Annotated in this window: 55 protein-coding genes and 1 pseudogene (1 of these 56 running past the window's edge); 31 read left to right on the forward strand and 25 right to left on the reverse strand. The window is 70.9% G+C overall.

Going from position 1 to position 54,743, the window contains the following annotated elements:
• The first annotated feature begins 502 nt into the window (after window positions 1-502).
• From MKK53_RS03355 to rpsD, 3 genes are all read left to right on the forward strand, one after another.
• Window positions 503-1,714, forward strand: coding sequence for a DUF2252 family protein (locus MKK53_RS03355; protein ID WP_243926911.1), 1,212 nt, complete (start codon window positions 503-505; stop codon window positions 1,712-1,714).
• Window positions 1,715-1,755: 41 nt separating this feature from the next.
• A complete protein-coding gene (locus MKK53_RS03360) occupies window positions 1,756-2,448 on the forward strand; it encodes an MgtC/SapB family protein (protein WP_243926913.1) in 693 nt (230 codons plus the stop codon).
• A 187-nt stretch (window positions 2,449-2,635) separates the two neighbouring features.
• Window positions 2,636-3,253: a 30S ribosomal protein S4 gene (rpsD, locus tag MKK53_RS03365; RefSeq protein ID WP_243926915.1), complete on the forward strand. Its 618-nt coding sequence runs from the start codon at window positions 2,636-2,638 to the stop codon at window positions 3,251-3,253.
• A 78-nt stretch (window positions 3,254-3,331) separates the two neighbouring features.
• On the opposite strand, the gene MKK53_RS03370 is transcribed toward rpsD, so the two are convergent.
• The gene (locus MKK53_RS03370) at window positions 3,332-3,673 is read right to left on the reverse strand and encodes a hypothetical protein (RefSeq protein ID WP_243926918.1); all 342 of its coding nucleotides are present in this window, start codon (window positions 3,671-3,673) and stop codon (window positions 3,332-3,334) included.
• A gap of 81 nt (window positions 3,674-3,754) precedes the next feature.
• Here MKK53_RS03370 and MKK53_RS03375 point away from each other — a divergent pair, with 81 nt between their 5' ends.
• Window positions 3,755-4,090, forward strand: a complete 336-nt coding sequence (locus MKK53_RS03375) for a DUF2293 domain-containing protein (RefSeq protein WP_243926920.1) — start codon at window positions 3,755-3,757, stop codon at window positions 4,088-4,090.
• Window positions 4,091-4,304: 214 nt separating this feature from the next.
• Here the strand turns inward: MKK53_RS03375 and MKK53_RS03380 are convergent, their stop codons facing one another.
• Window positions 4,305-6,215: a glycosyltransferase family 2 protein gene (locus MKK53_RS03380; RefSeq protein WP_279598795.1), complete on the reverse strand. Its 1,911-nt coding sequence runs from the start codon at window positions 6,213-6,215 to the stop codon at window positions 4,305-4,307.
• The gene (locus MKK53_RS03385; RefSeq protein ID WP_243926924.1) at window positions 6,212-8,071 is read right to left on the reverse strand and encodes a glycosyltransferase; all 1,860 of its coding nucleotides are present in this window, start codon (window positions 8,069-8,071) and stop codon (window positions 6,212-6,214) included. The genes MKK53_RS03380 and MKK53_RS03385 overlap by 4 nt, the downstream gene beginning before the upstream one ends.
• Before the next feature lie 242 nt (window positions 8,072-8,313).
• On the opposite strand from MKK53_RS03385, the gene MKK53_RS03390 reads away from it, so the two are divergent.
• The 5 genes and pseudogenes from MKK53_RS03390 (at window position 8,314) to MKK53_RS03410 (ending at window position 11,481) form a co-directional block, all read left to right on the forward strand.
• Window positions 8,314-8,523, forward strand: coding sequence for a molybdopterin-binding protein (locus MKK53_RS03390; protein ID WP_238249133.1), 210 nt, complete (start codon window positions 8,314-8,316; stop codon window positions 8,521-8,523).
• Between the two features lie 90 nt (window positions 8,524-8,613).
• A complete protein-coding gene (gene tsaD / locus MKK53_RS03395) occupies window positions 8,614-9,669 on the forward strand; it encodes a tRNA (adenosine(37)-N6)-threonylcarbamoyltransferase complex transferase subunit TsaD (RefSeq protein ID WP_243926926.1) in 1,056 nt (351 codons plus the stop codon).
• Window positions 9,666-9,977: pseudogene (locus tag MKK53_RS03400) on the forward strand (N-acetyltransferase); the annotation flags it as partial. The gene tsaD and the pseudogene MKK53_RS03400, both read left to right, overlap by 4 nt.
• Window positions 9,978-9,982: 5 nt before the next feature.
• Complete coding sequence (locus MKK53_RS03405) at window positions 9,983-10,975, forward strand: NAD(P)H-dependent glycerol-3-phosphate dehydrogenase (RefSeq protein ID WP_243926928.1); 993 nt, start codon at window positions 9,983-9,985, stop codon at window positions 10,973-10,975.
• 83 nt (window positions 10,976-11,058) lie between these two features.
• Window positions 11,059-11,481 carry an EVE domain-containing protein gene (locus MKK53_RS03410; protein WP_243926930.1) on the forward strand — a complete coding sequence of 141 codons (423 nt, stop codon included), beginning with the start codon at window positions 11,059-11,061 and terminating at the stop codon, window positions 11,479-11,481.
• A gap of 79 nt (window positions 11,482-11,560) precedes the next feature.
• On the opposite strand, the gene MKK53_RS03415 is transcribed toward MKK53_RS03410, so the two are convergent.
• Window positions 11,561-11,926, reverse strand: a complete 366-nt coding sequence (locus MKK53_RS03415) for a DUF6481 family protein (protein WP_243926932.1) — start codon at window positions 11,924-11,926, stop codon at window positions 11,561-11,563.
• Between the two features lie 106 nt (window positions 11,927-12,032).
• Window positions 12,033-12,242 (reverse strand): cold-shock protein, encoded by a 210-nt coding sequence (locus MKK53_RS03420; protein WP_243926935.1) that lies wholly within the window; start codon window positions 12,240-12,242, stop codon window positions 12,033-12,035.
• Between the two features lie 293 nt (window positions 12,243-12,535).
• On the opposite strand from MKK53_RS03420, the gene MKK53_RS03425 reads away from it, so the two are divergent.
• Complete coding sequence (locus MKK53_RS03425) at window positions 12,536-12,694, forward strand: hypothetical protein (protein WP_243926937.1); 159 nt, start codon at window positions 12,536-12,538, stop codon at window positions 12,692-12,694.
• Window positions 12,695-12,771: 77 nt separating this feature from the next.
• Window positions 12,772-13,134, forward strand: coding sequence for a hypothetical protein (locus tag MKK53_RS03430; RefSeq protein ID WP_243926939.1), 363 nt, complete (start codon window positions 12,772-12,774; stop codon window positions 13,132-13,134).
• An 18-nt stretch (window positions 13,135-13,152) separates the two neighbouring features.
• Here MKK53_RS03430 and MKK53_RS03435 read toward each other — a convergent pair whose 3' ends face one another.
• Window positions 13,153-14,703: a sensor histidine kinase gene (locus tag MKK53_RS03435; RefSeq protein ID WP_243926941.1), complete on the reverse strand. Its 1,551-nt coding sequence runs from the start codon at window positions 14,701-14,703 to the stop codon at window positions 13,153-13,155.
• 224 nt (window positions 14,704-14,927) lie between these two features.
• On the opposite strand from MKK53_RS03435, the gene MKK53_RS03440 reads away from it, so the two are divergent.
• The 6 genes from MKK53_RS03440 to MKK53_RS03465 all read left to right on the forward strand — a co-directional run bounded on the left by MKK53_RS03440 (window position 14,928) and on the right by MKK53_RS03465 (window position 20,795).
• Entirely contained in the window at window positions 14,928-15,383 is a 456-nt protein-coding gene (locus MKK53_RS03440) for a (2Fe-2S)-binding protein (RefSeq protein WP_243926943.1), read from the forward strand.
• Window positions 15,384-15,482: 99 nt separating this feature from the next.
• Window positions 15,483-17,678 carry a xanthine dehydrogenase family protein molybdopterin-binding subunit gene (locus MKK53_RS03445; protein WP_243926944.1) on the forward strand — a complete coding sequence of 732 codons (2,196 nt, stop codon included), beginning with the start codon at window positions 15,483-15,485 and terminating at the stop codon, window positions 17,676-17,678.
• A 240-nt stretch (window positions 17,679-17,918) separates the two neighbouring features.
• A complete protein-coding gene (locus tag MKK53_RS03450; RefSeq protein WP_243926947.1) occupies window positions 17,919-18,536 on the forward strand; it encodes a uracil-DNA glycosylase family protein in 618 nt (205 codons plus the stop codon).
• 47 nt (window positions 18,537-18,583) lie between these two features.
• Window positions 18,584-19,369, forward strand: a complete 786-nt coding sequence (locus MKK53_RS03455) for a glutathione S-transferase family protein (RefSeq protein WP_243926949.1) — start codon at window positions 18,584-18,586, stop codon at window positions 19,367-19,369.
• Window positions 19,370-19,696: 327 nt separating this feature from the next.
• The gene (pyrF, locus tag MKK53_RS03460; protein WP_243926951.1) at window positions 19,697-20,386 is read left to right on the forward strand and encodes an orotidine-5'-phosphate decarboxylase; all 690 of its coding nucleotides are present in this window, start codon (window positions 19,697-19,699) and stop codon (window positions 20,384-20,386) included.
• Window positions 20,387-20,450: 64 nt separating this feature from the next.
• Window positions 20,451-20,795 (forward strand): DUF1330 domain-containing protein, encoded by a 345-nt coding sequence (locus MKK53_RS03465; protein ID WP_243926953.1) that lies wholly within the window; start codon window positions 20,451-20,453, stop codon window positions 20,793-20,795.
• A gap of 7 nt (window positions 20,796-20,802) precedes the next feature.
• Here the strand turns inward: MKK53_RS03465 and MKK53_RS03470 are convergent, their stop codons facing one another.
• From MKK53_RS03470 to MKK53_RS03480, 3 genes are all read right to left on the reverse strand, one after another.
• Window positions 20,803-21,402 carry a TetR/AcrR family transcriptional regulator gene (locus MKK53_RS03470; RefSeq protein ID WP_243926955.1) on the reverse strand — a complete coding sequence of 200 codons (600 nt, stop codon included), beginning with the start codon at window positions 21,400-21,402 and terminating at the stop codon, window positions 20,803-20,805.
• Window positions 21,403-21,491: 89 nt separating this feature from the next.
• On the reverse strand, window positions 21,492-21,689 hold the full coding sequence (locus MKK53_RS03475) for a hypothetical protein (protein WP_243926957.1): 198 nt from the start codon (window positions 21,687-21,689) through the stop codon (window positions 21,492-21,494).
• 178 nt (window positions 21,690-21,867) lie between these two features.
• Window positions 21,868-22,977, reverse strand: a complete 1,110-nt coding sequence (locus tag MKK53_RS03480; protein WP_243926959.1) for a Gfo/Idh/MocA family protein — start codon at window positions 22,975-22,977, stop codon at window positions 21,868-21,870.
• 173 nt (window positions 22,978-23,150) lie between these two features.
• Here MKK53_RS03480 and MKK53_RS03485 point away from each other — a divergent pair, with 173 nt between their 5' ends.
• Window positions 23,151-23,369 carry a hypothetical protein gene (locus tag MKK53_RS03485; protein ID WP_243926960.1) on the forward strand — a complete coding sequence of 73 codons (219 nt, stop codon included), beginning with the start codon at window positions 23,151-23,153 and terminating at the stop codon, window positions 23,367-23,369.
• A 92-nt stretch (window positions 23,370-23,461) separates the two neighbouring features.
• Here the strand turns inward: MKK53_RS03485 and MKK53_RS03490 are convergent, their stop codons facing one another.
• From MKK53_RS03490 to MKK53_RS03500, 3 genes are all read right to left on the reverse strand, one after another.
• Window positions 23,462-25,258: an NADPH-dependent assimilatory sulfite reductase hemoprotein subunit gene (locus MKK53_RS03490; protein ID WP_243926962.1), complete on the reverse strand. Its 1,797-nt coding sequence runs from the start codon at window positions 25,256-25,258 to the stop codon at window positions 23,462-23,464.
• Window positions 25,259-25,375: 117 nt separating this feature from the next.
• Window positions 25,376-27,139 (reverse strand): sulfite reductase flavoprotein subunit alpha, encoded by a 1,764-nt coding sequence (locus MKK53_RS03495; protein ID WP_243926964.1) that lies wholly within the window; start codon window positions 27,137-27,139, stop codon window positions 25,376-25,378.
• A gap of 110 nt (window positions 27,140-27,249) precedes the next feature.
• On the reverse strand, window positions 27,250-27,765 hold the full coding sequence (locus tag MKK53_RS03500; RefSeq protein ID WP_243926967.1) for an Lrp/AsnC family transcriptional regulator: 516 nt from the start codon (window positions 27,763-27,765) through the stop codon (window positions 27,250-27,252).
• Window positions 27,766-28,033: 268 nt separating this feature from the next.
• On the opposite strand from MKK53_RS03500, the gene MKK53_RS03505 reads away from it, so the two are divergent.
• From MKK53_RS03505 to MKK53_RS03515, 3 genes are read left to right on the forward strand one after another with little or no spacing between them, the layout of a single operon-like run.
• Window positions 28,034-28,852, forward strand: a complete 819-nt coding sequence (locus MKK53_RS03505; protein WP_243926968.1) for a phosphoadenylyl-sulfate reductase — start codon at window positions 28,034-28,036, stop codon at window positions 28,850-28,852.
• Entirely contained in the window at window positions 28,849-29,820 is a 972-nt protein-coding gene (cysD, locus tag MKK53_RS03510; protein ID WP_243926970.1) for a sulfate adenylyltransferase subunit CysD, read from the forward strand. Before MKK53_RS03505 ends, cysD begins: the two co-directional genes overlap by 4 nt.
• Window positions 29,820-31,244 (forward strand): sulfate adenylyltransferase subunit 1, encoded by a 1,425-nt coding sequence (locus tag MKK53_RS03515; RefSeq protein WP_243926972.1) that lies wholly within the window; start codon window positions 29,820-29,822, stop codon window positions 31,242-31,244. The genes cysD and MKK53_RS03515 overlap by 1 nt, the downstream gene beginning before the upstream one ends.
• A 100-nt stretch (window positions 31,245-31,344) precedes the next feature.
• On the opposite strand, the gene MKK53_RS03520 is transcribed toward MKK53_RS03515, so the two are convergent.
• From MKK53_RS03520 to MKK53_RS03530, 3 genes are read right to left on the reverse strand one after another with little or no spacing between them, the layout of a single operon-like run.
• Complete coding sequence (locus tag MKK53_RS03520) at window positions 31,345-32,364, reverse strand: LLM class flavin-dependent oxidoreductase (RefSeq protein WP_243926973.1); 1,020 nt, start codon at window positions 32,362-32,364, stop codon at window positions 31,345-31,347.
• Between the two features lie 46 nt (window positions 32,365-32,410).
• Complete coding sequence (locus MKK53_RS03525) at window positions 32,411-32,737, reverse strand: type II toxin-antitoxin system RelE/ParE family toxin (protein ID WP_279598796.1); 327 nt, start codon at window positions 32,735-32,737, stop codon at window positions 32,411-32,413.
• Between the two features lies 1 nt (window position 32,738).
• Window positions 32,739-33,023: a type II toxin-antitoxin system ParD family antitoxin gene (locus MKK53_RS03530; RefSeq protein ID WP_243926978.1), complete on the reverse strand. Its 285-nt coding sequence runs from the start codon at window positions 33,021-33,023 to the stop codon at window positions 32,739-32,741.
• A gap of 117 nt (window positions 33,024-33,140) precedes the next feature.
• On the opposite strand from MKK53_RS03530, the gene MKK53_RS03535 reads away from it, so the two are divergent.
• The 3 genes from MKK53_RS03535 to MKK53_RS03545 all read left to right on the forward strand — a co-directional run bounded on the left by MKK53_RS03535 (window position 33,141) and on the right by MKK53_RS03545 (window position 36,261).
• Window positions 33,141-34,343: a pyridoxal phosphate-dependent aminotransferase gene (locus MKK53_RS03535; protein ID WP_243926980.1), complete on the forward strand. Its 1,203-nt coding sequence runs from the start codon at window positions 33,141-33,143 to the stop codon at window positions 34,341-34,343.
• 487 nt (window positions 34,344-34,830) lie between these two features.
• Window positions 34,831-35,181, forward strand: a complete 351-nt coding sequence (locus MKK53_RS03540; RefSeq protein ID WP_243926982.1) for a hypothetical protein — start codon at window positions 34,831-34,833, stop codon at window positions 35,179-35,181.
• Between the two features lie 138 nt (window positions 35,182-35,319).
• Complete coding sequence (locus tag MKK53_RS03545; protein ID WP_243926984.1) at window positions 35,320-36,261, forward strand: DMT family transporter; 942 nt, start codon at window positions 35,320-35,322, stop codon at window positions 36,259-36,261.
• A 67-nt stretch (window positions 36,262-36,328) separates the two neighbouring features.
• Here the strand turns inward: MKK53_RS03545 and MKK53_RS03550 are convergent, their stop codons facing one another.
• On the reverse strand, window positions 36,329-36,622 hold the full coding sequence (locus MKK53_RS03550) for a hypothetical protein (protein ID WP_409564262.1): 294 nt from the start codon (window positions 36,620-36,622) through the stop codon (window positions 36,329-36,331).
• 338 nt (window positions 36,623-36,960) lie between these two features.
• On the opposite strand from MKK53_RS03550, the gene ileS reads away from it, so the two are divergent.
• The 5 genes from ileS to MKK53_RS03575 all read left to right on the forward strand — a co-directional run bounded on the left by ileS (window position 36,961) and on the right by MKK53_RS03575 (window position 44,281).
• Window positions 36,961-39,945 carry an isoleucine--tRNA ligase gene (gene ileS, locus MKK53_RS03555; protein WP_243926986.1) on the forward strand — a complete coding sequence of 995 codons (2,985 nt, stop codon included), beginning with the start codon at window positions 36,961-36,963 and terminating at the stop codon, window positions 39,943-39,945.
• Between the two features lie 49 nt (window positions 39,946-39,994).
• Window positions 39,995-40,501 carry a signal peptidase II gene (gene lspA / locus MKK53_RS03560; RefSeq protein ID WP_243927017.1) on the forward strand — a complete coding sequence of 169 codons (507 nt, stop codon included), beginning with the start codon at window positions 39,995-39,997 and terminating at the stop codon, window positions 40,499-40,501.
• A 160-nt stretch (window positions 40,502-40,661) separates the two neighbouring features.
• Window positions 40,662-41,318 (forward strand): hypothetical protein, encoded by a 657-nt coding sequence (locus MKK53_RS03565; RefSeq protein WP_243926988.1) that lies wholly within the window; start codon window positions 40,662-40,664, stop codon window positions 41,316-41,318.
• A gap of 216 nt (window positions 41,319-41,534) precedes the next feature.
• The gene (locus MKK53_RS03570) at window positions 41,535-42,944 is read left to right on the forward strand and encodes a M16 family metallopeptidase (protein WP_243926990.1); all 1,410 of its coding nucleotides are present in this window, start codon (window positions 41,535-41,537) and stop codon (window positions 42,942-42,944) included.
• A 53-nt stretch (window positions 42,945-42,997) separates the two neighbouring features.
• Window positions 42,998-44,281: a M16 family metallopeptidase gene (locus MKK53_RS03575; protein ID WP_243926992.1), complete on the forward strand. Its 1,284-nt coding sequence runs from the start codon at window positions 42,998-43,000 to the stop codon at window positions 44,279-44,281.
• A 10-nt stretch (window positions 44,282-44,291) separates the two neighbouring features.
• Here the strand turns inward: MKK53_RS03575 and MKK53_RS03580 are convergent, their stop codons facing one another.
• From MKK53_RS03580 to MKK53_RS03605, 6 genes are all read right to left on the reverse strand, one after another.
• Entirely contained in the window at window positions 44,292-44,612 is a 321-nt protein-coding gene (locus MKK53_RS03580) for a HigA family addiction module antitoxin (protein WP_243926994.1), read from the reverse strand.
• Window positions 44,613-44,648: 36 nt separating this feature from the next.
• Entirely contained in the window at window positions 44,649-44,933 is a 285-nt protein-coding gene (locus MKK53_RS03585) for a type II toxin-antitoxin system RelE/ParE family toxin (protein WP_243926996.1), read from the reverse strand.
• A 57-nt stretch (window positions 44,934-44,990) separates the two neighbouring features.
• Entirely contained in the window at window positions 44,991-45,857 is an 867-nt protein-coding gene (locus tag MKK53_RS03590) for a DUF1206 domain-containing protein (protein ID WP_243926998.1), read from the reverse strand.
• A 49-nt stretch (window positions 45,858-45,906) separates the two neighbouring features.
• Window positions 45,907-46,248, reverse strand: a complete 342-nt coding sequence (locus tag MKK53_RS03595) for a hypothetical protein (protein WP_243927000.1) — start codon at window positions 46,246-46,248, stop codon at window positions 45,907-45,909.
• A 94-nt stretch (window positions 46,249-46,342) separates the two neighbouring features.
• Window positions 46,343-47,554 carry a M23 family metallopeptidase gene (locus tag MKK53_RS03600; protein WP_243927001.1) on the reverse strand — a complete coding sequence of 404 codons (1,212 nt, stop codon included), beginning with the start codon at window positions 47,552-47,554 and terminating at the stop codon, window positions 46,343-46,345.
• Window positions 47,555-47,630: 76 nt separating this feature from the next.
• Window positions 47,631-48,098: a peroxiredoxin gene (locus tag MKK53_RS03605; RefSeq protein ID WP_243927003.1), complete on the reverse strand. Its 468-nt coding sequence runs from the start codon at window positions 48,096-48,098 to the stop codon at window positions 47,631-47,633.
• A 179-nt stretch (window positions 48,099-48,277) separates the two neighbouring features.
• On the opposite strand from MKK53_RS03605, the gene MKK53_RS03610 reads away from it, so the two are divergent.
• Window positions 48,278-51,736: a DUF3971 domain-containing protein gene (locus tag MKK53_RS03610; RefSeq protein ID WP_409564263.1), complete on the forward strand. Its 3,459-nt coding sequence runs from the start codon at window positions 48,278-48,280 to the stop codon at window positions 51,734-51,736.
• A gap of 266 nt (window positions 51,737-52,002) precedes the next feature.
• Here MKK53_RS03610 and MKK53_RS03615 read toward each other — a convergent pair whose 3' ends face one another.
• The 3 genes from MKK53_RS03615 to MKK53_RS03625 form a co-directional block, all read right to left on the reverse strand.
• Complete coding sequence (locus MKK53_RS03615; RefSeq protein ID WP_243927006.1) at window positions 52,003-52,776, reverse strand: ferredoxin--NADP reductase; 774 nt, start codon at window positions 52,774-52,776, stop codon at window positions 52,003-52,005.
• Between the two features lie 139 nt (window positions 52,777-52,915).
• Window positions 52,916-53,848: a ring-cleaving dioxygenase gene (locus MKK53_RS03620; protein ID WP_243927008.1), complete on the reverse strand. Its 933-nt coding sequence runs from the start codon at window positions 53,846-53,848 to the stop codon at window positions 52,916-52,918.
• Window positions 53,849-53,964: 116 nt separating this feature from the next.
• Window positions 53,965-54,414, reverse strand: coding sequence for an RNA polymerase subunit sigma-70 (locus MKK53_RS03625; protein WP_243927010.1), 450 nt, complete (start codon window positions 54,412-54,414; stop codon window positions 53,965-53,967).
• 195 nt (window positions 54,415-54,609) lie between these two features.
• On the opposite strand from MKK53_RS03625, the gene MKK53_RS03630 reads away from it, so the two are divergent.
• On the forward strand, window positions 54,610-54,743 hold the 5' portion of the coding sequence (locus tag MKK53_RS03630) for an MraY family glycosyltransferase (protein ID WP_243927012.1). Its footprint extends 901 nt past the window's final position; 134 of the gene's 1,035 nt are visible here — the first part of the coding sequence; it begins with the start codon at window positions 54,610-54,612; its stop codon lies beyond the right edge, outside the window.

A 54,743-nucleotide genomic window follows, 5' to 3' on the forward strand; every position in this document is an offset into this window, starting at 1 on the left:
CGGGGGCGTCCTGCCCCCTCCCCGCCCCCCGCCCCCGCCCTCATCGCCAACGCCGTGCACCCATCCCGGGCCGCGGGGCGTCCCCGAACGTAGCGCTACTGCATTGCGTCGCCCCGCCCGCCATGACGGGTGAGGCTTGCGACCACCCTCAGAGTCATCGCGAACGCAGGGAAGCGATCCAGGGCAGCGCGCCGGTTCCTAACGTGGCGCTACTGGATTGCGTCGCTCCGCTCGCAATGACGGATGAGGCTTGCGACCACCCCCATCGTCATCGCGAACGCAGTGAAGCGATCCAGGGCAGCGGGCCGTCTCCGAACGTGGCGCCGCTGGATCGCGTCGCTCCGCCCGCAATGACGGGTGTGGGGGACGGGGAGCGCCCCTTCCCGCATGACGCAGAATTTAATGTCGCGACGGGCGCCCTCTCCTACATGACGGTTCGATGACACCCGCCGGCACCGGCCGGCGGGCGGGCGATCATCCTGCCATGGGATAGACGAGAGCGATGAACGTCCATGTCCGGCCGTCCCACGGGCGCGAGGCCGAGCTGCTGCGGGCTCGGCGCCTGTGCAAGATCGCCGCGTCGCCGCTCTCCTACGTGCGGGGCTCCACCGCCCGGTTCTACGAATGGATGGCCGAGGCCCCGCCCGGAAGCCTGCCCGAGGGGCCGGCGATCTGGATCTGCGGCGATTGCCACCTCGGCAACATCGGCGCCCTGGCCGACACGGAGGGCCGGGTGCGGATGCAGATCCGCGACCTCGACCAGGCCGTCATCGCCAACCCAGCCTACGACCTCGTGCGACTCGCCCTCTCGCTGGTGACGGCGGGGCTCACCGCGCCCCTCTCCGGCCTCGCCGTCGCCCGGATGATCGAGGCCATCGCGGGGGGCTACGCCGCCGGCCTGGAGGATCCCGATGGGGCCGAGCCGGACGGGGACTCCGCCATCGTCGAGACGACCCGCCGCCGGGCCCTCGGCCGGCGCTGGCACCACCTGTCGGCGGAGCGCCTGCAGGGCAAGTCCGCGCGCCTGCCGCGGGGCAAGCGGTTCCTCGACCTCGGCGACGGGGAGCGGGCCGGCTTCGAGGCGCTCCTGCACGCGCCCGGCTTCGCGGAGCGGGTGCTCGGCCTGGGGCGCGGCGGCGAGCGGGAGATCGTCCTCGCGGACGCCGCCTACTGGATCAAGGGCTGCAGCTCGCTGGGCAAGCTGCGGCTCGCCGGCCTCGTCCGGATCGCCGGGGCGAAGGGCCGGGCGAAGGTCGCCCTCATCGACGTGAAGGAGGCGGTGCCCCACCTCGCTCCGGCCGCGCCCGGCGCCCCGGTCCCCGCCGACCCTGCCCGGCGCGTCGTGGAGGGCGCCCGCGCCCTGTCCCCGGCGTTGGGCGAGCGGATGATCGCCGCCCACCTGGGCGAGACGCCGGTGATCGTGCGCGAATTGCTGCCGCAGGATCTCAAGATCGTCGCCGAGCAGTTCTCCAAGGACGAGGGCGTGCGCGTGGCCCGCGGCCTCGCGGAGGTGGTCGGCCGGGCGCACGGGCGGCAGCTGGCGCCGGAGGCGCGGCGGGCGTGGCGCGGGCAGGTCGAGGCCGACGGCTGGGCCGAGCGGGCGCCCCACTGGCTGTGGTCCTCCGTCACCACCCTGATGGGCCGGCACCAGAGCGGCTACCTCGCCCATTGCCGGGAGGTCGCCCGCGACCGGAACCTCGCCAAGTTTCTCTGACGCGCGCCGCCGCACACCCCCCCTCACGCTCACCGGATACGATGCTCATCGACCCGACCCTCGAGACGTTCCTGATCCGCTTCGCCCTGAGTTTCGCCGCGGCCTTCGCCCTCGGCTGGAACCGGGAGGAGCTGGGCCACCCCGCGGGCCTGCGCACCCATGTGCTGATCTGCGTGGCCGCCTGCACGGCGATGCAGCTCGGCGGCTGGCTGCTGGTGGAGACCGGCCACACCGACAACGGCCTGTTCCGGCTCGACCTGATGCGGCTGGCGCAGGGGGTGCTCGCGGGGATCGGCTTCATCGGCGCCGGGACGATCCTGAAGCAGGGCAACATCGTCCGCGGCGTCACGACGGCGGCGACGGTCTGGCTGGTGACCGTGATCGGCCTGTGCTTCGGCGCGGGGGCGTGGCGGCTCGGCCTCTGCGCCACCGGCGTGACCCTCGTCACCCTCAAGGGGCTGGGCTGGCTCGAGCAGGCGCGGTCGCAGCGCTGCTACGGCACGGTGACGGTGGAGTTCGACCCGGGGGAGACCTCCCACGCCACCCTCCTCGGCCTGCTGACGCAGGAGGGGCTCGGCATCCGCTCCCGCAACCTGGAGGAGGAGGCCGGCACGGCGCGGCTGCGCTGCGTCGGCGCGGTGCAGGGCGCGCCCGATGCGTGGCCCCTGCGCCTCGTGGGGAGCCTGCGCCGGGCCCCCGGCGTCGGCCGGGTCTCCTGGGAGGAGATGGGCTGACGGTTGACCCGGCGCCCCGTCTCCCGTATGCAACCGACCGTCGACGGGGCTCCTCAACGGGGCCCCGTGGCGTTTTTGCACGCGCACCCGTGGGCCGGCTCCGGCCGCCCTGTCGTCCCGGGCCTGAGAGGCGTCGGGAAGAGGAGGGCGCGTTCCTCACTTCTCATCATCGAGAGGACGCGAAGTCATGTCGAAGCGGATTCAGGCGAAGCATAAGCTCGACCGCCGCATGGGCCAGAACATCTGGGGCCGCCCGAAGAGCCCCGTGAACCGCCGCGAATACGGCCCCGGCCAGCACGGCCAGCGCCGCAAGGGCAAGATGAGCGACTTCGGCACGCAGCTGCGCGCCAAGCAGAAGCTCAAGGGCTACTACGGCAACATCACCGAGAAGCAGTTCCGCCGCTACTACGCCGAGGCGATCCGCCAGCGCGGCGATTCCGGCGAGAACCTGATCGGCCTGCTGGAGCGCCGCCTCGACGCGGTGGTGTACCGCTCGAAGTTCGTGGCCACCCCCTTCGCCGCCCGCCAGTTCGTGAACCACGGGCACATCAAGGTGAACGGCGTCCGCGTCAACATCCCGAGCTACCAGGTGAAGGCCGGCGATCTCATCGAGATCAAGGAGGCCTCCCGCCAGCTCGAGATCGTGCTCGTGGCGACCCAGCTCGCCGAGCGCGACGTGCCCGACTACATCGAGGTCGACCACGCCAAGATGACCGCCCGCGTCACCCGCGTGCCGGGCCTCTCCGAGGTGCCGTACCCGGTGCAGATGGAGCCGAACCTCGTGATCGAGTTCTACTCGCGCTGAGGTCCATCCGGATCGCATGAGACCAGGGGGCTGCCTTCGCGGGCGGCCCCTTTTTCGTGGGCGGCGGGGCCTTCGCCCTCAGCAGCCGTGGCAGATCGTGCCCATCGTCTTGTGCATCTTGGAGTCCCACTCCTTCGAGCGCGCCTCGGCGGCCTTCTGCGCCTTCAGCATCGCCGCATCGCTGTTCGTCCTGGAGGAGGCGGGATCCGCCTGGCCCCCATTCCGGACCGGGGGCATGGTCCGGCCCGTCGCGGAGACGGAGCGGCCGGTCCTGGGCGTGGCGGCGGCCTTGTCGGGCGACCCGGCGGGGGGCTGGGCCAGCGCCGGGCCCGCGGCCAGGACGGCCGCGAGGACGAGGGCGCACCGGAGGGTGCGGCCGGATCGCCCGGCGGCGGGGCTGGACGAAACGAACTGACGCATGAGACCGTACTCCCGGCGGATCACCGCCCAACCATCGACCCAGTCCGCGATCCTAGCGGATCGCGCTTCGAGGGCCATGGCATGACAGAGTTAAACCCGCGGCCGGCCGAAGCGATCCCGGACCGGAAGTCGGCGGTCGCCGGGGCGCTGGCCCGCCTCGCCCCCCGCCTGCCCGCGTTCGAGGCGGGCGCGGTGCTCGACCGGGCGCTGGCCAGCGCCGGCCTGCGCCGGGCCGCGCCCGCCACCGCGGCCCGGCTCGCCCTGATCAGCTACGCCCGCCACGTCTTCACGGACTACGACGCGCTGCTCGCCGACGGCTACGACCGCGAGAGCGCCCGGCACTTCGTCCTCGACGCCCTCAACGAGACCCTGGCCGCCTGGGGGGCCGAGCCCGTGCCGGAGGAGGAGGCCGAGTGACGTGATCGGGTGATGCCCTCGCCCGAACCAGCCAAACCACTTCGCTGCGATCGGATTTAACCGTCCCCGCGACGGATCGCCTGTGCGGGTGTGTCGGCTGTCACAGCGGGCATTGGCGAGCCCGGGAACTGATAAGCCGCTGACGCTGGGCTTCCACGGCATCCCATAATCGCTTGCCAATGGCTTTGCTCGAGAATCGAGACAAAACCACGTCCTAACTCATTCTCAAGTACGAATTGCGTGCGGCAGGGTCCTCGATTCTATCTATGCAATGTTCCATTTCCGGGACGCTGCTGAACAACCACTGCTCGAGCCCGCAGGACTCGAGCAGACGCTGATAAGCGGGAGTTCGCGTCGCGATGACCGGGACCCCTCGGTTGATGGCAAGGACCGCCTTGTTTTCCGATTTGAAGAATGTCGCGACTTGGAAATCGTTTGGAATATGACTGAGAACACATAGATCGAACATCGGCAGCAAATGATGAAATGAATCGTGATTATATTGATGAATGAGGGCATTATTGATCGGATCGAATCCCCGAACATCAGTAATTATGTGATAGCGAATTCGCCTCCTGGCATGATACTGTTCGAGGCGCTTCGAATAATGTTCCATGGATTTTGTGAACGACTCGGGATAGCCGAACCAGACCACATCCAATGGCTTCTTCTCGACATGCTTCTTCGGGAGTGATTTTTCCAAGAGAAAATCGATGGGATCGGGGATGGCGATCACGCACCTATCGGTCGATGATTGCAGACATGTCTTGATCTCTTCGGTGGGAACGACGAAGGTATCGACCACATCGCGAAATTGTTCCACCTGTGTCGCCACGCGTGGATAAAAGTCGGATATCAGAGCAACGACGGGCGCGAGGGGATTCTTTTGTCTGAAATTGCGTAATTCGCCAGCGCGATGTTCGAGCGGATCGAGATGATTGACCAAGATCGCGTCGGCGACGGTTGAATGATTGCTGAAGTTTGAAAAAGAAACCCGGTCCTCGAGATATGAACGAAGGGCCCCGAACTTCATTCTCATGACGGCTTCCCTGCCGTCGTATTGCGAGATGATCGCGATCGATCGGATAGCGTCCGCAGGCGTCCGCACGGAGATCGCTTCCCGAGCATGGACCACAGGGGGATCGCGGTCCGGCCACCCGTGAGCCTGTCTCTCCGCCGACGCCTGTCTTACTCCTATGGCAGGTGTATCGCGCGACGCAGAACCGATGAGAGCGCGTTCGAGGAAATCGGCGTATCGGATCAAGTTGAAGTTTTTGAGATCGTTCGATGCTGCGATTTTTCTTTTGATAAAGTCCATGTTGACGCGAACGGCGGCTTCGAAATTCGCGCGTTGGATCTCGAATAAATCCAACGCGTGCAAGTCTTCCGTGATGATATCGAAGGCTCTTATATAGTCTAGAATACTTTTGTCGCGTATGGTGTTGGTGATGGAGCTTTTTCTCTGAACATAGAGATATCTTTGGGATCCGAGATACGCAACGCGTGACGATCGTGCGATGAGGCGAGGAATCGTTGCCAGATCCTCGTAATAAATGTGGTTCGGAAACCAGACATCATGATCCGTAAAGAGGGACCGCCGGTAGATTTTATTCCAGAACGCGTATCGGGTTGCATAAAATATATTTGTATCTTGCGTCACGGACAAGACGGGATGGGATGGGGCATATGTATTGAGCGTCACGCCTTGTTCTGTAACCTCAGCATAGCCGCACTCGGCAATGTCGCTCCCCGTGGAGGTGATGCATTCATGAAGGTCTTCGACCATCTTCGGGTGAATATAATCGTCGCTGTCCACTCCCATGACGAAGTCGCCCGAGGCGTGCCGAATTCCCGTATTGCGGGCGCCGCCTAAACCTAAATTTTCCGAGTGACGAACCAGCCGGAAGCGATCATCGGTGGATGAAAAACGTTCGACGATGCTCGCGCTGTGATCGGGGCTGCAATCATCGACACAAATGACCTCGAAATTGTCAAATGTCTGCCCTTGGATCGACTCGAGGCATTTTTCCAGATAAGGTTCTGTGTTGTAGATCGGCACAATGATGGAGATTTCGGGGCGAGATGCCGACAGCAGATCTCGCTTCGAGGATTGAGATCTGATCATATGACCCGGTGGACTCCGATCCTGCCTTCCTTGGCGCCATGCAGGAAGAAATGGACGAGCGGATTGACGCCCGATGCCGCGACATCCGGATTATCCAATAAGTACTGCAATGTGCTAAAGTACGAGGTGGGATCGCGACCCTCCTTTGCTCCAAATGTTAAATAATGCTTGGCGGGATTGGCGCCCGTAGCGGCGACATCGGGGTATTGATTGAGGTACCAATTGTTTGAGAAGAAAAACTTCTCGATGGAGCGTTCGACGTAAGATCGGTGAGGCTCACGCCACCTCCGCTTCAGACCAGAGGCGGCTGAAATGTGAGAAATCAGCAGGCTGTTTATTTGAAATTTTAGAGTTGTCTGCAGGCCGTGGGTTGGCGCCCCAGTACGGAGTTCGAGGTCATCGATCCAGGACCGCAATATGTCGTGTTCGGCGGTGATATCTGACAATCGACGGTTCATATCGACGAGAAAGGGGGTGTCGATCCATCGCCGCATTTCGCCCGCGCGGCCGGTCTCGACGGGCGAAAAAAACCGGGCTAACGACGTGCTGAGTATCAGGCCGTAATCCGTCTCAAAACCACTGGTATCCTCGCGGTAGAGAGTGTCGGAGATCCAGATATAGCTCTGAGCGATCTTCTTCGCGTAGTGTGTATGCCATCCCTTTTTTAATTCTACCTCGGACCACCGTTGCGCGCGCTCCCCGGCGATCTTCCTCATCGCGTGCACGGGCGATCGGATGGGAATATGTTTTGTGAGGAACAAGAGCGGGAAGTCGATCGCCTCCGGGAACTCGGCGATGTGCCCTCCGGTCGCCGCAAGGTTCACCCGCTGCTTGGGTTGCAGCCAAGCCCGTGCCTGGACGAAGTAAGAGTGATGGTCCGGCAGCTCGAAGTGTCGATAATAGGACCGGAAGTGGCCCTCGGGAGGTTGGCCATCATCGATCGGCCTATAGTTGAGAACGACGAAGTTGACGCGATTCGCGCCGCACTGTGATGCACAATCGAGGGCCTGAGCCAAATTGAGGCCGGGAAGCGGGCTGCGGCGAAATTCGTCGGCGTCGCTACTGATGATCCATCGACCAGGAAAATGGGCGGCAATCTCTTCCTTGAGGCCGACGAGATCGGCCCACGATGTCCGTTCGGCGGGACATTCCGGGAAGCGACGGACCTCGAGGATTCGATCCGAAAATTGAGTTTGAAGCGTCTTTATACTCTCGTAGGTGCCATCGTCGGACCAATTGTCGATCACGATCACATCGCACCCCTGATCGATGAGATCAGTAAGCGCCTCCAGAATGATATCCTGCTCGTTGTAAGCCGTAAGGATGGCGAGAGGACGATCCGACGATTGCGACGTGAGATCCGGTCTGACAGCTAAGTCGACATACGTTCTGATCGCCTTTTTATAGAGCGCGGCAACCATCCCGCTGCGCGCGGTAAGGTCTATGTTGACCATTCCGCTTACGATTGGCCTGAGCGAAATCTCCTTTTCGAATTTCCGCAAATATTGACGTCTAATAAACGCATTATGCAAGCTTTTCGAGTAGTGACGGATGCGAAGGATCGTCGCCCCGCCCTCGTAGGCATCCCAGAGCCATTTCGGCGTGACGCCGCTGAATGTATCTCCGTGCGCCTCAAAAGTAACGATCAATGCATATTTGTTGATCTCGTTGTAATGTTCTTTCGTATATTCGTCGCCTGCGCTTTGCAGTATTATTGTATTTTCCGGGAGATGGGGAAATGGCAGATCGCAATTTTTCCAGGCAAATAAATGCTTGGAATTGAAGGATTTGGATATGCCTTCCGTCAATACCTTAAACAGAATCGAGCTGTCGACGCCATCGTTGGTTGCATCCATGTCCCGCGTGCTCTTGTACAACTATGGATTGTTGGCAAATATGGGTTCGAATAGAAGGATGGGTCTTCATAATGGGGGTTTTCTGTGGGTGCAACGGCGTTTTTCTTTCCGAAGATTGGCGTGCTGATGTGCGGTCCGGTCCGTCGCGCGTCTTCACCGAGCAGGATCCGCTCGCCACCCGTGCGATGTTGAGGTAGGACCCCGCTGCGCCGTGCCGCGCGCCGTCCGGAGATCCAGGGCCCATGAAGATCAGCGCACGCAACGTCCTCAAGGGGACGGTCGTCTCCATCGACAAGGGCGCCACCACCGCCCACGTGAAGATCGAGATCAGCCCCGGTCAGGTCGTCACCGCCTCGATCACCAACGAGTCCGTCGACAGCCTGAAGCTCGTCACCGGCGGGCCGGCCTATGCCGTGGTCAAGGCCTCCGACGTGATGGTGGCCGTCGACTGAGTGGGGGCAGGGCCGTCCGCCCGGAAGGGGCGGCGGGCCCCGTGCGGAACGAGGTTAAGGATCGATGCCCGATCCCTGGGAGTCCACCACGTGAAGACCGTGCTCGGCATCGAGACCACCTGCGACGAGACCGCCGCCGCGGTGGTCTCGCTCGATCCCGATGGCACGCCGACCATCCGCGCCAACGAGGTGCTGAGCCAGATCGCCGAGCACGCGGCCTATGGCGGGGTCGTGCCGGAGATCGCCGCCCGCGCCCATGTGGAGGTGCTGGACCGGCTGATCGCCCGCGCCCTCGAACGGGCCGGCACGCGCCTCGCCGACCTCGACGGCATCGCCGTGGCGGCCGGCCCCGGGCTGATCGGCGGGGTGCTGGTCGGCCTCGTCACCGCCAAGACCCTGGCGCTGGTGGCCCACAAGCCCCTGCTCGCCGTCAACCACCTCGAGGCGCACGCCCTCACCGCCCGGCTGACCGACGGGCTCGACTTCCCCTACCTGCTGCTCCTCGTCTCCGGCGGCCACACCCAGCTCATCGCCGTGCGCGGGGTCGGCGACTACGTGCGGCTGGGCGGCACCATCGACGACGCCATCGGCGAGGCCTTCGACAAGGCCGCCAAGCTCCTGGGGCTCGGCTACCCCGGCGGCCCGGAGGTGGAGCGCATGGCGGAGGCGGGCGACCCCGAGCGGTTCGCCCTGCCCCGGCCGATGCTCGGCCGGCGGGACGCGAACTTCTCCCTCTCCGGCCTCAAGACCGCCCTGCGGATCGAGGCCGAGCGGATCGCCCCCCTGGCCGAGCGCGACGTGGCGGACCTCTGCGCGGGCTTCCAGGCGGCGGTGGTGGACGTGATCATCGACCGCGCCCGGGTGGCCCTGCGCGGCTTCTCCGCCGTGGCCGGGCGGCCCACCGCCCTGGTGGCGGCGGGGGGCGTGGCCGCCAACGGGGCGATCCGCCGGGCGCTCGCCGCGCTCGCCGGCGAGGCGGGCCTGTCCTTCGTCGCCCCGCCCCTGAACCTCTGCGGCGACAACGGCGCGATGATCGCCTGGGCCGGGCTGGAGCGCCTGCGCCTCGGCCTCGTGGACGACGTCACCGCCCCCGCCCGCCCCCGCTGGCCCCTGGCGGCCGAGCCCGCGCCGGTCTCGGCGGCATGAGCCCGCCCGATCCGCGCGCCGTCTGGCGGGACCTCGTGGAGCGCCGCCTGCCCGAGGCGGCCCGGGGCCGCCGGGACTGGCCGGTGCGGCTGGATCACTGCTTCGCCCGCATCCTCCTCGACCATGCCTGCGGCGGCCCCTGGCGCGACAGCGTCAAGCCGCCCGCCCATGCCAACATGCCGCCGGACCGGCTGGAGGCCGCCATCGCCCTGGGCGAGGCGGTGCTGGCCGGCACCGCCGACCTGCACGCCCTCAACCGGCGCTCCCTGGCGTGGCGGGGCAAGCTGCGGACCCCCGTGCCGGGCGCCGCTGCATGAGCGCCCCGGTCAACGTCGTCGGCGGGGGGGCCTGGGGCACGGCGCTCGCCAACGCCGCCGCCGCCGCCGGCCATCCCGTGACCCTGTGGCTGCGGGATGCGGAGGCCGCCGCCCGGATCGAGGCGCAGCGCGAGAACCCGCGCTACCTGCCCGGCGTGCCCCTGCACGCCGCCGTCCGCGCCACCGCGGCGGCGGACGCCCTCGCCGGGGCGCGGGCGAGCCTCCTCGTCGTCCCCGCCCAGACGTTGCGCGGGGTGCTGGGCCAGCTCGCCGGGCCGCTCGCGACGGCGGGGCCGGCGATCCTCTGCGCCAAGGGGATCGAGCGCGGCAGCGACAGCTTCATGAGCGCGGTGGCGGCGGAGGTGCTGCCGGTGGGGAGCCCCGTCGCGGTGCTGTCGGGGCCGAGCTTCGCCGCCGACGTGGCCCGCGGCCTGCCGACCGCCGTGACGCTGGCCTGTGCCGATCCCGGCCTCGCGGCCGCCCTCAGCGCCCTGCTCTCGGGGCCGAGCTTCCGCCTCTACCACACCGACGACGTGCGCGGCGTCGAGATCGGCGGGGCGGGCAAGAACGTGCTGGCCATCGCCTGCGGGATCGTCGCCGGGCGGGGGCTCGGCGAGAGCGCCCGGGCGGCGCTGATCGCCCGGGCCTTCGCCGAGCTGATGCGATTCGCGCGTGCCTTTGGCGGGCGGCCGGAGACGTTGATGGGGCTCTCGGGGCTCGGGGACCTCGTGCTGACGGCGGGCTCGCCGCAATCGCGCAACTTCGCCTTCGGCAGCCGCCTGGGGGCCGGGGCGAGCCCGGAGGCGGCGGCGGGTGGCAAGCTCGCGGAGGGCGCCTTCACCGCCGCCGCGCTCACCGGCCTCGCCCGGGCACGGGGCATCGAGATGCCGGTGGCCGAGGCGGTGGCCGCCCTGGTGGCGGGGGAGACCGGCGTCGATGCCGTGGTCGCCAAGCTCCTCGCCAGGCCGCTCCGCGGCGAGAACGATTAACCCCGGGTTCCCATAAGGGCGAGCCCCTTGGCGGGGTCCAGGGGCGGAGCCCTTCGGAACATCCCGACTGTCATGGGACGACGATGGCGTACTGGTTGTTCAAGTCCGAGCCCGCGACGTGGTCATGGGACCAGCAGGTCGCGGCGGGCGCGGGGGGGACGCACTGGAACGGCGTGCGCAACCACCTCGCCAAGAAGCACCTGATGGCGATGCAGGTGGGCGAGCGCGGCTTCTTCTACCACTCGAACGAGGGGAAGGCCGTGGTGGGCGTGGTGGAGGTGATTCGCCCTTACTACCCCGACCACACCGACGAGACCGGGCGCTTCGGCATGGTCGATGTGCGGACGGTGGAGCCGATGCGGATCCCGGTGGGTCTCGACGCCATCAAGGCGGAGACCGCCCTCGGGGGCATGGTGCTCGTGAACAACTCCCGCCTGTCGGTGCAGCCGGTGAGCGCGGACGAGTGGGCCCTGGTGCGGGCGATGGGGGGATTGGGGGGCGCCTGAGGGGTGTCGGCGGGTCGGTCGCGGCCGGCCGGCTTCCCCTCGATGCGCGGCGCGGTCCGAAAGGGACCGCGGTCCAGCCTCAGCGGCGCTGGGCCTTGGCCTTGCGGGCGAGGTAACGGGCGTCGCGCTGCGCCTTGAGTTCCGCCTGCTTCGCGACGGCGCGCTCCTCGGAGGCGATCCGCTCGGCTTCGACCCGCTCGGCGGCGGCCAGACGTTCGGCTTCGGCGGCGGCCTCGGCGCGGGCCACTTCGGCCAGCCGGAGGACTTCACGCTCGGCGGCGCGGGTCTCGCGGGCGGCGATCAGGGCGCTGCGGGCGGACTGGCGGGCCATCACGGCCGGATCGTCTGCGGTGGGGCGCGCCCGGAAGCGGGCCAGCATCTCGGACCGGGCCTTGGAGGCGGCTTCGAGACGGTCGGTCAGGGCTTGGCTGTTCTGAAAGCTCACGTATTCTCCAAATCGGACTTGGCTCGGAATCGCCGGCCCGCTGCGTGTCGTTAAAAAAAGGAGCCGCTCCGGGTGGAGCGGCTCTGTCGAGAAGGTCGGCCTGAGATCAGGCTGCGCGGAGCTGGCCGGCGGACTGCTTGCCGCTGCGGCGGTCGGTCTCGAGTTCGAAGGACACGCGCTGTCCCTCGTTCAGGGTGCCCATTCCGGCGCGCTCGACGGCGGAGATATGGACGAACACGTCCTGGCCGCCGTCCTCAGGCTGAATGAAGCCGAAGCCCTTCGTCGCGTTGAACCACTTTACGGTACCGGTCGTCATGTGGATTGGTCTCGATCTTCGCAGGGTCAAGGGTAGAGGACGCCCGGTCGATGGTACCGAGCGCAGAGTCGAACGATAGCGAAAGGAGGGAGAGAGCCGCCCCGCGAAGGAACTACGACCCAAAACATCCGAATACGTATCGAGATCTTTATGATAAGCCCCTGCACGTGATTTGGCAAGGCGCATCGAAAATAGAGATATCTGTGGGGAATTGCTCGTAATTTCCCGGATCGGGCGCATATGAAGTGGGCTGCATCGCACGATTTCGTGCCGCGGCATCGAGAGAGGCGTCCATGATCCGTACCCCGAACTTCGGGGCCGCCCAGTCGGTCTCCACCGAAGACTTCAACGATCGGATCAAGCGCATCTTCGAGAGGAAGCCCGATCCCAACACGACGTTCGAGCGTCCCGCCGGTTCCGGCGCCCGCAAGACCCGCGTCTTCAAGTCCTGAATGGCCTTCCTTGCGGGGGGAACGTCCGTCTCGGGCGCCCCGCAGGCACCTCCAGACCGACGAGAACCCGGGACAGGATGCTCGATACACTCAAGAAGGCGTTGCGCCGGCTGAGCTCGGGCAGCGCCCACGACCGGGCGATGCGGGACGAGGCGGTGGCCCGGGAGGACGGGGTCTTCGCCGGAACGGGCACCGAGCGGGCCCGGGTGTTCGAATCGGACTACCACGCCGCGGTCGAACTCCTCCGCGTGAGGATGGATGCGGCCCATCCCCCCGCCTGCCACGAGAAGCTGAGCACCGTCGGCGCGTCGAGCTACGAGTACGGCGAGCGGCGCCTGGCCACCGTCGATGCCGCCTCCACCGCCATCGCGATGGCGCTGCGGGCCGGCGCCACCGTCGAGCAGGCGGCCGAATCGGGCGCGTCGAGCCTCGGCCTGTAGCCCGGACACCCCCCTCCCCTACGCCGCCCGGCTCACGGGGCGCGGTGCCTTCGCCTTTTGCTGCTCGGCGGGGGGCGGCGCGTCGAACTCCTCGGCCGAGAGGGTGTCCATCACCCGCGCGGCGGGCAGCGTCACGATGACCTCGGTGCCCTCGCGGGGGCGCGATTCGAGCTGGAACTGCCCGCCATGCAGTTCCACGAGGCCCTTCACGATGGGCAGGCCGAGGCCGGAGCCCTGCTCCGCGGTCTTGATCGCCAGGGCGCCCCGGCCGAACGAGGACATCACCGTGCCGAGCTCATCCTCCGGGATGCCGGGGCCGCTGTCCTTCACGGAGAGGTACTGCCCGCCCCGCGCCGTCCAGCCGACCTTGAGCCAGATCTCCCCCCCCGGCGGCGTGAACTTCACCGCGTTCGAGAGCAGGTTCAGCACGATCTGGCGGAGCGCCCGCTCGTCCGCCCAGAGGCGCGGCAGGGTCGTGTCCACCATCTCGTGGACGACCTGGCTCTTGGCCTTGGCCCGGAGCGCCATCATGTGGCGGCACTCCTCCGCCACGCCCGCCAGCAACACCGGCTCCTCGTTCAGTTCGTAGCGCCCGGCCTCGATCCGCGACAGGTCCAGGATCTCGTTGATGAGGTTGAGGAGGTGCATCCCGCTGTCGTGGATGTCGGTCGAGTACTCCCGGTACGACGGCGAGGCGTGCTGGCCGAACACCTCGTTCTTCATCACCTCCGAGAAGCCGAGGATGGCGTTGAGCGGCGTGCGCAGCTCGTGGCTCATGGTGGCGAGGAAGCGGGACTTGGCGAGGTTCGCCTCCTCCGCCCGGCGGCGGGCCTCGTCGGAATTGGCCTTGGCCTGCTCCAGTTCGCCGAACACCGCGTCCTTCTCGGCCCGGGAATGCAGGGCGCCCACCGTCGAGCCGTAGAGGCGCCGGGACAGGCCGAGGAAGAAGATCTGCGTGCCGAAGGCCATGGCCACCAGCACCAGGGCGTCCATCCCGCTGGAGAAGGCCGTGAGCGAGACGGTGGCGAGCGACAGGGGCACCAGGGCCGCCACCGCCGCGGCCGGGGCCGTCGCGGCCAGCATGGTCGTCACCGCCGCCGCGATGACGAGGCCGAACAGGGCGAAGGTCCAGCCCCCCGTGCCGCCGAGCGCGATCATCCCCGACCAGGACAGGCTCTGGAGCACCTCCCCGGCCACGAAGCGGCGGCGCCAGCGGGCGAGGTCGATGAGCTCCGGCTCGGCCGCCAGGAAGCGCCGGCAGAGGATCGAGTTGAGCGTGATCATCAGGAACACGCACAGGGCCCAGGCCGAGGACACCACCAGGGGCACCCAGAAGGTCGCCGCCCCCGCCAGGGCCACGGCGAACAGGCCGAGCGCGATGCCGGCCCCCGCCCGGTACTGCGCGTAGTGGCGCAGCAGCTCCTGCTCGAAGGCGCGCTCCAGGCCCGAGCGCGAGGTCAGCCTCTCCCGCGCCGAGCGGATCTCGCGGGCGACACCGAGGCGCCGGGCGGCCTCCTCCGTCGAGGGACCACGCCCGCGCTGGACCATCTCGACGGTGAGATCGGACATGCGCTTCAGGATGACCGGGATTGACGTAAGCTATTGAGATGACCGGCGAAGGATGCTGCCAAAGTCTTAAGAAGCGACTGCCGCGGCAGGTCTAATCGTCCGCAATCGGGTGCCGGCACTGTTTACTTCCGATATGTGTGCGGTGGCGCACAGCCCTGAGCCGCCGCGGCGTCTTAGCTGTGGGTTCAGGGTTGGCCGCAGCCCCGCGCAGACGAAGCCCCGCCATGCCCCAGATCACCATCAATGGCGTGCTGCACGCGATCGACGCCGACCCGGACACGCCGCTCCTGTGGGTGTTGCGGGACCACGCGGCCCTGACCGGCACGAAATACGGCTGCGGCATCGGCCAGTGCGGCGCCTGCACGGTCCACCTCGATGGGCAGCCGGTGCGCGCCTGCCAGACCCGCCTCGGCGATGTCGGCACCGCGCCGGTGGCCACCATCGAGGGGGTGACCGGGCGCGTGGCGGACGCGGTGCAGGCGGCGTGGCGCACCCTCGACGTGGTCCAGTGCGGCTACTGCCAGTCGGGCCAGATCATGTCGGCGATCGGCCTGCTGTCGCGCAACGCCCGCCCGAGCGATGCCGACATCGACGGGGCCATGGACGGCAACATCTGCCGCTGCGGCACCTACCAGCGCATCCGCGCCGCGATCCACGAGGCGGCCAGCCGCCTCGCCTGACCGGCCCGCGGTGCGAAGGCTCCGGCCCCCCCTCGCGGGCGGTCGGGCCCCATCGCCCGGGACGATTCCCCCCACGGTCATGACCGGAGCATCGCCGCAATGCTGACCATCCGTCGGCCGAACCAGCCCCCCGCCGCCCCCCGGCCGAACCGCCGGGGCTTCCTGGCCGGGGCCGGGGCCATCGTCGTGGCCTTCCGCCTGGAGGCCGGCCCCGCCCGCGCCGCCGGGCTCGAGCCGGCCGGGATCGCCCCCCAGCCCAACGCCTTCGTGCGCATCGGCGCCGACGACACCGTGACCGTGGTGATCAAGCACCTCGACATGGGCCAGGGCAACACGACCGGCCTCGCCACGATCCTCGCCGACGAGCTCGGCGCCGACTGGTCGCGGGTGCGCACCGCGTTCGCCCCCGCCGACGCCAAGCTCTACGCCAACCTGCTGATGGGCCCGATCCAGGGCACGGGCGGCTCCACGGCGGTGGCCAATTCCTGGGTCCAGCTGCGCAAGGCCGGCGCGGCGGCGCGCGAGATGCTGGTGGCGGCCGCCGCCTTCCAGTGGAAGGTGCCGGTGGCCGAGATCACCGTGGCGGAGGGCGTGGTCCGCCATGCCCCCTCGAACCGGCAGGCCCGGTTCGGGGAGCTCGCCGCCTCGGCGGCCACCCTGCCCGTCCCGGCCGAGCCCCGGCTGAAGGACCCGAGCGAGTGGCGCCTCATCGGGCAGAAGGTCCCCCGCCTCGATTCCGTGGCGAAGACCGACGGCTCGGCGGTCTACGCCCTCGACATCCGCCGGCCGGGGCAGGTGACGGCGGTGATCGCCCGCCCCCCCCGCTTCGGCGGCACGGTGAAGGGGTTCGACGGGGCGCAGGCGCGCAAGGTGCCGGGCGTCCTCGACGTGGTGCAGGTCCCCTCCGGGGTGGCGGTGATCGCCAGGGACACGTGGTCGGCGATGCAGGGCCGCAAGGCGCTGACGGTGGAGTGGGACGAGTCCGCCGCCGAGACCCGCTCGTCGGAGGCGATCCTGGCCGAGTACCGGGAGCGGGCCAAGGCGCCCGGCCTCACCGCCTCCACTCGGGGCGATCCGGGCGCGGCCCTGAAAGGGGCGGCCAAGGTGATCGAGGCCGAGTTCACCTTCCCCTACCTCGCCCACGCGGCGATGGAGCCCCTGAACGCGACGATCGAGCGGGCCGAGGACGGCGGCTACGACGTCCACGCGGGCTTCCAGTTCCAGACCGTCGAGCAGGCGACCATGGCCGCCGTGCTCGGGGTGACGCCCGACCGGGTCCGCCTGCACACCCACTGGGCCGGGGGCTCCTTCGGCCGGCGGGCGACGCCCACGGCGGATTACGCCGCCGAGACCGCCGCGGTGTTCAAGGCCACGGGGGAGAAGGCGCCGGTCCACCTCGTCTGGACCCGCGAGGACGACATGACCGGCGGGTACTACCGGCCGAGCGTGCTCCACCGGGTCCGGGCCGGCATCGACGCGAAGGGCGCGGTGGTGGGCTGGGACCATGTGATGGTCGGCAAGTCGATCATGATCGGCTCGCCCTTCGAGGCGATGATCGTGAAGAACGGCATCGACGCCACCACCGTCGAGGGGGCCTCGGACACGCCCTACGCCCTGCCCGCCTACCGCTTCGGCGTCCATAACGGGCGCGAGGGCGTGCCGGTGCTGTGGTGGCGCTCGGTCGGCCACAGCCACACCGCCCACGTCATGGAGGTGATGATCGACGACCTCGCCCATGCGGCCGGCGCCGATCCCGTCGCCTACCGGCTCGCGCTGCTGACCAACGCCCCGCGGCTGGCGGGCGTCCTGCGCCGCGCCGCGGACGAGGCCGGCTGGGGCGGGGCGCAGGCCAAGGGCAGCGGCCTCGGGGTCGCCGTCCACGAATCGTTCGGCTCCTACGTCGCCATGGTGGCGCAGGTGAGCGTGGGCCAGGGCCATGTGAAGGTGGAGCGGATCGTCGCGGCGGTGGATGTCGGCGTGGCGGTGAACCCGGACGTGATCCGGGCGCAGGTCGAGGGGGCGGTGGGCTTCGCCCTGTCCTCGGTGCTGCGCAACCGCATCACCCTGAAGGACGGGCAGGTGCAGGAGGCGAATTTCGATGCCTACGAGCCGACCCGGATGAGCGAGATGCCGCGCGTCGAGGTCCACATCGTGCCGAGCACGGCGGCGCCGACCGGCATCGGCGAGCCCGGCGTGCCGGTGCTGGCGCCGGCCATCGCCAACGCGGTCTTCGCCGCCAGCGGCCAGCGCCTGCGCTCCCTGCCCCTCGACCTGTCGGGGCTGAAGGGCGCGTGAGGAAACGCACGGCGGCCCTGCCGGGGCGGGCGTAAGCCTGGATCGCCTTCCCCCAAGGCAAGAGACCCGACTGACAACGGCGCGGCGCGACACCGCGCCGTTTCTTTTTGCGGATCTCATGGGTTCCCAAAGGGCGAGCCCTTTGGTGAGGTCTCGGGGCAAGGCCCCGGGAATGTCCCGCAGGGCTCCGCCCCGCACCCGCCGGAGGGCTCGCCCTCCGGGATCCCCGGTTCTGTCGTCATGCCCTCCTTCGAAGACACCGCCGCCCGGCTGCGCGCCTGCCGCCTCTGCCGGGACAGCCCGGTCTACGGGCCGCCCCTGCCGCAGGAGCCCCGGCCGATCGTGCAGGGCTCGACGGGGGCGCGGCTGTGCATCGCCAGCCAGGCGCCGGGGACGCGGGCGCACCGGACGGGGATGCCGTTCATGGACCCCTCGGGCGTGCGGCTTCGCACCTGGCTCGGGCTGGACGAGGCGCAGTTCTACGACGGCGACAGGATCGCCATCGTGCCGATGGGCTCCTGCTTCCCCGGCCTCGACGAGAAGGGCGGGGACAAGCCGCCCCGGCGGGAATGCGCCGAGCGCTGGCGGACGGAGCTGTTCGCCGGCCTGCCGCACCTCGACCTGATCCTGGTGATCGGCTCCTACGCGCAGGTGTGGCACCTCGGAAAGCTGGAGGGCGGCCTCACCGGCACGGTGCGGCGCTGGCGCGAGATCCTGGCCGAGCCCCGCCGGCCGCGGGTGCTGCCCCTCCCCCACCCGTCCTGGCGCAACAACGGCTGGCTCAAGCGCGAGCCGTGGTTCGAGGCGGAGCTGCTGCCGGTCCTGCGCGAGGAGGTGGCGCGGGCGCTGGCCGAGTGAGCCCCGCGCCTCATCTATGGCGCCGTCATCCACCGCGAGGAACCGCCATGCTGCTCTACGAGCATCCGCTCTCGTCCTACGCCCAGAAGATCAAGATCGCCCTGCGCGAGAAGGGCGTGCCGTTCACCGCCGAATTGCCGGAGAGCTTCGGCACCGGACGCAGCGACGGCCCCTTCGCCGCCGCCAACCCCCGCACCGAGGTGCCGGTGCTGATCGACGGCGACACCACGATCTTCGAATCGACGGTGATCCTCGAATACGTCGAGGAGCGCTGGCCCGCGCCGCCGCTGCTCCCCCGCGACCCCGCCGCCCGCGCCTTCGCCCGGGTGACGGAGGATGTCTGCGACACCCAGTACGAGGCGGTGAACTGGGGCTTCGGCGAGGTGCTGTGGTTCCGCCGGGCGACGGGGGACCTCGCCCTGCACCTGCGCGCCCAGGCCGCCGCCCAGACGCGGGTGTTGCAGGACTGGCTGGCCGGGCGCCTCGGCCCGGCGGAGTGGTTCGGCGGCGCGCGCTTCGGCTGGGCGGATGCCGCCGCCGCGCCGATGGTCAACCGCTCGGTGCATTACGGGATGGGGCCGGAGCCCGGTTCCCCCCTGGCCCGCTGGCACGCCCGGGTGAGCGCGCGCCCGGCGGTGGCGCAGACCTTCGCGGAGTTCGACGCCGCCGCCGCGACGATGGCCGCGGCCTCCGAGATGTACACCACCGGCGGCCGCCGCCGGGAATACCGGGACCATCGCCTCGAATGGATGGTCAAGTCCGGCGGGGTGGAGGTGGTGCTGGCGGGCCTGCGGGACGGGACCATCCGCTTCCCCTGGCCGGACGGGGTGTGATGGCCCTCCGCGGGAGGGCGTGGCGACGTCCCGTCGTCCTGGAAGCGCGGCCGGGACGAACGGTGTCGTCCCCCCCGCACCCTCATCCTGAGGTGCCCGCGTCCGCGGGCCTCGCAGGAGACTTCCCGAGTGCGCTGTGATCCCTGGAGCCCTCCTTCGTGGCGGCTCCCGCCGCACCTCAGGATGAGGGTCTGGGGGGGACGAAGGGGATTTCCCGCCAGAGCCTTCGGATCAGGGCGTGGGTCGGGACAGGGTCGCAGCCCGTCCGCCGGGGAGGACGGAAGGCGGCGGATTGACAGCGCGCCCGCCCCCGTGATCGGTGCCCCGATGACCGAGACCGACCCCCGCGACCGCCTGATCGTCGCCCTCGACGTGCCCGGCGTGGCCGAGGCCGAAGCCCTGATCGACCGGATCGGCGATGCGGCGCGCTTCTACAAGATCGGCTACCGCCTCGCCTATGCGGGGGGGCTCGCCCTGGCCGAGCGCCTCGTGGCCCGGGGGAACAAGGTCTTCCTCGACCTCAAGCTGCACGACATCGGCAACACCATCGAGGAGGGGGTGCGCGCGGTCTCCGGCCTGGGTGCGACCTTCCTGACCGTCCACGCCTATCCGCAGACCATGCGGGCGGCGGTGAAGGGGCGTGGCCACGGCCTGAAGATCCTCGCCGTGACCGTGCTCACCTCCTACGACGACGCCGACGCGGCGGAGGCGGGCTACGCCCTCCCCGTGGCCGAGCTCGTGGCGAAGCGCGCCGCCCAGGCGGCGGAGATCGGGATCGACGGGCTCGTCTGCTCGGCGGCGGAGGCGGCGGGCGTGCGCGGCATCGTCGGGCCGGACCGGCTGATCGTCACCCCCGGCATCCGCCCGGCGGGGGCCGAGGCGGGGGACCAGAAGCGGGTGATGACGCCGGGCGACGCCCGGCGGGCGGGGATCGACCACGTGGTGGTCGGGCGGCCGATCACCGGGGCCGCCGACCCGCGGGCGGTGGCGCGGGCGATCGTCGCCGAGATGGCCTGAGGCGCCCGGCGCCTTACCTTCGTCGATGCGAGCGCAGACGGCGCGGCGACGAGGACGCACACCGATGACGAAGGGCTACTGGATCGCGCGGGTCGATGTCCGCGATGCCGAGGCGTACAAGGACTATGTCGCGGCCAACGGCGCGGCCTTCGCCAAGTTCGGCGGGCGCTTCCTGATCCGCGGGGGCCGCTACGAGGCGGTGGCGGGGCCGGCGCGCAGCCGCAACGTCGTCATCGAGTTCCCGACCTACGAGGACGCCCTCGCCTGCTGGAACTCGGACCTCTACCAGGAGACCAAGGCCAAGCAGCGCGGCGGCGTCGAGGCGGAGATCCTGGTGATCGAGGGCTACGAGGGGGCGCAGCCTTCGGCCTCCGAGCCCGCCCCGCCCTCGACCCCGGCCTCGGAATAACGGCCCCTCACCCCCGCCCCGGTGCCAGCCCCCGCAGGAGGAACGCGATCATCGCCTCCAGGGGGGGCACCGGCGGCAGCATCGGCTGGCCGACGAGCAGGGGGTGGGTGTAGCGGATGATGCCGACATGGATGCACCCGGCGGCCATCGCCGGGTCGGGCGTCTCGAACTCCCCGGTGGCCACGCCGTCGCGGATGATGCCCTCGAACGCCGCGGTGATCCCCGCCACGTGGTGACGGCAGACCTCCCAGCTCTCGCCCATCGCCGCCTCGACCATCTCGTGGATGCGGGGATAGCGCTCGTAGCGGTCCATGCTGAGCCCGTGCAGGGATTCGATGGCCGTGACGAGGCGTTCGGTGGGCGTCAGCTCCCGCTGGGCGGCGATGCCCGCGACCAGGGCCTCGATCTCACCGATCAGCCGCTCCAGCACCGCCTCGTTGATCGCCTTCTTCGATTCGAAGAAGCGATAGACGTTGGCCGGGCTCATCTTGAGCGCCCTGGCGATGTCGGCGACGGTGGTCTTCTGGTAGCCGATCTCGTGGAAGAACGTGCTGGCCGTGGCCATGATGCGGCAGCGCGTGGTCGGCGCGCTCTCGTCCGCGGCCATCGGCCTGGTGTCTTCCGGTTGCATGGCCCCTAGTAGGGCCGGGCTCGGGGGCCGTCAAAACCCCCGTGCCCCTCCCGCCGGTGCCGTCCTCAGGAGCCGAACTGCGAGCCCAGGCGCTCGAGGTACTCGGCGAGGTCCAGGCCGCCGATCCGCTTGCCGTAGTCGAAGCGCATGCCCTGGCGGATGTCCACGCTGGCATTGGGGGTGGTGAGGGTGAACGGCCGGAGGCAGATCCAGGCACCGTCGCGGCGGTGCTCGAAGAAACCCAGGATGTCGTGCTTGGCCATGTTCCCCTCCCCGCTCTCCCTCCCCGCACCCTCGCGGCGCGGTGGAGGTCGTGCCTGAACCCCGGCGCGGCGCCCCCGAAGGGATCTTGCCGGGGTGTTTCAGGAATACAACTGTCCCGCTTTTATTTGGTTCTCTCCCTGCGGCGGATTGCCGTGCCGGCCCCGGGGCGGGGCGCGCTCAGCCGCCGGGCTGGGCCGCGTTGACCATCGGCGGCGGCTCGACCTCGGGCAGCGCCATCCCCTGCGCCGGGTCGGGCCGGCGGCTGCGGGTCATGGGGGCGAGGGTCTGCGTGCGGCCGGTGGCCAGGGCGCGCTCCACGGCCTCCAGGATGCGGATGTCGCACAGGCCCTCCTCGCCATCCGGCTCCGGGGCGCGGTCGTGCAGGATGCAGTCGGAGAAGTAGCGGGTCTGGCCGCCGAACTGGTCGACGCTCGGGTAGGCGAGGCGCTCCTTCTCCCCGCCGCGGGTCAGGGTGCCCCCGAGCCCCATCCCGAACAGGAAGGCGGGCTGCAGGTGCAGGTCGCCCTTCGTGCCGGTGACGCGGTAGGCATCGACGGCGTCGGTCTCGTAGGAGACCGTGAACTGCGCGAGGCGCCCGCTCGGGAAGCGGAGGGTGACGGCGACGGTGCCGTCGAAGGCGAAGGGGCTGTCCGGCCGGCGGCTGCCCAGGGCGGAGACCTCCACCGGCTCCTCGCCGAACAGGTTGCGCACGGCGTTGAGCGGGTAGGTGCCCATGTCGGGCACCGGACCGGCCCAGTAGCCCTGCTGGGCCCGGTGGTTGCCGGCCGCCACCGCCTGGCCGAAGGTCGCGGTGAACATCCGCGGCTCGCCGATCTCCCCCGCCCGGATGCGGGCGATGGCGTCCAGGGTGCCGGGCTCGAAATGCAGGCGGTAGGCCACCATCAGCTTGGCGCCGGAGGCCTTCGCCGCGGCGTTGATCGCCTCGCATTCGGCCACGCTCACGGCCATCGGCTTCTCGAGGAGGACGTGGCAGCCGGCCTCCAGGGCGGGCACGGCGTAGTCCCGGTGCATCCCGTTGGGCAGGGCAAGGTAGACGGCATCGAACAGGCCGGAGGCCAGCGCCTCCGGGTACCGGTCGTAGCCGAAGGCGGTCAGCCCGTAGGTCCGCGCCAGGGCGTCGGCCTTCGCCGGGTCCCCGGTGACGATGGCGGTCATCTCGGAATTGCCGGTCTGGTCCACCCCCGGCATGAAGGCCGCCTGCGAGATCCAGCCGCCGCCCACCACCGCGTAGCGCACCTTGCGCCCGCTCACCCGTCTCGCCTGCATGCCCTGCCTCCGTTGCGGTGCGAAGGCGGAACGCGGCAAGGGATGGCTGGATCCGCAAGGTTCCCGCAGGGCAGCGCCGCTTTCGGTCGCGTCCCCGGCCGCGGGCGCGCGCCTATTTGCTGCGGCGCAGCGGGCGGCTCCGTCCGGCTGACCTCCCGTCACGAAAGGTCGTCATGGCTCTGTTTCACTGGATCGGTCGCGTCCTCAAGGGGGCGGAGCGCCTCGCCGCGGCGGCGTTCATCGGGGTCGTGACCCTGTTCGCGGCCTCCCTCGACTTCGCCCTTGGAATCGTCACGCGGCTCTACGACCGGTTCGATGCGGGGTTTTCGGATCTCGCCGCCCAGTCGCGCCAGCGCCGGACGGCCAAGGGTGAGGTGGCCGCTCCCCGCTGAGGCGGCCTTGGCCCCACCTCGTCTCGCAGGCAAGGCGGCGCGACCCGGGGAGGCGGGCCGCGTCGCTCGTAAGGGAGGCGGGCGAGGGCGCCCTACTTCAACGCCCCGATGTGAGCGTGGAAGTCCGGCCCGTTGCCGGTCTTGGCCACGTGCCCGGCGCGGATCAGGTAGTCGCCGAAATGCTCCCCCGCCTGCTTGCCCTTCGCGAACTCGGCGAAGAGCGGGTCCAGGGTGGAGACCACCTCCGCCGGGGAGGCGTCCTCCCGGTAGAGCTTGCCGAGCCGCGAGCCGTCGAAGGCCGCGCCGAGATAGAGGTGGTAGCGCTCGGGGCCGCGGCCCACGAGGCCGATCTCGGCGATGAACGGCCGGGCGCAGCCGTTGGGGCAGCCGGTGGAGCGGATGGTGATCTCCTCCTCCGCGAGCCCGTGCTTGGCGAGGCTCGCCTCGAGGTCGTCCATGAGGCCCGGCAGGAAGCGCTCGCTCTCGGCCAGCGCCAGCCCGCAGGTCGGCATGGCGACGCAGGCGATGGAGTTGCGCCGCAGCGCCCCCGCCCCCTTGGTCATCCCGTACTCATCGACGATCGCCTCGATCGCCGCGCGCCTCGCCTCCGGCACGTTGGCGATGATGACGTTCTGGTTGGCGGTGAGGCGGAAATCGCCCTCGTGCTCCTCGGCGATCCGGCGCAGGCCCGCGAGGAACTGCGGGCCGTCCTCGTAGTCCTTGATCCGGCCGGAGGGCACGTAGAGCGTCAGGTGGTGGCGCCCGTCGTCGCCCGCGGTCCAGCCGAAGCGGTCGCCGTTGTTGGTGAAGGTGTAGGGCTTCGGCGCCCCGAGGGGCTTGCCGAGGCGGGCCTCCACCTCGGCCCGGAAGGCGTCGAGGCCGTAGCGCTCGATCGTGTACTTCAGGCGCGCGTTCTTGCGGTTCTTGCGGTTGCCCCAGTCGCGCTGGACGGTCATCACCGCCTCGGCGACCTTCACCGCGTCCTCAGGCAGGCAGAAGCCCATCACGTCCGCGGTGCGGGGGAAGGTGTCCGGCTCGCCATGGGTCATGCCCATGCCGCCGCCGACGGTGACGTTCCAGCCGGTGACCGCGTTGCCCTCGTCGAGGATGGCGATGAAGCCGAGGTCGTGGGCGAAGATGTCGACCTCGTTCGAGGGCGGCACCGCGACGACGATCTTGAACTTCCGCGGCAGGTAGGTGCGGCCGTAGATCGGCTCGACCTCGAGCCCTTCCTCGCCGCCGACCACGCGCTCGCCGTCGAGCCAGATCTCCCGCCACGCGCTGGTCTTGGGCAGGAGCGAGTCGGAGATGGTCTTGGCGAGCCCGATGGCCGCCTGATGGGCCTTCGCCTGGGCCGGATTGGTGGCGGCCATGACGTTGCGGTTCACGTCGCCGCAGGCGGCGATGGTGTCGAGGAGCGCCGCGTCGATGGCGGCCATGGTCCGCTTGAGGTTCGACTTGATGACGCCGTGGTACTGGAAGGTCTGGCGCGTGGTCGCCCGGAGCGCGCCGCCGGCATAGGTGCGGGCGATGTCGTCCAGCACCAGCCATTGCTTGGGCGTGACCACGCCGCCCGCGATCCGCAGGCGGATCATGAAGCTGTAGGCCTTGTCGAGCTTCTTCTTGGTCCGCTCCGGGCGCAGGTCGCGGTCGTCCTGCAGGTACATCCCGTGGAACTTCACGAGCTGCCCGTCATCCTCGGAGATCGCCCCCGTGGCGTGCTTCAGCAGCCCGTCGGCCAGCGTGCCGCGCAGGTAGCCGCTGGCGATCTTGATGTGTTCGTTGGCCGCGAGCTTCTCCGCCCGCGCGGCCTCGGCGTCCGTGATCGGGCGCGTGGTCGGCGGGGTCTCGTAGACGCGCTTGGTGGCGGTGGGTGTGCCGTCGGTCATGGGTCTGGTCCGGTGCTGGATATGGCTCGCGCCGCGACCCTTCCGGACGTGGCGTCCCCTCTCCCGACCCCCTGACGGGGGCCGCCCTCCCCCGCAGGGGGGGAGGGGTCGTGGCTGTCAGTAGACGTCCTGCTGGTACGTCCTCGCCCGTTCCAGCCCGGCGACATGCGCCTCGGCGTCGGCGGAGGAGAGGCCCTTCACGGTCTCGAAGGCCCGCACCACGGCGGCGCGGACGTCCTTGGCCATGTGCTTGGCGTCGCCGCAGACGTAGAAGTGCGCGCCGCCATCCAGCCATTCCACCAATTCGGCGGCGTGCTGGTCGATCCGGTTCTGGACGTAGATCTTTTCCGGCTGATCCCGCGAGAAGGCCACGTCGATCTTGGTGAGCGACCCGTCCTCCAGCGCCTCCTGCCACTCGAGCTGGTAGAGGAAGTCGTGGGTGAAGTGGCGGTCGCCGAAGAACAGCCAGGACCGGCCGGGGGCCTCGATCGCCCTGCGCTCCTGCACGAAGGCGCGGAACGGGGCGACGCCGGTGCCGGGGCCGACCATGATGATGTCGGTGGCCGGGTCGGCGGGCAGGCGGAAGTGCCGGTTCGGCTTCAGCCGCACCCGCAGCTTGGCGCCGTCGCGGATCCGGTCGGCCACGTGGACCGAGGCGACCCCGGAGCGTTGGCGGCCGAAGGTCTCGTAGCGCACCGCGACGATGGCGAGGTGGACCTCGTCCCCCACCTCCTTGCGTGAGGAGGCGATGGAGTAGGCCCGCGGCGGCAGCGGCCGGGTGATCGCGCCGAGGTGCTCGGCGGTCAGCGTGGCGGGGAAGCGCTCGATCAGGTCGATGAGGTTGCGCCCCTCCACCCAGGCGCGGGCCTCGGCTCCCGCCGCGAAGGCCTGGGCCTCGGCCGAGCCGGTCGCCTTGGCGAAGCGCTCGATCGTGGCCGGGGACAGGGTGGTGATGTCGCGCTCCGCGAGCAGGGAGCGGCGCAGGGCCTCGTCCCCGGCGAGGCCCGCGGCGGCGAGGATCTCGTCCACCAGCTGCGGGTCGTTCTCGGGGTAGAGCTCCAGCGAGTCGCCGGGCTCGTAGGCCGGCGCCCCGTCCTCGAAGGCCAGCGCGAGGTGGATCGTCTCCTTGTCGGAGCGGGAGGAGTTGAGGTTCACGTGCTCGACCACCTCGACCACGACCGGGTCGCGGCTCGGCTCGGCCTCCTCGTCGCCGCCGGTGCGGGCGAAGTCCACCGCCACCACGTTGTCGGGGGAGGCGGCGGGCGCCAGGGCCTTCAGCGTGCCCTTGATCCAGTCGGCGGCGGGGGTCTCGAAGTCGAGGTCGAGGTCGGCCCGCTCGGCGGCCCGCTTGCCGCCCAGGGCCTCGAACCGCGCGTCGAGCGCCTTTCCGATGGCGCAGAACTCCACGTAGGAGGTGTCGCCGAGGGACAGCACGGCGAACTCCACCCCGTCGAGGCGCGGGGCGCCCTCGCCCATCAGCTCACCGTAGACGCGCACCGCCCGGGCCGGGGGCTCGCCCTCGCCCCAGGTGGCGGCGATGGCCACGAGCTTGCCCACCTTCGGCAGGGTCGCGAGGTCGAGGTCGGCGAAGTCCACCACCTTCGGCTTGAAACCCTGCTTGCGGGCGAGCTTGGCGACATCCCCCGCCAGCTTCTCGGAATTGCCCGACTCGCTCGCGTAGACGACGGTCAGCGGCTCGCTGGCCTTGGGGGGCGCGGCCGGCGCCGCCTGGGGCTGGCCTCCGGCCGCGTCGAGGCCGGCGAGGAAGCCCGCGAGCCAGGCCCGCTGGGTCGGCGTCGCGTTGCCGAGCACGGCGTCGAGGCTGGCGCGCTCGCCATCCCCGAAGGGAGCGGTGCGCGGGAGGAGAGCGGAGCGAGACATCGGGGGACCATGTCGTCGGGCGCGGGGCCCATGTCAACCGGGAACGTTCTTTTTGCAGAACGGCGCGAAGTGAGAAGATCGCCATCGTGCTGCGCTGCGAAAGGAGAAGATCATTCTCCGACCGCGGCGAGGGCGGGGGCGAAGTCCGGCAGGTGCCTAGACGCCTTGGGCGGCGCGGGCAGCGGCAGGGCGGTGGTGGACTTCACTTTTTCCATGGCGAAGCGCGAGGTGACGTTCTTCAGCGGAAGGACCGAGATCAGGCGCTTATAGAAGGCATCGTAGGCCTGCATATCGGCCACGACGACGCGCAGCATGTAGTCCACATCCCCGGCCATCCGGTAGAATTCCAGCACCTCCGGCATCGCGGAGACGGTGTCGGCGAACCGCTGCAGCCACTCCTGGGAGTGGTCGGCGGTCTCGATCGAGACGAAAACCGTCAACCCAAGCCCGAGCTTGACGGGATCGAGCACCGCCACGCGCCGGTCGATGACCCCGTCCGCCTCCAGGCGCTGGATGCGCTTCCAGCACGGCGTCTGCGACAGGCCGACCCGCTCGCCGATGGCGGCGATCGACAGGGTCGCGTCCCGCTGCAGCAGCGCGAGGATCTTCAGATCGATGGCATCCAAGAGCGAACTCCGCCATTTCGGGGCCCCTTCTCCTGAAGAAGGAACTTCCGCCCATATAGGGTGAGTACGGGGTTTTCGAGAATAATTTTTTATGACGGGGCGGGTAACAAACCGTTGCCATGTGCGCCCACGCACGCGGCATCCGCCCTTTGCGGGGCGGGAATCGGCCCGTTCGCCTTGACTTCGTTCGGTATAGCGAACATTTCGCTCCCTCGACAACCGGCGCGGCCCCCCGCTTCCACAAGGGCCGGCGCAGGAGCCACACACCATGTCCCCCACGGACTTCAGGGCGGCCGGGGCCGAGGTCGATGACCTCGCCCAGCGCCTCGCCCCCCTCGACCTCCCCGCCCGCCTCACCCTGATCGCCCGCGAGGTGCCCGGCCGGCTGGTGTTCACCACGAGCCTCGGCATCGAGGATCAGGTGCTCACCCACGCCCTGGCGATGGCCAAGCTCGCGGGCACGCGGGTGGAGATCGCCACCCTCGACACCGGGCGGCTGTTCCCGGAGACCTACGAGACCTGGGTCGAATCCGAGGCGGCCTACGGCATCCGCATCCTCGCCTACGTGCCCGAGCGCGCGGCGGAGGAGGCGTTCGTGCGCGAGGAGGGCATCAACGGCTTCCGCCGCTCGGTCGCCGCCCGGCAGGCCTGCTGCGGCTTCCGCAAGGTCGAGCCGCTGGGCCGGGCGCTCGATTCCGCCGCGGGCTGGCTCACGGGCCTGCGCGCCGGGCAATCGGCCAACCGCGTCGCGACGCCGCTGGCCGCCTACGATGCCGAGCGCGGCCTCGTGAAGCTCAACCCCCTCGCCGATTGGACGCGGGAGCGGATCGACCTCTTCGTCCGCGAGAACTTCGTGCCCTACAACGCCCTGCACGACCGGGGCTTCCCCTCGATCGGCTGCGCCCCCTGCACCCGCGCCGTGAAGGTGGGGGAGCCGGAGCGCGCCGGGCGCTGGTGGTGGGAGCAGGAAGACAAGAAGGAATGCGGGCTGCATGTCGGCCACCCCGGCGCCGCCGTGCAGCCGGGCCAGGAGGCCGCCGTGTTCGAGCCCGCCCCCGCCACCCGCCAGCCGGAGTTCGCCCGATGAGCGCCGCCCCCGCCGCCCTGCGGCCCGACACCGCCCAGACCATCGCCTCCGCGGCGGCCCATTCCCCCGCCCGCCTGAGCCACCTCAAGCGGCTCGAGGCCGAGGCGATCCACATCTTCCGGGAGACGGTCGCCGAGACCGAGAACCCGGTGATGCTCTATTCCATCGGCAAGGATTCCTCGGTCCTGCTGCACCTCGCCCTGAAGGCGTTCGCCCCCGGCCGGCTGCCGTTCCCGCTCCTCCACGTCGACACGACGTGGAAGTTCAAGGAGATGATCGCCTTCCGGGATGCCCGGGCGAAGGAGCTCGGCCTCGACCTGCTGGTCCACACCAACCAGGACGGGCTCGCCCGGGGGGTCGGGCCGGTGAGCCACGGCTCCGAGGTCCATACCGACGTGATGAAGACGCAGGCGCTGCGGCAGGCGCTGGACCAGCACAAGTTCGACGCGGCCTTCGGCGGCGCCCGCCGGGACGAGGAGGCGAGCCGCGCCAAGGAGCGCATCGTCTCCCTGCGCACCGCCCAGCACCGCTGGGACCCCAAGCGCCAGCGCGCCGAGCCCTGGCACCTGTACAATCTCCGCAAGAAGCGCGGCGAGTCCCTGCGCGTCTTCCCGCTCTCGAACTGGACCGAGCTGGATATCTGGCTCTACATCGAGCAGGAGAACATCCCGATCGTGCCGCTGTACTTCGCCGCCCCCCGCCCCGTGGTGGAGCGCGACGGCCAGCTCCTGATGGTCGATGACGAGCGCCTGCCCCTCAACCCCGGCGAGACCCCGCAGGACCGCGTGGTCCGCTTCCGCACGCTGGGCTGCTACCCGCTCACCGGGGCGGTGGAGAGCGAGGCCGCGAGCCTGCCCGAGATCATCGCCGAGACGCTGGCCGCCCGCACCTCGGAGCGGCAGGGCCGGGTGATCGACAAGGACGGCGCCGGCGCCATGGAGCGCAAGAAGCAGGAGGGCTACTTCTGATGACCGTCCATCCGCCCAAGGACACGTTCCAGCCGCCCGTCCCCGCCGACGTCGCCCGCGATTACGCGGCGTTCCTGGAGACGCACCGGAGCAAGGAAGTCCTGCGCTTCATCGCCTGCGGCTCGGTGGACGACGGCAAGTCGACCCTGATCGGCCGGCTGCTGCACGACACCAAGCAGATCTTCGACGACCAGATCACCGCGCTGCGCCGGGATTCCCGCAAGCACGGCACGCAGGGCGCCGAGATCGACCTCGCCCTCCTCGTGGACGGCCTCCAGGCCGAGCGCGAGCAGGGCATCACCATCGATGTCGCCTACCGCTTCTTCTCCACGGACAAGCGCTCGTTCATCGTGGCCGACACCCCCGGCCACGAGCAGTACACCCGCAACATGGCCACCGGCGCCTCCACCGCCGACGTGGCGGTGATCCTGGTGGACGCCCGCCAGGGCCTCACCCGCCAGACCCGGCGGCACGCCCTGCTGGTCTCGATGCTCGGGATCCGCCGGGTGGTGCTGGCCGTCAACAAGATGGACATGATCGGCTGGTCGCAGGACCGGTTCGCGGAGATCGTGGCCGGCTTCGGCGCCTTCGCGACGGGCCTGCACTTCGCCGAGATCCGGGCGATCCCGCTCTCGGCCAAGAACGGCGACAACGTGGTCGAGCCGGGGGTGAACACCCCCTGGCACACGGGCGGCACCCTGCTCTCCTTCCTCGAGACCGTGCCGGTGCGCGAGGAGGCCCTGAACGCCCCGTTCCGCATGGCGGTGCAGTGGGTGAACCGGCCGGATTCGGAGTTCCGGGGCTACAGCGGGCGCATCGCCAGCGGCAGCGTGCGGCCGGGCGACCGGGTGAGCGTGCAGCCGGGCGGACGCACCGCCACGGTGGAGCGGATCTACACCGCCGACGGCGACCTGCCCGAGGCGGGGGCCGACCTCTCCGTGACCCTGGTGCTGGCCGAGCAGATCGACGCCTCCCGCGGGCAGGTCATCGCCGCCGAGGGCGCGCCGCTGCACGCCCTGGACAAGCTCGACGCCCGCCTGTTCTGGGCGGCGGAGACCGAACTGGCCCCCGGCGCGAGCCTGCTCGCCAAGATCGGCACCGCCACGGTGACGGCCACCGTCGAGGCGATCGTCTCGCGCATCGACCCCGAGACCGGCAAGCCCGGCCCCGCCGAGCGGCTCGCGGCCAACGACATCGCCGACGTGCGCCTCAGCCTCGACCGGCCGGTGGCGGTGGATGCCTACGCCGAGAACCGCGAGACCGGCAGCTTCATCCTGATCGACCGGGAGACCACCGACACGGCCGCCCTCGGCCTCGTCCTGGCCCCACAGGGCACGGTGGCCCCCGCGCCCCGGGGCACGGAGCAGGACGCCGCGTCCTCCACCGGCCTCCTCGGCAGCCTGAAGCGCCTGTTCGGCCGCTGACGGACCGCCCCGGGATCCCCCGGGGCGGCCCTCCACGAAATGCCGGTTTCCAAGGGTCCGAGACCTTCTGCGGATGCGGGGCGGCGCCCTGCCTCGCCCCTCAGGCGGCCTCGGCCCGCACTCCCCACGCCTCGGACAGCAGCCCGTACGAGGCGCGCCGGGCCGCCTGATCCGGCACCACCGTGACGATCATCAGCTCGTCCGCCTGGACCGATTCGGCCAGCGCCCCGAGCCGCGCCCGCAGGGTGTCCGGCGCGCCCACATGCAACTGGTCCCGCCCGCGCTCGATCCGCGCCCGCTCGGAGGCCGAGTACGGGTAGGCCTCCGCCTCGGCGAGGCTCGGCAGCGGAAGGTACTCGCCCCGCTCCCGCCGCAGGGTCGAGAGCCGGGCGCTGGCCGCCAGCCGCTCGGCCTGCGCGTCCGTCTCCGCGCAGATCGCCGCCACCGCGAGGATGGCGTGGGGCTTCGTCCCGAGGCGCGAGGGCCGGAACAGGTGGCGGTAGTCCCGCATCGGCCCCTCGGCGGGGAGACCCGAGAAGTGCTGGGCGAAGGCGAAGCCCGCGCCGATCTGCCCCGCGAGCTGCGCCCCGTAATCCGACGAGCCCAGGAGGAACAGCGGCGGCAGGGGCACCCCCGCCGGGCTCACCGGGATGGCCGCGAAGGGATGGCCCTCGGGGAAGCCCCCGTCCCAGAACAGCAGCTCCTGCAGCCGGTCGAGGAAGTCGTCGCCCCCCGCGCCGGAGGGCGCCTCCCGCCGCCGCAGGGCGCGGGCGGTGACGCCGTCGGTGCCGGGCGCCCGGCCGACCCCGAGGTCGATCCGGCCGGGGAACAGGGCCTCCAGCACCCGGAAGCGCTCGGCCACCATCAGCGGCGCGTGGTTCGGCAGCATGATGCCCCCCGAGCCGACCCGCAGGTGGCGCGTGGCGGCGGCGATCTGGCCGATCATGATCTCGGGGGCCGGGCTCGCCACGTTGGGCAGGGCATGGTGCTCGGCGAGCCAGTAGCGGCGATAGCCGAGGCCATCGACGTGCCGGGCCAGCGCCAGCGTGTCGTGCAGCGCCTGCGCCGGGGTCGACTCCGAGGAGACGAAGGAGAGGTCGAGGACGGAGAGCGGGATCATGCCCCAAGAGATGGGGGCGCGGACGGTGGTGTGGGAGGGGCAGGCGTCAGGCGGTGGGGTCTCGTTCGCCCTCACCTCCGTCAAAGAGACGCTCGAAGTCCCGACCGCCATAGAAAACATTGGCGATGCGCACCTGCCCCTGATCGATCCGATAGATGATCACCGCCGAGTGTTCGAAGGGAACGCTCCGCAAGCCCAGTTCGAGATCGTCACGCGGACGACCCCCGTAAGGGGCGTCTCCGATCCGATCACAGCGATCCTTGATTCGCTGCGTGAACCTCCGGGCGGTGGTGGTGTCCTGGCTCCGCTCGAGGATCGTTCGAAAGATCGCCTTCAGATCGTTCCGCGCCTGCGGGCGGAACGTCACTCGCATCCTACGCACGGCGGAATTCGTGCTCCGCCTCGGCGAACATCATGTCGAGCTCGTCCTGCACCTCCGCGCTGCTCAAGTCGGGCCGCGGATCGTCCAGCGAGCGGCGGATGCGGGCGCGGATCGCGTCCAGGTCCTCGGCCTCCTCCCGGCGCTGGCGCTGGAGCGCGCGGACGGCGTCGTCCAGCGCGGCGTCCACCGAGGCGTACTCCCCCGCCTCGACGCGCTCGCGCACGGCGCGGAGCGTCTCCGGCGCCATCGTCACGCTGATCGTCTCGCCCCGCGGCATCGCCCGTCTCCCGATTCAAGGCCAGGATATCAAAGAAACCGGGTGTTGGCGCGATGCTTGCCCGCTCCCGGCGGCGGGATTAGGGTCCGCGTCGCATCACTGGAGCTCAGCACGACCATGGCCTTCCTCGCCGACGTCCTCTCGCGGGTGAAGCCGTCCGCGACCATCGCGATGACGCAGAAGGCGCGCGAGCTGAAGGCGTCCGGCGTCGACGTCATCTCGCTCTCGGTGGGCGAGCCGGACTTCGACACGCCCGCGCACATCAAGCAGGCCGGGATCGAGGCGATCCAGCGCAACGAGACCCGCTATCCGCCGGTCTCCGGCATCGTGCCCCTGCGCGAGGCGATCGCCAAGAAGTTCAAGCGCGAGAACGGGCTGGACTACAAGCCCTCGCAGACCATCGTCGCCACCGGCGGCAAGCACATCCTGTACAACGCCCTGCTCGCCACCCTGAACCCCGGCGACGAGGTGGTGATCCCCCGCCCCTACTGGGTGTCCTACCCGGAGATGGTGGGGCTGTGCGGCGGCACGGCGGTGTTCGCCGAGACCCGCATGGAGGAGGGCTTCAAGCTCCAGCCGGCCGAGCTGGAGCGCGTGCTCACGCCCAAGACCAAGTGGATCATCCTCAACTCGCCCTCGAACCCCTCCGGCGCCGCCTATTCGCGCACCGAGATGAAGGCGCTCACCGACGTGCTGCTCCGCTACCCGGACGTGCACGTCCTGACCGACGACATCTACGAGCACCTGACCTACGGCGATTTCGAGTTCGTCACCCCCGCCCAGGTCGAGCCGGAGCTCTACGGGCGGACGCTGACCATGAACGGCGTCTCCAAGGGCTACGCCATGACCGGCTGGCGGATCGGCTACGCCGCCGGGCCGGAGGCGCTGATCAAGGCCATGGACTTCGTGCAGGGCCAGCAGACCTCGGGCGCCACCACCATCGCCCAGTGGGCGGCGGTGGCGGCCCTCGAAGGCCCGCAGGACCACCTCGCCACCTTCCGCGCCGCCTTCCAGAAGCGCCGGGACCTCGTGGTGTCGATGCTGAACCAGACCAAGGGCCTCACCTGCCCGACGCCGGAGGGGGCCTTCTACGTCTACCCGTCCTGCGCCGAGACGATCGGCAAGCGCACCGAGGGCGGCAAGGTGATCGAGACCGACCAGGACTTCGTCACCGAGCTGCTGATGGCCGAGGGCGTGGCCGCGGTCCACGGCTCGGCCTTCGGCCTCGGCCCGAACCTGCGGATCTCCTACGCCACCTCCGACGCGGTGCTGGAAGAGGCCTGCCGCCGCATCCAGCGGTTCTGCGGCTCCCTGCGCTGAGGGCCGGCTGCGGCGCCGGGTCACCGCCCGGGTTCGGTTGCCGGCTCGCCTGCGACCCCTTACACGGGCCTTCCCCGGGGCCGATGCGCCTGAAGGTTTCGCGAGCCCGCTCGGGCCTGCATGGCAACGGGGTCGGCAGTGACGGGACGGTCCGGACCAGTTCTCTGGGTCGCGCCTGTGAGGCTTAGTGGGCCGAGCAGCTGCAGGAGTGTCGGAGACGCGGGGAACAGGAACCGTGGATCAGGCGCAAGGCCCACTCATCGTCCGCGCCCGGCGCGAGGCAGGACGTGCCCGCGATGGCTCTGCGCTTGCAGATTGCTTGGGTAAGGCCGAGTTCCACTTCCGATCATCGTTGGCGGATCAGTCGCGTCCCTAAACGGGGCAGTGATGGGGCGGGCCCCTTGCGGGTTCCTTCACGCTCCGGTGCGAACCTGTGAAAGGGCCGGGATCCGGTCCGCAGTGTTTGCGTTCTCTCGGGCCCGTCTGCATGCGTTCCCTGCTCACTGGCGGGATCAAGGCCATCCTGGCCGTCGCCGCCCTCTCCACCGCCGTCCACTGGGCGCTGCGCCTCCAGCGCGAGCCCGGGGGGCTGGTCAGCGCCGCCTATGCGAGCCTGCCCGATCCGGAGACCACCGGGTCGATCGCGCCGCGCCAGGCCGCGCCTCCGGCCCTCGATCCGCGCCCGGCGACCGCCGCCGTCCCCGTCCCCGCCCCTGCCCCCGTGGCCAAGGCGGCGCGGGCGGCCCCGGTCGGCCTCGACCAGTCGCACCTCGCGGCGCTGGTGGCCACCGCCACCGGGGCGGCGAAGGCCAAGGCGGCCAAGGTGGCCAAGCGCTGACGGACGGTGGCCGGCGCGGGCGCTCCCGCGTCCCCGCCGCATGGTTCCGTTGCGCCGCGGCCCCTACCGGCGTCGCCCCCGGCGTGAGATCCGAGGTCCGACGCCGCGGATGTCCGCCGCTCCCCCGATTCGCTTCCCATGGGCACGCCCGCCACCTCCGTCCCGGCCCAGGCCGACCTCTCGCCCCAGCAGGCCGGTGAGGCGGATGCCGCCCGCCGCCGCCGGATCGTGGGCATCGCGCTCATGTGCGGCGCGGTCGCCTTCTTCGCGAGCCTCGACGCCTGCGGGAAGTCCCTGGCGCGGGCGGGGGTCGATCCGCTGGTGACGACCTTCATGCGCTACGCCGCCAGCGTGGCGATGATCTCGGTCTTCGTGAACCCCGTGCGGACGCCGAGCGTGGTGCGCAGCCGCCGCCTCGGGCTGCAGGTGCTGCGCTCCCTGCTCCTCTTCGCCTCGACGGCCCTGAACTTCATGGCCCTGCGCTACCTGCAGATGGCCGAGACGATCTCGATCCAGTTCGCCGCGCCGCTGACGGTCGCCCTGCTCGCCGGGCCCCTGCTGGGGGAATGGTCGTCCCGGGCGCGGCTGGGCGCCATCGGCGTCGGCTTCCTGGGGGTGCTGGTGATCGTGCAGCCGGGGGTGGGGGCCATGCACCCGGCGGCCCTGCTCAGCCTCGCCAACGTGGTCGTCTACGCCTTCTACGCCATCGTCACCCGCAAGCTCGCGGCCTACGATTCGACGGCGACGACGATGTTCTACACCGGGCTCGCGGGCGTCGCGCTGATGGCGCCGCTGCTGCCCTGGATCTGGACGAGCCCCACGCAGTGGAGCCACTGGGCGCTGATGCTGGCGGTCGCCCTGTTCGGCACCCTCGGGCACTGGCTGCTGGTGCTGGCCCATGCCCGGGCGCCGGCCAACGTGCTGGCGCCGTTCATCTACACCCAGCTGCTCTGGTCGGTGACGCTGGGCTTCCTGCTGTTCGGCGACCTGCCGGGCCGCTGGACCATCGCGGGGGCGATGATCGTCATCGGCTCCGGCCTCTACCTCCTGGCCCAGGATACGATGCGCCGGAAGGCGTGAGGTCCCGGCGAGGACGGCTTTGAGGCGACCCGGCGCCGTGCCTCCGCGCCGGGTCCGTGCCCCGTCCTCAGCGGGGGTGCCGGTGGCGCACCGGGCGGCGGTGATAGTTTCGGCGGGAGCGCATGTCGGTGCGGTAGGCGCGCCGGCCCGGATCGATCCCGAGGGCGCCGTTCACGGTGCCGACCGCGCCGCCCACCGCTCCGCCGACCACGCCGCCGACGGGGCCGCCGACCCGGTCTCCCTCGGCCGCGCCGCGCTGCACGCCGCCGACGAGGCCCTGCGCCTGGGCCGGCAGCGCCACGGACAGGGAGCCGGCGGCGAGTGCCGCGGCGAGAAGGGCCGTCTTGAGCGAATGTCTCACGGGGGTTCCTCCTGAAGCGTCGCCGGTTCGCCGGCTCCGTCCGCACCGAACGGCCACGGCGGCAAATCGTTGCACGGGGTTGAGAACCGGCCGGGGACGGAACGGGGGGGCCGGGCCCGTGGTGAGCGCTGGCCTCCGCGGGGGCCGGCTGCTAGAGAGACGCGATGTCCGCACCCTGCGCCCTGCGCCTCGCCCCCTCCGGGCGGCGAATTACGAGCCCGGCCGCCGCCTGAGGGCCCGCACGCGCTTGTCGCAGGGAGGGCTCCGCGGATGGCCGGGATCCGCCGCCCGCCCCGCCGGCGCCGCGCCGGCCACGATGCCCGATTGAGCGAGACCCGATGACCACCCCCGACACGACCGCGTCCGCCGCGCAGGCCCGCGACTATTCCAAGACCCTGTTCCTGCCGAGCACCGAGTTCCCGATGCGCGCCGGGCTGCCCACCCGCGAGCCGCTGCTGCTGGAGCGCTGGGCGAAGACCGGCCTCTACGAGAAGATCCGGCAGGCGGCGGCGGGGCGGCCGAAATTCGTGCTGCACGACGGCCCGCCCTACGCCAACGGCAACATCCACATCGGCACGGCGCTGAACAAGATCCTGAAGGACGTGATCGTCCGCAGCCAGGGGGCGCTGGGGCACGACGCCAACTACGTCCCCGGCTGGGACTGCCACGGCCTGCCGATCGAATGGAAGATCGAGGAGCAGTACCGCGCCAAGGGCCGCAACAAGGACGACGTGCCGGTGATCGAGTTCCGGCAGGAATGCCGGACCTTCGCCGCCCACTGGCTCGACGTGCAACGCGGGGAGTTCAAGCGGCTGGGCGTCACCGGCGACTGGGACCACCCCTATGCCACCATGGCCTTCCCGGCGGAGGCCGCCATCGCCGACGAGCTGATGAAGTTCGCCGTGACGGGCCAGCTCTACCGCGGCTCCAAGCCGGTGATGTGGTCGGTGGTGGAGAAGACCGCCCTGGCCGAGGCCGAGGTCGAGTACGAGGAGCACGTCTCCGATACGGTGTTCGTGGCGTTCCCGATCCGCCAGGGCGGTGAGGAACTGCCGGGGGCTCGGGTCGTGATCTGGACGACCACCCCCTGGACGATGCCGGGCAACCGCGCCGTCGCGTATTCGAAGAAAATCGCCTACGGGCTCTACAAGGTCACGGCGGCGCCGGAGGACAACTGGGCCAAGGCCGGCGAGACCTACGTGCTCGCCGACACGCTGGCCGCCATGGTGTTCAAGGCCGCCCGCGTCGAGGCGTTCGCGCGGGTGGCCGACGTCCCCGCCGCCGTGCTCGCCGGGCTCACCCTCGCCCACCCGCTCGCCGGCCTCGGCTACGGGTTCGACGTGCCGCTCCTCGACGGCGACCACGTCACCGACGAATCCGGCACCGGCTTCGTCCACACCGCGCCGAGCCACGGCCGCGAGGATTTCGAGCTCTGGATGGCCTCCGGCCGCCTCCTCGCCGAGCGCGGCATCGACACGACGATCCCCTACACGGTCGATGCCGACGGCACGCTCACCAAGGCGGCGCCGGGCTTCGAGGGCCGGCGCGTCTACACCGAGAAGGGTGAGAAGGGCGACGCCAACAAGACGGTCATCGCCGCGCTCACCGAGGCCGGGGCGCTCGTCGCCCGTGGCGTCCTGCGCCACCAGTACCCGCATTCCTGGCGCTCGAAGAAGCCGGTGATCTTCCGCAACACCCCGCAATGGTTCATCGCCATGGACCGGCCGGTGGCGTCCCTCGGCAACCGGTCGCTGCGCGAGGTCGCGACCCAGGCGATCGAGGACACCCAGTGGGTGCCGCCGCAGGGCAGGAACCGCATCGACGGGATGGTCGGCAACCGGCCGGACTGGGTGGTCTCGCGCCAGCGCGCCTGGGGCGTGCCGATCACGGTGTTCGTCCACAAGGAGAGCGGCGAGGTCCTGAAGGACGAGGCCGTCAACGCCCGCATCCATGCGGCCTTCGCCGCCGAGGGCGCCGACGCGTGGTTCGAGGACGGCGCCGCCGCCCGGTTCCTGGCGCCGGAGCACGACCCGGCCGCCTACGAGCAGGTGATGGACGTCCTCGACGTGTGGTTCGATTCGGGCTCGACCCACGCCTTCGTGCTGGACCATCCCGAGCACTTCCCCGGCCTCTCCGGCGTGACGCGGATCCGCGACGGCGGCCGGGACAGGGTGATGTACCTCGAGGGCTCCGACCAGCACCGGGGCTGGTTCCAGTCCTCGCTGCTCGAATCCTCCGGCACCCGCGGCCGGGCGCCCTACGACGTGGTGCTGACCCACGGCTTCGTCCTCGACGGCAAGGGCCTGAAGATGTCGAAGTCGAAGGGCAACGTCGTCGCCCCGCAGAGCGTCATCAAGGATTCGGGGGCGGACATCCTGCGCCTGTGGGTCGCCGCGTCCGACTACACCGACGACCTGCGCATCGGCCCGGAGATCATCAAGACCTTCGCCGAGACCTACCGCAAGCTGCGCAACTCCCTGCGCTGGATGCTCGGCTCCCTGGCCCACAGGGTGCCCGGCGACGACGTCCCGTTCGAGCGGATGCCGGAGCTGGAGCGGCTGATCCTGCACCGGCTGGCCGAATTGGACGGGGAGATCCGCGAGGCCTACGCCGCCTACGACACCAAGCGGGTGGTGGCGCTCCTCAACGGGTTCATGACCGGCGACCTGTCGTCGTTCTACTTCGACGTGCGCAAGGACGCCCTGTACTGCGACCCGATCTCCTCCCCGACCCGCCGGGCGGCGCTGCAGGTGATCGACGAGGCCTTCCGCCGGGTGGTGGTGTGGCTCGCCCCGGTCCTCGCCTTCACGGCGGAGGAGGCGTGGCTCGACCGGTACCCGTCCGAGGACAGCTCGGTCCACCTCCAGACCCTGCCGGAGACGCCGGCCTCCTGGCGCGACCCCGCCCTCGCGGAGAAGTGGCAGAAGATCCGCCGGGTCCGCCGGGTGGTGACGGGGGCGCTGGAGATCGAGCGCGCCGCCAAGCGCATCGGCGCGAGCCTCGAGGCGGCCCCGGTGGTCCACATCGCCGATCCGGAGCTGCGGGCCGCGGTCGATTCCCTGGGGCTCCCGGCCTTCGCGGACACCTGCATCACCTCCGGCGTGACGCTGGAGGCGGGTGAGGGGCCGGCCGACGCGTTCCGCCTCGACGAGGTGCGCGGCGTCGCCGTGGTGCCGGCCCCGGCGCAGGGCCGCAAATGCGCCCGCTCCTGGCGGGTCACCCCGGAGGTCGGCCGCGACCCCGACTTCCCCGACGTCACCCCCCGCGACGCGCAGGCCCTGCGGGAATGGGACGCGGCGCATCCGGAGGCGAGCGCGGCGTGAGGGCGGCTCCCGCATCTCCCTCCCCCCCCGGCGGGGGGGAGCGGTGAGCCTGTCCCCCGCCCGCGCGGGCCTCGCCGCCCTCCTCCTCACCCTCGCCGCCGATCAGGCGACGAAGCTCGGGCTGTATTTCGGCACCGACCTCGTCCTCACCCAGCCCTGGCGGCTCGCGCCGTTCGCCGACCTCGTGGTGGTGTGGAACCGGGGCGTGTCCTACGGGATGTTCCAGCAGGACGGGGCCCTGGGCCGGTGGCTGCTGGTGGCGCTGTCCCTCGCCGCCGCCGCGGCCCTCGGGGTCTGGATGAGGCGGGCCGGCTCCCGGCTGCTCGGCGTCGCCCTCGGGCTCATCGTCGGCGGGGCGCTGGGGAACGCCGTCGACCGGGCGGTCTACGGGGCGGTGTTCGATTTCGTCCACCTGCATGCGGGCGGGTGGTCGTGGTACGTGTTCAACGTCGCGGACGCCGCCATCGTGGCGGGGGTGGTCGGCCTCGTGCTGGACAGCCTGCTCCCCTCCTCCGCCCCCGGGCGGGCGCGGGAAGACGCCGCGCCCCCCCTGTGATCCGCACGCCACACGGGCGGGATCGGCGCATTCGTACCGGTAGAGTGTGGCCAAGGCGCCATACGATCGCCGGAAACCGGTTTCACGCCGGATCCTGTCGGATCAGGTCGCGTGGCGGCCGTCCCCGCGCCGGATCCCCGGGCGGCACCCGTGAGGCAGCATGAGCGCGCAACGCAGGCTTCGACTCCTCCTTTCCGTGGGGGTGCTATCCCCCCTGTTCGCCGGGGGCGCCGCCCAGGCCCAGCAGAGCGGCGAGCTGATGCGCGATGCCCTCTCCGGCATCGGCCTGCTGGAGAAGCCGCAGGCCCCGATCGACTACCACGAGCGGGCCCCCCTGGTGATGCCGCCCAAGCTCGACGGCAACGCCCTGCCCGCCCCCCGCGCCCGGGCCAAGAACGCCGCGTGGCCGAAGGACCCGGAGATCGTCGCCCGCGACCGCGAGGCCGAGGAGCGCCGGGTGCCCAAGGGCAACCAGAGTGCGGGCCGCTACAACGACAACAACGCGACCATGTCGGTGGACGAGATGCGCAACGGCCGCCGCGCCGGGGCGAACCTCACCACCTCCGCCGAGGACAAGCCCGGCGACAACACCCGCCGCAGCTCGTGGCTCGACCCGCTGGAGCTGTTCAAGGGCAAGAGCGAGGATCCGCAGGCCTCCGAGGTCGAGCCGACCCGCGAAACCCTGGTCGAGCCGCCGACGGGCTACCGTCAGGCGCCGAAGAAGCTGGTGCGCACCGTCGGCGAGCCGGTGAAGAACGCCAGCGCCGAGCGGGAGGAGGCCGATCCCGGCGCCTACCTCCGGTCCCAGGGGCGCTGAACTTCCGGTCGTCCCGGGGGAACGGTCCGGGGTGGACCGTGGCCCCGGGGCCGAGACGAGATGCTGTGGTACGGTTGCGGCAGAGGCGGCGCACAGCAACATAGGGTTTATCCCGGTACGGCTTTTGCCGCGCGGGACTCGCGCACAGGCTCCGCATTCCGGCCCGGCCCGTCAGGGGGGGGCTGCCGAGGGCGGAGCCGGGTAAGGACACGCTTGATGCACCTTTTCAGGACGGCGACGCCCACCCTTTTCCCCCGGATGCGGGAGGACCGCTTCGGGGCGACCGCCGGCCGGGGCGAGTCCGCCGCCTTCGGGCGCTCCGAGGCGGGCGGGCCCGAGGTCTCGTCCTTCACCCTCGACAACCAGCTCGACGTGGTGGTGGTCCCCGACCACCGGGCGCCCGTGGCGACCCACATGATCTGGTACCGCAACGGCTCGGCCGACGACCCGCTCGGCCAGTCGGGCATCGCCCACTTCCTCGAGCACCTGATGTTCAAGGGCACCGAGCTGCACCCGGTGGGCGCCTTCTCGAAGGCCGTCTCCGGCCTCGGCGGCCAGGAGAACGCCTTCACCAGCTACGACTACACCGCCTATTTCCAGCGGGTCGCCCGGGACCATCTCGGCACGATGATGGCCTTCGAGGCCGACCGGATGCACGGCCTCGTCCTCGACGACGCCGTGGTGGCCCCCGAGCGGGACGTGGTGCTGGAGGAGCGCCGGATGCGGGTCGAGACCGACCCCTCCGCCCAGCTCTCCGAGGCGATGGCGGCCTCGCTCTTCGTCCACCACCCCTACGGCATCCCGATCATCGGCTGGATGCACGAGATCGAGGGGCTGAACCGCGGGCACGCCCTCGACTACTACAACCGCTTCTACACGCCCGAGAACGCGATCCTGATCGTGGCCGGCGACGTGACGCCCGACGAGGTCCGGCGGCTGGCCGACGACACCTACGGGCGCGTCGCCCCCCGGGGCACCCGTCCGGAGCGGCGCCGCCCCCGGGAGCCGGAGCCCCGTGCCCTGCGGCGGGTCGCCGTGGCCGACCCCAAGGTCGAGCAGCCGACCCTGCAGCGCCTCTACCTCGCGCCGTCCTGCATCACCGCCCGGGACGGGGGCTGCCACGACCTCGAACTGCTGGCCGAGGTGCTGGGCGGCGGCTCGACCTCCTACCTCTACCGCAAGCTGGTTCTGGAGCAGGGCCTCGCCGTCAACGCCGGCGCCTGGTACATGGGCTCGGCCATTGATGACACCCGCTTCTCCGTCTACGCCGTGCCCGCCGAGGGCGTGAGCCTGGAGCAGCTGGAGGTGGCCCTGGACCGGACCCTGGCCCGCGCCCCCACGGACGCCCTGGCCCCCGACGCCATCGAGCGGGCCAAGACCCGCCTCGTGGCCGAGACGGTCTATTCCTCCGACAGCCAGTCGTCGCTGGCCCGCATCTACGGCTCGGCGCTGGCCATCGGCGAATCGATCGAGGACGTCCGGCGTTGGCCGGGGGACATCGAGGCGGTGTCGCAGGAGCGCCTGCGGGCGGCCTGCGAGCGTTGGCTCTCGCCGGCCCGCTCCGTGACCGGCTACCTCACCAAGGCCCGGGATCCCGACGCCCCGGTCGCGATGGCCGCCGAGTAGGTTCGCCCGAACCTCCTCCGCCCGCGACCGCAACGAGAACAGACGAGGCTGCCATGAACCTGGCCGACACAGACACGCACACCGCCACGAGCCCCACGACGGCCCTGCCCGTCGTGGCCGTCCCCGGCGTCGATGCGTGGCACGTCGAGTCCAACGTCGTGCCGATGATCGCCCTGTCCTTCACCTTCGAGGGGGGCGCCGCCCAGGACCCGGAGGGCAAGGCCGGCTGCGCGCAGATGCTGGCCCGGCTCCTCGACGAGGGCGCGGGCGACCTGCCCTCGGACGCCTTCCAGGAGCAGCTCGCGGCCCGGGCCATCGAGCTGTCGTTCCATGCGGGGCCCGACGCCCTCGGCGGCTCGCTGAAGATGCTGCTGAAGCACGCCGACGAGGCCATCGGCCTCCTGGCCCTGGCCCTGGCCAAGCCACGCCTCGACCCCGACGCCATCGAGCGGGTGCGGGCGCAGGTGATCGCGGGCCTGCGCTACCAGCAGAACGACCCGGGGGTGATGGCCTCCCGCCGGTTCTTCAAGGAGGCGTTCGCCGGCCACGCCTACGCCCGGCCCTCCTCCGGCACCCTCGAGAGCGTGGCGGCCATCACCCGCGACGACCTCCTCGCCATGCACGCGCGCCTCATCGGCCGCGGGCGGATCAAGGTCGCCGCCGTGGGGGCCATCGGCGCCCAGGCCCTGGCCGAGGCCCTGACCCGCGCCTTCGGCTCGCTGCCCGAGGCGGGGGCCCTCCAGGCGGTGCCGCGGACGGAGGTCCAGGAGCTCGGCCGCCGGGTGGTGGTCGATCTCGACGTGCCGCAATCGGTGATCCGCTTCGGCATGGCGGGCATCCCCTGGCGCGACCCGGACTTCATCCCCGCCTACGTGCTCAACCATGTGCTCGGCGGCGGCGCCTTCACCTCGCGCCTGTTCCAGGAGGTGCGCGAGAAGCGCGGCCTCGCCTACTCGGTGGGCACGTCCCTCGTCAGCCACCGCTCGGCGGCGATGATCTGGGGCTACACCGCCACCAAGAACGAGCGCGTGGGCGAGGCCCTGTCCGTGATCGGCGACGAGATCGGCCGGCTCATCACCGAGGGGCCGTCGGACGACGAGCTGCAGAAGGCCAAGGACTACCTGACCGGCTCCTATGCCCTCGGCTTCGACACCTCGACCAAGATCGCGCACCAGATCGTGCAGATCGCCTTCGAGGATCTGGGGATGGACTACATCGCCCGCCGCAACGCGATGGTGGAGGCGGTGACCCAGGCCGACATCCGCCGCGCCGCCGCCCGCACCTTCGCGGACGGGAAGATGCTCGTGGTCGCCGCCGGACGGCCCATGGGGCTCTGAGGGGCGCGCCTCACGCGGCCCGTTGGCCCAGGGGAGCGATCCGCGCGATCTCCTGGCCGACGCTGCGGGTGAGCGTGTCCACCTCGTACTCCCGTTGCAGGTTGAGCCAGAATTCCGGGCTCGTGCCGAAGTAGCGGCCGAGCCGGAGGGCCGTATCGGTGGAGATCCCGATCTGCTCGGCGGCGATCCGCTCGATCCGGGTCCGCGGGACATGACAGGCCCGGGCGACCGTGCCGGCCGACAGGCCGAGGGGAATCAGGAAATCCTCCCGCAGCACCTCTCCGGGGTGCAGGGGCGGCAGGATCGTCTCGCTCTCGTATGCGACAGCCATCGGCATGTCTCCTCACGGAGTGGGGCGATGCCCCGGTTAGTGATAATCGACGATCTCGACCTCGGCCGGGCCCGTCTCGGTCCAGCGTAAGCAGATCCGGAACTGGTCGTTGATCCATATGGCGTGCTGGCCGGCGCGATCCCTGGTGAGGGGATGGAGCCTGTTGCCGGGGGGCGCCTTCAGGTCGTTCAACGAAACGGCCGCATGGATCTGCCGCAGCTTCCGCCGCGCCGTGCCGAGGATCGTGGCCGGCACGCCTTTGGGGTGACGGCCCCGGAACACCGCTTCCGTCGTCTCGTTCGCGAAGCTGAGGATCGACACCCGGTCCCCCGTCAGGCGGACAGTATCACTGAGTGATACTGTCCGGTCAAGGGTGACTCACCCCAGCCGGCGCATGGCGGCGACGGCCTCGTCGTCCACCCGGTCCATGTCCGGCGCGTCGATGCGGCGGTAGCGGGCCTGGATCAGGCCGAAGGCGCCGAAGGCCGCGTGGCCGGCGGCGACCAGGGCGAGCTGCACTGTGCCGTAGGGCTGCGCCCGCAGCAGGACGAAGGCGTCGCCGAGCCCCTTCGCCTCGGCCGAGCTCTGGTGCCAGGCCGCCGCCGCGATGAAGCCGCCGACGATCAGGAAGGCGATGCCGCGGGCGGCGTAGCCGAACCGCCCGGTGGGCTCGGCCCAGCGCCGCCGTGCCTGCCCGTCCAGGGAGAGCCGGGCCGTCGTGTCGCCCCGCCAGGCCCGGGCGAGGTAGCCGAAGGCGGTGCCGGCCACCGCGAGGCCGACCAGGGCCACGAGCCACCGTCCCAGGGGCTTGGCGAGGAGCCACGCGGTGCCGTCATGCACCCCGTCGCCCCCGCCCAAGCCGAGCCCGAGGCAGAGGGACGCCGCCGTCCCGGCGAGGCCGAGATACAGGATCGCGCTGACGAGGTGGGCGCCCCGCACGACGAGGCCCTTGAGGGAGGCGCCGCGCCGGTCGGCATCGGTGACCGCCTCCACCATCCGCCACAGGGCGAAGGCGAGGAGGCCCAGGGCGATCAGGCCGACCAGGGGCGCGCCGAGGGGGCCGACGAGGAGCGTGCGCAGGGCGTCGTGGCTGTCCCCCGGCCGCCCGCCGCCCAGGGCGGCCAGCAGGGCGAGGCCGCCCACGAGGCAGTAGACGGCACCGCGGGCGCCGTAGCCGAACCGGGCGAGGCGCTCGATGGCGTTGCGCCCGCCGGGCAGGACGGGGGCGGCGGGGGCGCTGGGCATGGGTCCACCGGGATGACGGCCCCGCTCAACGCGCGGGCGGCGCTTCCGTTCAGGCCCCCGGCCGCTCGGCCCGTCCGGTGAGGGCGACGTAGAAGCCGAGCCCGTCCTGCGCCGGCAGGGTCTGCAGGCGCTCCACGAGGCCCCGGCGCTTGGCATCGAGGAGCAGGCGCCCGGCCGGCTGGAACAGGGTCTCGCCCCCGCCCTCCGGCGGCGGATCGAGGCGCACCGCGACGGTCTTGCCCTTGGCGAAGCGGCTGCGCTCGATCATTTCCCGCAGGGAGGCCTCGGCCGTGGCCCGGTTGGCGCCGCGCAGGTCGAGCACCGATTCGGCGTCGGTGACGCCGAGGGAGCCGCGGAGCTTGGCGGCATAGAAGTCATCGAAATGGGGCAAGGGCGCTCGGCTCGCGGGTTGGATGGGCGGCGTTCCCCCAAGGTGTCGCGCAAAGGCGTGCCGCCGTCGAGTTCCCCCGGCGCAAGCGGGGCGATCAGCCGCCGAAGGCCCGCACGCCGTCCAGGGAGCGCCCCGCCTCCAGGAACCGCTGCGGGTCCACGGGCTCGCCGTCGATGCGGGTCTCGTAATGGAGATGGGCGCCGGTGGAGCGGCCGGTGGAGCCGACATAGCCGATCACGTCGCCCGCCGCGATGCGCTGGCCCGGCCGCACGGCGATGCGCGCGAGGTGGCCGAAGCGCGTGGCGAGGCCGTGGCCATGGGTGATCTCGACCATGTTGCCGTAGCCCCCGGCATAGTCGGCCTCGGTGACGACCCCCGGCGCGGTGGCCCGGGCCGGCTCGCCCATCTCGGCCTTGAAGTCGAGGCCGGTATGCAGGGCGAGCCCCCGGGTGAACGGATCGAGCCGCGGCCCGAACGGGCTCGACAGCACCGGCGGCCCGGACAGGGGGCGGCGCAGGGGCAGGTCCCCGACGAGGCGCCGCATCCGCTCGCCGTCGCCGAGCAGCCGGCCCACCAGGGTGAGGCCCCCGTCGAAGCCCTGGGATTCCACCCCGTGGGCCTCCAGGCCGCGGGCGTCGAGGGGCACGAGGGGCCCGCCCATCCGGGAGCCCTGCGCCATGGGCAGCAGGCGCGACGGGTCGAGGCCCGTGCGCAGGATGACGGCGCGCAGGCGGGCGAGGCCGGTCTGCGCCCCCGCCGCGAGGCGTCCGAGATGCGTGCCCTGGGCCTCCTGCAGGCCGGTGAGGCGGGCCTCCAGGCGGATCAGCCCCTCCTCGGCGTCGAGGGCGCTGCGCCGGCCACCCTCCGGCGGGGCGGCGGCCGGCCCGTCGGTGCGCAGGCCGAGGCCGCCGAGCGGGGCGCCGAACGGGGTGGCGGGGGACCGGGCGGGGGAGATCGAGCCGGTGGTGGCGGCATCGACGAGGCCGGAGAGGGCGGCCTGGCGGCGCTCCAGCTCGGCCTGCCGGTCGAGGGCGGTCTGGACCCGGGCGGCCAGGGCCGCCCCGGCCTCGGCCTGCTCCCCCCGCACCCCTTCGATGCGCTCCTGAAGCCCGACGATCCTGGCCTCGTAGGCGTCGCGCATCGCCCTCTGTCCGTCGAGGATCCGGGCGAAGGCGTCGTCGCGGAACAGGGCGAGGTAGGTGGCGGTGCCGCCCCAGAGCAGGCTCGCCGCGACGCCGGCGATGAGCCAGGGCCTGAGGCGCCGGGACGGCCGAACCGGGGTCTGGGCGGAGGTCGTGCGAGTCATCGGGGGGCCCAACGGCGGTCCCCGCATCACACCCCATCAAGGTTAAGGATCCATGCGGGGCCGTGCCCCGCCCCGCTCACGGAAGGGCGCGCAGGGCCGCCAGGACCTCCTCGGCATGGCCGGGGACCTTCACCTTGGGCCAGACCCGCGCCACCCTGCCCTCCCGGTCGATGAGCACCGTGGTCCGTTCCACCCCCATGTACTTGCGGCCGTACATGCTCTTCTCGACCCAGACGCCGTAGGCCCCCAGCACCCCCTTCTCCTCGTCCGAGGCGAGGGGGAAGGCGAGGCCGTACTTGCCGCAGAACTTGTCGTGGCTCTTCACCGGATCGGGCGACATCCCGACGATTCGCCCCTCGGCCGCCTCGAATTCGGGCAGGAGGGCGTTAAAGCCCTGCGCCTCGAGAGTACAACCGCTCGTGTCGTCCTTCGGATAGAAGTACAACACGACCTTGTGTCCTCTGAGCGCATCGAGGGCGATGCGCCCTCCCCCGGAGGCCGGCAGGTCGAAATCAGGGGCCGCGTCGCCCGCGCTCAGGATCATCGTGCCTTCCTTTCGGCCGATTGATGGTGTGGGTGAACGCCGGTTCCGGCGCCCCCGTGCGGACAGCCAAACCCGGAGCGCCGCCCCTGTAAAGGCCGGCCGCGCCCCGATTCACCGCAAGCGGGCATCCCGTCGCGCGTTGCGATCATCGGACGAGAACACCCGGACCAAGGGGCTCGATGGCGGATCTGAAGATCACGGGTCGCCCGCCGAAGGGGAGGACGCGGCACTGGGGCTGGCGCTGCCTTCTGGGCATGCTCGGCACGGTGCTGGTGCTCGGCGTGGTGATCGGGGTCGCGGCGATCCGCCTGTCCAACGGGCCGATGCGCATCGACGGCCTGTCGGCCAGCGTCGCCCGGGCCGTGGCCGAGCGGATCGGCCCCGGCTGGTCCATCGCGCTGCGCGGCAGCAGCCTGGAACTCGACCGCGAGAACGCCCTGGCCCTGCGCTTCACCGGGCTCGACATCCGCAACCCGCAGGGCGCCCTGGTGGTCCGCGCGCCGCTGGCGCTGGTGAGCCTCGACCCGTGGGGCCTGCTCCACCTCAGCCTGCAGCCGCGCTCCATCGAGTTCCGCGACACCCAGACCACGGCCCTCGTCCACCGGGACGGGTCCATCGCCTTCGCCGCCTCCGAGGCGGCCCAGCCCGTCGATATCGAGCCGCACACGCCCCCGAGCGTCGATGCGGCGCGGGGGACCGTGTCGCCCCTCTCGGCGGCCCTGGCCTCGATCTTCGGGGTGGTGCTCGACCCCGGCGGGGTGGTCGGCGCCCTCGACCGCGCCCGGATCACCGACGCGAAGATGCGGCTCATCGATGACGACGGCCGCGAGCGGGCGGTGTTCGCGAGGGTCAACGGCCTGTTCGGGCGCGACCCGGTCAACGGCACCCGCAGCTTCGAGCTGCGCCTCGACGGCCCGCACGGCGAGTGGCGGTTCGGCGGCAGCCTGCACGAGAACGGCGACGGCGCCCGCGCCGGCCGCATCACCCTGGACGACCTGCCGGTGACGGACCTGCTGCTGCTGGGGGGCCAGTCGGGCATGCCGCTGACCACCGACCTGAAGCTCTCGGCCCGGGCCGATGTCGGCCTCCTCAACGGCCGCATCACCGCGATGAACGCCAAGGTCCATACCGGTGAGGGCACGTTCCTCATCGAGGAGAAGGACTTCAACCCGGTCACGGTCGATGACCTCGCCGCCACCCTGAGCTGGGACGAGACCGCCCGGACCATGGCCCTCACCGCCCTCGAATACCGGGGCGGCGGCAACGCCCTCAACCTCACCGGGACCTGGGCGCAGAGCCCGCCCGGCGCCGACTCCGCCTGGACCGCCACCCTTTCCGGCCGGGACGGGATCCTGCGCGGGGCCACGGCCAAGGACGTGCCGGTGCGGATCGACAGCCTGGACACGCACCTCACCGGCCGCTCCGGCGGCATCGTCATCGACGACTTCGCCCTCTCCGGCCCGGGGGTGAAGGGCCACATCACCGGCACGGTCGGCACCGAGGCCGACGACGGGGGCATCAACCTGCGCATCCTCGCGAGCGAGGGCGAGGTGCGGACCTTCCTGCGCCTGTGGCCGGAGCACATCGCCCCGGCGGTGCGCTACTACCTCGCCGACCAGCTCCGCGGCGGCCGCGTCGACACCGCCGACATGAAGGTGGTGATGAACGGCCAGGAGATCGCCGAGGCGACCAAGGGCGCCCCCCTGCCGGACAAGGGGCTGAACATCGCCTTCCGGGTCTCGGACGCGGCCATCGACGTCTCGGCGGACGCGCCCCCCGTGGTGAAGGGCAGCGTCACCGGGCTGATCACCGGCCGTACCACCACGATCCGCGGCGTGACCGGCGAGGTGAAGGGGCCGGACGGGCGCTCCGTCTCCCTCACGGACGGGAGCTTCGTCATCCCCGAGGCCAGCCCGGACCACGTGATGGCGCAGATCGGGATGCGCCTCTCCGGCGGGGCGGACGGTCTCGCCAGCGTCCTCGAATCGAAGCTGTTCAAGAGCGTTCTGAGCGTCGATCTCGATCCGGCGACGGTCAAGGGCTCCGTCGACATGCGGGTCGATTTCCCCCTCGACCTCAAGCACATCCCCGACCTCGCGGACATGCCGATCACCCTCTCCGGCACCGTCGCCGACCTGTCGGTGGAGAAGGCGATGGGCAAGGACCGCCTGGAGGGCGGCCGCTTCAGCGTGAATTACGACAAGGGCAGCGTCGCGGTGAAGGGCGAGGGGCGCCTGGGCGGCGCGCCCATCGCCGTCGACATGCACCAGCCCAAGGTCGGCTCCCCCGGCGAGGCGGTCGTCACCCTCGCCCTGGACGAGGCGCTCCGGGCGAAGAAGGGCCTGCCCGTGGCGCCGCAGCTCGGCGGGACCGTCCCGGTGCGGGTGGTGATCCCGGTGGGCAAGGTCGGGCCCGGCAAGTCGCCGGTGCGGGTGGAGGCGGACCTGACCAGGGCCGCCACCGACGGGCTGCTGCCCGGCTTCACCAAGGCGGCGGGGCGGCCGGGCAAGCTGACCCTGACCCTCGCCGAGCGGGACAGTGGCTACGATTTGAGGGACATCGTCCTCGATGCCGGGCAGGCCTCGATCCGCGGCAGCGCGGCGATCTCCGCCGAGGGCGGCCTGGAGCGGGCCGAGCTGACCAGCGTGAAGCTCTCGCCGGGGGACGACCTGCGGGTCGTCGTGGACCGGGCGGGCAGCGGCTACAAGGTGGCGGTGCGCGGCGCGGTGGCCGACGCCCGGCCCTTCCTCAAGTCCCTCTCGGGGCCGGAGGGGAAGAGCACGAAGGACGCGAACCCGAAGGACATCGACGCCGACATCCAGGTCCCGATCGTCACGGGCTTCAACGACGAGGCGATCACCAACGCCAACGTCAAGCTGTCCCTGCGCGGACACGACCTGCGCTCGGGCACGATCTCCGGCCGGTTCCGCGCGTCGCCCCTCGTCGCCACCGTGACACGCGGGGAGCGGGGGATGCCGACGCTGGCGGTGGAATCGGCCGATGCGGGGGCGACGCTGCGCTTCCTCGACATCTACCGGCGCATGTATGGCGGGCGGCTGGCCGCCGGGATCGGCCTCAACGACGGGCCGCAGACCGGCGTCGTGCAGATCCGCGACTTCACCCTGCGCAACGAGCCGGCCCTGTCGAGCATCATGGCCCAGGGGCCGGACCCGGCCGAGGTCGATCCCCCGCGCGGGAAAAAGCCGGCGGCCGGCGCGGGCCAGACCGCCGGCTCGGCGACCTTCGACCGGATGCGGGCGAACTTCGTGCGCCGGGGCACGCGGGTGGACTTCACCGATGCGGCGATCTCGAACGCGGCCCTGGGCTTCACCCTGTCGGGCTGGCTCGACACGGGCCGGGAGCGCGCCGACATCAACGGCACCTTCGTGCCGCTCTACGGGCTGAACAACGTGGCCGCCCAGCTCCCCATCGTCGGCCCCCTCCTCGGGGGCGGCAACAACGAGGGGCTGTTTGCGGTGAACTTCCGCGTGTCGGGCCGCCTGTCGAGCCCGGACGTGACGGTGAACCCCCTCTCGGCCATCGCGCCGGGCTTCCTGCGCAAGCTGTTCAGCGCCGGGGGCGGCCCCTTCGCCGAGGGCGCGGACGGCATCCCCGGCGCGCCGGTGGGGGACCGCTAGCCCTTTTTCTGTAATCCAGGGATCACAGAAAATGGTCTAATCCCTTGTCGTTCCCGCATTTTCTTATGCCGAACCGGCGTCCACTTCGGCGGAAAATGCTCGAGCGCTCCGACGCACTCCCTTCGTTCATGCGCATGAGCACGCGCAGTTTTTCGGTGCATCGATTTGTCCAGACACGGCTGCCGCCTTCGTCTGGATCGATGCACCGGGGCCGGGGACGGATCGGCCGCCGCTCGCCCTCCCCCGCGGAGGGGGGAGGGAGACGGTCACTTCTCCACGAAGGCCTTCTCGATGACGAAGTGACCGGCCTCGCCGTGGTTGCCCTCCTGATAGTGGCCGTCGGCCAGGAGCTGGCGGGTGTCGCGGATCATGTCCGGCGAGCCGCACAGCATGAACCGGTCGTCCTCGATCGACATCGGCGGCAGGCCGATATCCTCGAACAGCTTGCCCGAGACCATCAGGTCGGTGATCCGCCCGCGGTTGCGGAACGGCTCGCGGGTTACGGTCGGGTAGTAGATCAGCTGCTGCGAGATCATTTCGCCCAGGAACTCGTGGTGGGGCAGGTCCTGGGTGATGGTCTCGCCGTAGGCCAGCTCCTGCACCTGCCGGCAGCCGTGGACCAGCACGACCTTCTCGAACCGGTCGTAGGTCTCGGGGTCCTTGATGATCGACAGGAACGGGGCGAGGCCGGTGCCGGTCCCGAGGAGGTAGAGGTGCCGGCCCGGCATCAGGTTGTCGAGCACCAGGGTGCCGGTGGGCTTCTTGCCGACGATGATCGGGTCGCCGACCTTGAGGTGCTGCAGCTTGCTGGTCAGCGGGCCGTTCGGCACCTTGATCGAGAAGAACTCCAGCTCGTCCTCGTAGTTCGCCGACACGACGGAGTAGGCACGCAGCAGCGGCCGCCCCTCGACCTCCAGGCCGATCATCGTGAACTCGCCGTTGCGGAAGCGGAACGCCGGATCCCGCGTCGTGCGGAACGAGAACAGGGTGTCGGTCCAGTGGTGCACCGACAGCACCCGCTCTTCGTAGAACTTACTCATCGCAGCATCAGTCCCCGCTGGCACGCATCGTCTGGCGATTTCGGAATTGAGTGGCTTTTCCCGCGCTGCGGCAGGCGCGTCAAGGCGCCCGGTGCCACACCCGGCGGAGAAGTGAAGCCCCTGGAATCGTTCGAATTTCCTAACGGTCCAGCGGAGCCAGCCCGGCCTCGATCTCCGCCCGGCGCGGCTCCAGGAACGGCGGCAGGGCGAGGCGCTCGCCCAGGGAGTCCAGGGGCTCGTCGGAGGCGAAGCCCGGCCCGTCGGTGGCGATCTCGAACAGGATGCCGTTCGGCTCGCGGAAATACAGGCTCCGGAAGTAGTAGCGGTCCACCGGGCCGCTCGACGGGACGCGGTGACTGCGCAGGCGGTCGGCCCAGGCCTCGTGGTCGGCATCGGGGATGCGGAAGGCCACGTGGTGGACGCCCCCGGCCCCCGCCCGGGCGGGGGCCGAGCCGTCGTGCAGGAGCTGGATCTCCGCCGCCGGCCCGCCGGGACCCATGCCGTAGACCGTGATCTGTCCCTCCGGCGCATCGAAGCTCCGCTCCCGGCGCATGCCGAGCAGGCCGGTCAGGACGGCTTCGGTGCGCGCGGGCTGCGCCACCGCGAGGCGGATCGGGCCGAGGCCGCGGATCTGCTCCGGCGCGGGCACGGGCGAGCGGTCCCAGGGGTGGGCCTCCCCCGCGCCGCCATCGTCCACGAGGGCGAGGCGCTGGCCCTCCGGGTCCTCGAAGTCGAGGGTGAGGCGCCCGTCGCGCATCTCCGGCGCGCCGCGCCGGGCGCCGGCCCGGTCGAGGCGCTCGCACCAGCGGTCGAGGCCGCCCGCCACCCGCAGGTGCGTCCGGCTGATGCTGCCCGCACCGCGCCGCTCCGGGGCCGCCGGCCAGTCGAAGAAGGTGATGTCGCTGCCGGGGCTGGCGAGCCCGTCCGCGTAGAACAGGTGGTAGGCGGAGACGTCGTCCTGGTTCACCGTCTTCTTCACGAGGCGCATGCCGAGCACCCGGGTGTAGAAGGCGAGGTTGTCCGCCGCGCGGGCGGTGACCGCGGTCAGGTGGTGGATGCCGGTGAGCTGCATGGTCTCTCGGGGGGGCTGATGCCCCCTTCACATGGCGGCGGAGGCGGCGGTTTTCGAGGGCCGCCGCGGCCGCCCCCCTGATCCGGCTCTCGCAGAGGGCGCGCCCGAGCGCCCCCTCAGAGGTCGCCGAACACCAGCTCGCCCTGGTTGCGGCGGGCCCGCGGGGCGGGGGGCTTGCGCTCGCCGGCCCTCGCCGTCCCCTTGGCGGCGGCGGGCCGGCGCGGCTTCGGGTCGCCGCGCAGGCGGGCCAGGGCCTTGTCCCGCGCCACCGCCTCGGGGGCGTGCGGATCGTCGCTGAGCCACTTGCCGCGCTTGATGACCTCGTTGACCCGGCCCTGGTTCACCCCGACCTTGAAGGCGATCTCCTGCTGGGTCATCCCGGTGCTGGCGTGCAGCTCCAGGATCGACCGGGCGAGCTCGGGGGTCATCTTCTGCCCGGTCAGCCGCCGGGCGGGTTTCACCGTCCGCGTCGCGCGGTCGCGTTCCCGCAGGCGCTCCAGCAGCGCCAGCGCCATGTTCATGCCGTGCTCGCGCAGGGCCTCCTCGAATTCCTTGAGCGTCGCCATGGGCGCCGTTCTCCGCCGGGCCTTGCCCGATCTCAGGGAGAGAACGTGCCGGGAACGGCGAAGTTGCGCAAGCGCGGGCGCGCCGCCGGGGAACTCATCCACCGGTAAACCGTGCCCTGGCCTGCCGGCCGCGGCCGGGTTAAGCACCGGCGCCCTCCGGCACCGCGGCGAGCCTTCGGCTGGGAGCCCGACAGCATGACGAGCGCCTGGATCCCCCTCCTCGCCCTGCCGCTCTCCGCCGCCCTGTCGGCGGGGCTGATCCTGCGCCTGATGCCGCTGCTGCGGCGCTACGCCCTCGCCCGGCCCAACGCCCGGTCCAGCCATGCCGT

Source organism: Methylobacterium sp. J-076 (assembly GCF_022829405.1).
GTDB lineage: Bacteria > Pseudomonadota > Alphaproteobacteria > Rhizobiales > Beijerinckiaceae > Methylobacterium.

Coding starts and splice junctions, on each gene's coding strand:
- MKK53_RS03355 (WP_243926911.1), top strand. CDS start 503: ATGAACGTCCATGTCCGGCCGTCCCACGGGCGCGAGGCCGAGCTGCTG.
- MKK53_RS03360 (WP_243926913.1), top strand. CDS start 1,756: ATGCTCATCGACCCGACCCTCGAGACGTTCCTGATCCGCTTCGCCCTG.
- rpsD (WP_243926915.1), top strand. CDS start 2,636: ATGTCGAAGCGGATTCAGGCGAAGCATAAGCTCGACCGCCGCATGGGC.
- MKK53_RS03370 (WP_243926918.1), bottom strand. CDS start 3,673: ATGCGTCAGTTCGTTTCGTCCAGCCCCGCCGCCGGGCGATCCGGCCGC.
- MKK53_RS03375 (WP_243926920.1), top strand. CDS start 3,755: ATGACAGAGTTAAACCCGCGGCCGGCCGAAGCGATCCCGGACCGGAAG.
- MKK53_RS03380 (WP_279598795.1), bottom strand. CDS start 6,215: ATGATCAGATCTCAATCCTCGAAGCGAGATCTGCTGTCGGCATCTCGC.
- MKK53_RS03385 (WP_243926924.1), bottom strand. CDS start 8,071: ATGGATGCAACCAACGATGGCGTCGACAGCTCGATTCTGTTTAAGGTA.
- MKK53_RS03390 (WP_238249133.1), top strand. CDS start 8,314: ATGAAGATCAGCGCACGCAACGTCCTCAAGGGGACGGTCGTCTCCATC.
- MKK53_RS03405 (WP_243926928.1), top strand. CDS start 9,983: ATGAGCGCCCCGGTCAACGTCGTCGGCGGGGGGGCCTGGGGCACGGCG.
- MKK53_RS03410 (WP_243926930.1), top strand. CDS start 11,059: ATGGCGTACTGGTTGTTCAAGTCCGAGCCCGCGACGTGGTCATGGGAC.
- MKK53_RS03420 (WP_243926935.1), bottom strand. CDS start 12,242: ATGACGACCGGTACCGTAAAGTGGTTCAACGCGACGAAGGGCTTCGGC.
- MKK53_RS03425 (WP_243926937.1), top strand. CDS start 12,536: ATGATCCGTACCCCGAACTTCGGGGCCGCCCAGTCGGTCTCCACCGAA.
- MKK53_RS03430 (WP_243926939.1), top strand. CDS start 12,772: ATGCTCGATACACTCAAGAAGGCGTTGCGCCGGCTGAGCTCGGGCAGC.
- MKK53_RS03435 (WP_243926941.1), bottom strand. CDS start 14,703: ATGTCCGATCTCACCGTCGAGATGGTCCAGCGCGGGCGTGGTCCCTCG.
- MKK53_RS03440 (WP_243926943.1), top strand. CDS start 14,928: ATGCCCCAGATCACCATCAATGGCGTGCTGCACGCGATCGACGCCGAC.
- MKK53_RS03445 (WP_243926944.1), top strand. CDS start 15,483: ATGCTGACCATCCGTCGGCCGAACCAGCCCCCCGCCGCCCCCCGGCCG.
- MKK53_RS03450 (WP_243926947.1), top strand. CDS start 17,919: ATGCCCTCCTTCGAAGACACCGCCGCCCGGCTGCGCGCCTGCCGCCTC.
- MKK53_RS03455 (WP_243926949.1), top strand. CDS start 18,584: ATGCTGCTCTACGAGCATCCGCTCTCGTCCTACGCCCAGAAGATCAAG.
- pyrF (WP_243926951.1), top strand. CDS start 19,697: ATGACCGAGACCGACCCCCGCGACCGCCTGATCGTCGCCCTCGACGTG.
- MKK53_RS03465 (WP_243926953.1), top strand. CDS start 20,451: ATGACGAAGGGCTACTGGATCGCGCGGGTCGATGTCCGCGATGCCGAG.
- MKK53_RS03470 (WP_243926955.1), bottom strand. CDS start 21,402: ATGGCCGCGGACGAGAGCGCGCCGACCACGCGCTGCCGCATCATGGCC.
- MKK53_RS03475 (WP_243926957.1), bottom strand. CDS start 21,689: ATGGCCAAGCACGACATCCTGGGTTTCTTCGAGCACCGCCGCGACGGT.
- MKK53_RS03480 (WP_243926959.1), bottom strand. CDS start 22,977: ATGCAGGCGAGACGGGTGAGCGGGCGCAAGGTGCGCTACGCGGTGGTG.
- MKK53_RS03485 (WP_243926960.1), top strand. CDS start 23,151: ATGGCTCTGTTTCACTGGATCGGTCGCGTCCTCAAGGGGGCGGAGCGC.
- MKK53_RS03490 (WP_243926962.1), bottom strand. CDS start 25,258: ATGACCGACGGCACACCCACCGCCACCAAGCGCGTCTACGAGACCCCG.
- MKK53_RS03495 (WP_243926964.1), bottom strand. CDS start 27,139: ATGTCTCGCTCCGCTCTCCTCCCGCGCACCGCTCCCTTCGGGGATGGC.
- MKK53_RS03505 (WP_243926968.1), top strand. CDS start 28,034: ATGTCCCCCACGGACTTCAGGGCGGCCGGGGCCGAGGTCGATGACCTC.
- cysD (WP_243926970.1), top strand. CDS start 28,849: ATGAGCGCCGCCCCCGCCGCCCTGCGGCCCGACACCGCCCAGACCATC.
- MKK53_RS03515 (WP_243926972.1), top strand. CDS start 29,820: ATGACCGTCCATCCGCCCAAGGACACGTTCCAGCCGCCCGTCCCCGCC.
- MKK53_RS03520 (WP_243926973.1), bottom strand. CDS start 32,364: ATGATCCCGCTCTCCGTCCTCGACCTCTCCTTCGTCTCCTCGGAGTCG.
- MKK53_RS03525 (WP_279598796.1), bottom strand. CDS start 32,737: ATGCGAGTGACGTTCCGCCCGCAGGCGCGGAACGATCTGAAGGCGATC.
- MKK53_RS03530 (WP_243926978.1), bottom strand. CDS start 33,023: ATGCCGCGGGGCGAGACGATCAGCGTGACGATGGCGCCGGAGACGCTC.
- MKK53_RS03535 (WP_243926980.1), top strand. CDS start 33,141: ATGGCCTTCCTCGCCGACGTCCTCTCGCGGGTGAAGCCGTCCGCGACC.
- MKK53_RS03540 (WP_243926982.1), top strand. CDS start 34,831: ATGCGTTCCCTGCTCACTGGCGGGATCAAGGCCATCCTGGCCGTCGCC.
- MKK53_RS03545 (WP_243926984.1), top strand. CDS start 35,320: ATGGGCACGCCCGCCACCTCCGTCCCGGCCCAGGCCGACCTCTCGCCC.
- ileS (WP_243926986.1), top strand. CDS start 36,961: ATGACCACCCCCGACACGACCGCGTCCGCCGCGCAGGCCCGCGACTAT.
- MKK53_RS03565 (WP_243926988.1), top strand. CDS start 40,662: ATGAGCGCGCAACGCAGGCTTCGACTCCTCCTTTCCGTGGGGGTGCTA.
- MKK53_RS03570 (WP_243926990.1), top strand. CDS start 41,535: ATGCACCTTTTCAGGACGGCGACGCCCACCCTTTTCCCCCGGATGCGG.
- MKK53_RS03575 (WP_243926992.1), top strand. CDS start 42,998: ATGAACCTGGCCGACACAGACACGCACACCGCCACGAGCCCCACGACG.
- MKK53_RS03580 (WP_243926994.1), bottom strand. CDS start 44,612: ATGGCTGTCGCATACGAGAGCGAGACGATCCTGCCGCCCCTGCACCCC.
- MKK53_RS03590 (WP_243926998.1), bottom strand. CDS start 45,857: ATGCCCAGCGCCCCCGCCGCCCCCGTCCTGCCCGGCGGGCGCAACGCC.
- MKK53_RS03600 (WP_243927001.1), bottom strand. CDS start 47,554: ATGACTCGCACGACCTCCGCCCAGACCCCGGTTCGGCCGTCCCGGCGC.
- MKK53_RS03605 (WP_243927003.1), bottom strand. CDS start 48,098: ATGATCCTGAGCGCGGGCGACGCGGCCCCTGATTTCGACCTGCCGGCC.
- MKK53_RS03610 (WP_409564263.1), top strand. CDS start 48,278: ATGGCGGATCTGAAGATCACGGGTCGCCCGCCGAAGGGGAGGACGCGG.
- MKK53_RS03615 (WP_243927006.1), bottom strand. CDS start 52,776: ATGAGTAAGTTCTACGAAGAGCGGGTGCTGTCGGTGCACCACTGGACC.
- MKK53_RS03620 (WP_243927008.1), bottom strand. CDS start 53,848: ATGCAGCTCACCGGCATCCACCACCTGACCGCGGTCACCGCCCGCGCG.
- MKK53_RS03625 (WP_243927010.1), bottom strand. CDS start 54,414: ATGGCGACGCTCAAGGAATTCGAGGAGGCCCTGCGCGAGCACGGCATG.